The 54,351-nt window shown below is 67.6% G+C and carries 58 protein-coding genes (1 of these 58 only partly in view); 27 read left to right on the forward strand and 31 right to left on the reverse strand.

The window, feature by feature from the left end:
• Positions 1-115: 115 nt before the first annotated feature.
• From VHA82_RS06225 to VHA82_RS06255, 7 genes are all read right to left on the reverse strand, one after another.
• Positions 116-850, reverse strand: a complete 735-nt coding sequence (locus VHA82_RS06225; RefSeq protein WP_325541323.1) for a TorF family putative porin — start codon at positions 848-850, stop codon at positions 116-118.
• Between the two features lie 32 nt (positions 851-882).
• Entirely contained in the window at positions 883-1,158 is a 276-nt protein-coding gene (locus VHA82_RS06230) for a hypothetical protein (protein WP_325541325.1), read from the reverse strand.
• A 68-nt stretch (positions 1,159-1,226) separates the two neighbouring features.
• Positions 1,227-1,382 carry a hypothetical protein gene (locus VHA82_RS06235; protein ID WP_325541327.1) on the reverse strand — a complete coding sequence of 52 codons (156 nt, stop codon included), beginning with the start codon at positions 1,380-1,382 and terminating at the stop codon, positions 1,227-1,229.
• Complete coding sequence (gene kdpC, locus VHA82_RS06240; RefSeq protein ID WP_325541329.1) at positions 1,379-2,026, reverse strand: potassium-transporting ATPase subunit KdpC; 648 nt, start codon at positions 2,024-2,026, stop codon at positions 1,379-1,381. The genes VHA82_RS06235 and kdpC overlap by 4 nt, the downstream gene beginning before the upstream one ends.
• 11 nt (positions 2,027-2,037) lie before the next feature.
• Positions 2,038-4,134: a potassium-transporting ATPase subunit KdpB gene (kdpB, locus tag VHA82_RS06245; protein ID WP_325541331.1), complete on the reverse strand. Its 2,097-nt coding sequence runs from the start codon at positions 4,132-4,134 to the stop codon at positions 2,038-2,040.
• Between the two features lie 14 nt (positions 4,135-4,148).
• Positions 4,149-5,942 carry a potassium-transporting ATPase subunit KdpA gene (gene kdpA, locus VHA82_RS06250; protein WP_325541333.1) on the reverse strand — a complete coding sequence of 598 codons (1,794 nt, stop codon included), beginning with the start codon at positions 5,940-5,942 and terminating at the stop codon, positions 4,149-4,151.
• Position 5,943: 1 nt separating this feature from the next.
• A complete protein-coding gene (locus tag VHA82_RS06255) occupies positions 5,944-6,042 on the reverse strand; it encodes a potassium-transporting ATPase subunit F (RefSeq protein ID WP_325541335.1) in 99 nt (32 codons plus the stop codon).
• Between the two features lie 248 nt (positions 6,043-6,290).
• Between VHA82_RS06255 and VHA82_RS06260 the strand changes: the two genes are divergently transcribed.
• Genes VHA82_RS06260 through VHA82_RS06275 form a run of 4 tightly spaced genes read left to right on the forward strand, consistent with a single transcriptional unit; the run spans position 6,291 to position 11,173 of the window.
• Positions 6,291-8,246, forward strand: coding sequence for a potassium transporter Kup (locus VHA82_RS06260; protein ID WP_325541337.1), 1,956 nt, complete (start codon positions 6,291-6,293; stop codon positions 8,244-8,246).
• A complete protein-coding gene (locus VHA82_RS06265) occupies positions 8,243-9,409 on the forward strand; it encodes a DUF2827 family protein (protein ID WP_325541339.1) in 1,167 nt (388 codons plus the stop codon). Before VHA82_RS06260 ends, VHA82_RS06265 begins: the two co-directional genes overlap by 4 nt.
• A complete protein-coding gene (locus tag VHA82_RS06270; RefSeq protein WP_325541341.1) occupies positions 9,396-10,580 on the forward strand; it encodes a DUF2827 family protein in 1,185 nt (394 codons plus the stop codon). The genes VHA82_RS06265 and VHA82_RS06270 overlap by 14 nt, the downstream gene beginning before the upstream one ends.
• Before the next feature lie 14 nt (positions 10,581-10,594).
• Positions 10,595-11,173, forward strand: coding sequence for a TMEM165/GDT1 family protein (locus VHA82_RS06275; RefSeq protein WP_325541343.1), 579 nt, complete (start codon positions 10,595-10,597; stop codon positions 11,171-11,173).
• 43 nt (positions 11,174-11,216) lie between these two features.
• Here VHA82_RS06275 and VHA82_RS06280 read toward each other — a convergent pair whose 3' ends face one another.
• Positions 11,217-11,765 carry a cytochrome b gene (locus tag VHA82_RS06280; protein ID WP_325541345.1) on the reverse strand — a complete coding sequence of 183 codons (549 nt, stop codon included), beginning with the start codon at positions 11,763-11,765 and terminating at the stop codon, positions 11,217-11,219.
• Between the two features lie 179 nt (positions 11,766-11,944).
• Here VHA82_RS06280 and VHA82_RS06285 point away from each other — a divergent pair, with 179 nt between their 5' ends.
• Positions 11,945-13,414, forward strand: coding sequence for a cytochrome P450 (locus VHA82_RS06285; RefSeq protein WP_325541347.1), 1,470 nt, complete (start codon positions 11,945-11,947; stop codon positions 13,412-13,414).
• A gap of 28 nt (positions 13,415-13,442) precedes the next feature.
• On the opposite strand, the gene VHA82_RS06290 is transcribed toward VHA82_RS06285, so the two are convergent.
• Together VHA82_RS06290 and VHA82_RS06295 are read right to left on the reverse strand one after the other, a co-directional pair.
• Positions 13,443-13,838, reverse strand: coding sequence for a PIN domain-containing protein (locus VHA82_RS06290; protein WP_325541349.1), 396 nt, complete (start codon positions 13,836-13,838; stop codon positions 13,443-13,445).
• Between the two features lie 41 nt (positions 13,839-13,879).
• Complete coding sequence (locus VHA82_RS06295) at positions 13,880-14,152, reverse strand: AbrB/MazE/SpoVT family DNA-binding domain-containing protein (RefSeq protein ID WP_325541351.1); 273 nt, start codon at positions 14,150-14,152, stop codon at positions 13,880-13,882.
• 135 nt (positions 14,153-14,287) lie between these two features.
• On the opposite strand from VHA82_RS06295, the gene VHA82_RS06300 reads away from it, so the two are divergent.
• The 3 genes from VHA82_RS06300 to VHA82_RS06310 all read left to right on the forward strand — a co-directional run bounded on the left by VHA82_RS06300 (position 14,288) and on the right by VHA82_RS06310 (position 15,912).
• Positions 14,288-14,632 carry a metalloregulator ArsR/SmtB family transcription factor gene (locus VHA82_RS06300; protein WP_325541353.1) on the forward strand — a complete coding sequence of 115 codons (345 nt, stop codon included), beginning with the start codon at positions 14,288-14,290 and terminating at the stop codon, positions 14,630-14,632.
• Between the two features lie 48 nt (positions 14,633-14,680).
• Positions 14,681-15,184, forward strand: a complete 504-nt coding sequence (locus VHA82_RS06305; protein WP_325541355.1) for an arsenate reductase ArsC — start codon at positions 14,681-14,683, stop codon at positions 15,182-15,184.
• Between the two features lie 71 nt (positions 15,185-15,255).
• Positions 15,256-15,912 (forward strand): MIP/aquaporin family protein, encoded by a 657-nt coding sequence (locus tag VHA82_RS06310; protein ID WP_325541754.1) that lies wholly within the window; start codon positions 15,256-15,258, stop codon positions 15,910-15,912.
• A gap of 91 nt (positions 15,913-16,003) precedes the next feature.
• Here the strand turns inward: VHA82_RS06310 and VHA82_RS06315 are convergent, their stop codons facing one another.
• From VHA82_RS06315 to VHA82_RS06355, 9 genes are all read right to left on the reverse strand, one after another.
• Positions 16,004-16,303, reverse strand: a complete 300-nt coding sequence (locus VHA82_RS06315) for a hypothetical protein (RefSeq protein WP_325541357.1) — start codon at positions 16,301-16,303, stop codon at positions 16,004-16,006.
• 10 nt (positions 16,304-16,313) lie between these two features.
• The gene (locus VHA82_RS06320; RefSeq protein ID WP_325541359.1) at positions 16,314-16,571 is read right to left on the reverse strand and encodes a FixH family protein; all 258 of its coding nucleotides are present in this window, start codon (positions 16,569-16,571) and stop codon (positions 16,314-16,316) included.
• A gap of 11 nt (positions 16,572-16,582) precedes the next feature.
• Entirely contained in the window at positions 16,583-18,010 is a 1,428-nt protein-coding gene (gene ccoG / locus VHA82_RS06325) for a cytochrome c oxidase accessory protein CcoG (RefSeq protein ID WP_325541361.1), read from the reverse strand.
• 289 nt (positions 18,011-18,299) lie between these two features.
• On the reverse strand, positions 18,300-19,217 hold the full coding sequence (gene ccoP, locus VHA82_RS06330; RefSeq protein ID WP_325541363.1) for a cytochrome-c oxidase, cbb3-type subunit III: 918 nt from the start codon (positions 19,215-19,217) through the stop codon (positions 18,300-18,302).
• Between the two features lie 17 nt (positions 19,218-19,234).
• Entirely contained in the window at positions 19,235-19,372 is a 138-nt protein-coding gene (locus tag VHA82_RS06335) for a cbb3-type cytochrome c oxidase subunit 3 (protein ID WP_325541365.1), read from the reverse strand.
• A 12-nt stretch (positions 19,373-19,384) separates the two neighbouring features.
• On the reverse strand, positions 19,385-20,017 hold the full coding sequence (ccoO, locus tag VHA82_RS06340) for a cytochrome-c oxidase, cbb3-type subunit II (RefSeq protein WP_325541367.1): 633 nt from the start codon (positions 20,015-20,017) through the stop codon (positions 19,385-19,387).
• Between the two features lie 16 nt (positions 20,018-20,033).
• Positions 20,034-21,467, reverse strand: coding sequence for a cytochrome-c oxidase, cbb3-type subunit I (ccoN, locus tag VHA82_RS06345; protein WP_325541369.1), 1,434 nt, complete (start codon positions 21,465-21,467; stop codon positions 20,034-20,036).
• 63 nt (positions 21,468-21,530) lie between these two features.
• Positions 21,531-21,668: a cbb3-type cytochrome oxidase assembly protein CcoS gene (ccoS, locus tag VHA82_RS06350; protein WP_325541371.1), complete on the reverse strand. Its 138-nt coding sequence runs from the start codon at positions 21,666-21,668 to the stop codon at positions 21,531-21,533.
• Positions 21,669-21,673: 5 nt separating this feature from the next.
• Positions 21,674-24,025 (reverse strand): cation-translocating P-type ATPase, encoded by a 2,352-nt coding sequence (locus tag VHA82_RS06355; protein WP_325541373.1) that lies wholly within the window; start codon positions 24,023-24,025, stop codon positions 21,674-21,676.
• A 147-nt stretch (positions 24,026-24,172) separates the two neighbouring features.
• On the opposite strand from VHA82_RS06355, the gene rquA reads away from it, so the two are divergent.
• The 7 genes from rquA to VHA82_RS06390 are packed head-to-tail and all read left to right on the forward strand — an operon-like array spanning position 24,173 to position 28,954.
• Complete coding sequence (rquA, locus tag VHA82_RS06360; protein ID WP_325541375.1) at positions 24,173-24,895, forward strand: rhodoquinone biosynthesis methyltransferase RquA; 723 nt, start codon at positions 24,173-24,175, stop codon at positions 24,893-24,895.
• Positions 24,892-26,685 carry a fumarate reductase (quinol) flavoprotein subunit gene (frdA, locus tag VHA82_RS06365; RefSeq protein ID WP_325541377.1) on the forward strand — a complete coding sequence of 598 codons (1,794 nt, stop codon included), beginning with the start codon at positions 24,892-24,894 and terminating at the stop codon, positions 26,683-26,685. The genes rquA and frdA overlap by 4 nt, the downstream gene beginning before the upstream one ends.
• Positions 26,678-27,436 carry a succinate dehydrogenase/fumarate reductase iron-sulfur subunit gene (locus VHA82_RS06370; protein WP_325541379.1) on the forward strand — a complete coding sequence of 253 codons (759 nt, stop codon included), beginning with the start codon at positions 26,678-26,680 and terminating at the stop codon, positions 27,434-27,436. The genes frdA and VHA82_RS06370 overlap by 8 nt, the downstream gene beginning before the upstream one ends.
• Positions 27,433-27,846, forward strand: coding sequence for a fumarate reductase subunit C (locus tag VHA82_RS06375; RefSeq protein ID WP_325541381.1), 414 nt, complete (start codon positions 27,433-27,435; stop codon positions 27,844-27,846). Before VHA82_RS06370 ends, VHA82_RS06375 begins: the two co-directional genes overlap by 4 nt.
• The gene (gene frdD / locus VHA82_RS06380) at positions 27,837-28,169 is read left to right on the forward strand and encodes a fumarate reductase subunit FrdD (protein ID WP_325541383.1); all 333 of its coding nucleotides are present in this window, start codon (positions 27,837-27,839) and stop codon (positions 28,167-28,169) included. The genes VHA82_RS06375 and frdD overlap by 10 nt, the downstream gene beginning before the upstream one ends.
• 42 nt (positions 28,170-28,211) lie before the next feature.
• Complete coding sequence (locus VHA82_RS06385) at positions 28,212-28,664, forward strand: protein tyrosine phosphatase family protein (protein WP_325541385.1); 453 nt, start codon at positions 28,212-28,214, stop codon at positions 28,662-28,664.
• Positions 28,665-28,687: 23 nt separating this feature from the next.
• Positions 28,688-28,954 (forward strand): hypothetical protein, encoded by a 267-nt coding sequence (locus VHA82_RS06390; protein WP_325541387.1) that lies wholly within the window; start codon positions 28,688-28,690, stop codon positions 28,952-28,954.
• A gap of 54 nt (positions 28,955-29,008) precedes the next feature.
• Here the strand turns inward: VHA82_RS06390 and VHA82_RS06395 are convergent, their stop codons facing one another.
• Entirely contained in the window at positions 29,009-29,557 is a 549-nt protein-coding gene (locus VHA82_RS06395) for a hemerythrin domain-containing protein (protein ID WP_325541388.1), read from the reverse strand.
• Positions 29,558-29,687: 130 nt separating this feature from the next.
• Between VHA82_RS06395 and VHA82_RS06400 the strand changes: the two genes are divergently transcribed.
• The 4 genes from VHA82_RS06400 to VHA82_RS06415 all read left to right on the forward strand — a co-directional run bounded on the left by VHA82_RS06400 (position 29,688) and on the right by VHA82_RS06415 (position 33,657).
• Entirely contained in the window at positions 29,688-30,131 is a 444-nt protein-coding gene (locus VHA82_RS06400; protein WP_325541390.1) for a universal stress protein, read from the forward strand.
• Positions 30,132-30,145: 14 nt separating this feature from the next.
• Positions 30,146-30,568 carry a universal stress protein gene (locus VHA82_RS06405; RefSeq protein ID WP_325541392.1) on the forward strand — a complete coding sequence of 141 codons (423 nt, stop codon included), beginning with the start codon at positions 30,146-30,148 and terminating at the stop codon, positions 30,566-30,568.
• 117 nt (positions 30,569-30,685) lie between these two features.
• Positions 30,686-33,112 carry an adenosylcobalamin-dependent ribonucleoside-diphosphate reductase gene (locus tag VHA82_RS06410; RefSeq protein WP_325541394.1) on the forward strand — a complete coding sequence of 809 codons (2,427 nt, stop codon included), beginning with the start codon at positions 30,686-30,688 and terminating at the stop codon, positions 33,110-33,112.
• Positions 33,109-33,657: a hemerythrin domain-containing protein gene (locus VHA82_RS06415; protein ID WP_325541396.1), complete on the forward strand. Its 549-nt coding sequence runs from the start codon at positions 33,109-33,111 to the stop codon at positions 33,655-33,657. Before VHA82_RS06410 ends, VHA82_RS06415 begins: the two co-directional genes overlap by 4 nt.
• 51 nt (positions 33,658-33,708) lie before the next feature.
• Here the strand turns inward: VHA82_RS06415 and VHA82_RS06420 are convergent, their stop codons facing one another.
• The 4 genes from VHA82_RS06420 to lgt all read right to left on the reverse strand — a co-directional run bounded on the left by VHA82_RS06420 (position 33,709) and on the right by lgt (position 37,740).
• Positions 33,709-34,134, reverse strand: coding sequence for a DUF1810 domain-containing protein (locus VHA82_RS06420; protein WP_325541398.1), 426 nt, complete (start codon positions 34,132-34,134; stop codon positions 33,709-33,711).
• A 99-nt stretch (positions 34,135-34,233) separates the two neighbouring features.
• Positions 34,234-35,757, reverse strand: a complete 1,524-nt coding sequence (locus tag VHA82_RS06425; RefSeq protein WP_325541400.1) for a malonyl-CoA synthase — start codon at positions 35,755-35,757, stop codon at positions 34,234-34,236.
• 47 nt (positions 35,758-35,804) lie between these two features.
• A complete protein-coding gene (locus VHA82_RS06430) occupies positions 35,805-36,788 on the reverse strand; it encodes a Bug family tripartite tricarboxylate transporter substrate binding protein (RefSeq protein WP_325541402.1) in 984 nt (327 codons plus the stop codon).
• A gap of 109 nt (positions 36,789-36,897) precedes the next feature.
• The gene (gene lgt / locus VHA82_RS06435) at positions 36,898-37,740 is read right to left on the reverse strand and encodes a prolipoprotein diacylglyceryl transferase (RefSeq protein ID WP_325541756.1); all 843 of its coding nucleotides are present in this window, start codon (positions 37,738-37,740) and stop codon (positions 36,898-36,900) included.
• A gap of 77 nt (positions 37,741-37,817) precedes the next feature.
• Between lgt and ilvD the strand changes: the two genes are divergently transcribed.
• The gene (gene ilvD, locus VHA82_RS06440; RefSeq protein ID WP_325541404.1) at positions 37,818-39,515 is read left to right on the forward strand and encodes a dihydroxy-acid dehydratase; all 1,698 of its coding nucleotides are present in this window, start codon (positions 37,818-37,820) and stop codon (positions 39,513-39,515) included.
• 45 nt (positions 39,516-39,560) lie between these two features.
• Here ilvD and VHA82_RS06445 read toward each other — a convergent pair whose 3' ends face one another.
• A complete protein-coding gene (locus VHA82_RS06445) occupies positions 39,561-39,806 on the reverse strand; it encodes a TIGR04438 family Trp-rich protein (RefSeq protein ID WP_325541406.1) in 246 nt (81 codons plus the stop codon).
• Positions 39,807-40,035: 229 nt separating this feature from the next.
• On the opposite strand from VHA82_RS06445, the gene VHA82_RS06450 reads away from it, so the two are divergent.
• The 3 genes from VHA82_RS06450 (at position 40,036) to VHA82_RS06460 (ending at position 42,585) form a co-directional block, all read left to right on the forward strand.
• Positions 40,036-40,353, forward strand: a complete 318-nt coding sequence (locus VHA82_RS06450; protein WP_325541408.1) for a c-type cytochrome — start codon at positions 40,036-40,038, stop codon at positions 40,351-40,353.
• Between the two features lie 197 nt (positions 40,354-40,550).
• Positions 40,551-41,153 (forward strand): hypothetical protein, encoded by a 603-nt coding sequence (locus VHA82_RS06455; protein ID WP_325541410.1) that lies wholly within the window; start codon positions 40,551-40,553, stop codon positions 41,151-41,153.
• Between the two features lie 91 nt (positions 41,154-41,244).
• Positions 41,245-42,585, forward strand: coding sequence for a hypothetical protein (locus VHA82_RS06460; protein ID WP_325541411.1), 1,341 nt, complete (start codon positions 41,245-41,247; stop codon positions 42,583-42,585).
• A 33-nt stretch (positions 42,586-42,618) separates the two neighbouring features.
• Here VHA82_RS06460 and acs read toward each other — a convergent pair whose 3' ends face one another.
• From acs to fumC, 3 genes are all read right to left on the reverse strand, one after another.
• Positions 42,619-44,604: an acetate--CoA ligase gene (acs, locus tag VHA82_RS06465; protein WP_325541413.1), complete on the reverse strand. Its 1,986-nt coding sequence runs from the start codon at positions 44,602-44,604 to the stop codon at positions 42,619-42,621.
• Between the two features lie 94 nt (positions 44,605-44,698).
• Positions 44,699-45,571, reverse strand: coding sequence for a hypothetical protein (locus VHA82_RS06470; protein WP_325541415.1), 873 nt, complete (start codon positions 45,569-45,571; stop codon positions 44,699-44,701).
• A gap of 4 nt (positions 45,572-45,575) precedes the next feature.
• Positions 45,576-46,955 carry a class II fumarate hydratase gene (fumC, locus tag VHA82_RS06475; protein ID WP_325541416.1) on the reverse strand — a complete coding sequence of 460 codons (1,380 nt, stop codon included), beginning with the start codon at positions 46,953-46,955 and terminating at the stop codon, positions 45,576-45,578.
• A 230-nt stretch (positions 46,956-47,185) separates the two neighbouring features.
• Between fumC and VHA82_RS06480 the strand changes: the two genes are divergently transcribed.
• The 4 genes from VHA82_RS06480 to VHA82_RS06495 all read left to right on the forward strand — a co-directional run bounded on the left by VHA82_RS06480 (position 47,186) and on the right by VHA82_RS06495 (position 51,392).
• Complete coding sequence (locus tag VHA82_RS06480; RefSeq protein WP_325541418.1) at positions 47,186-47,473, forward strand: AbrB/MazE/SpoVT family DNA-binding domain-containing protein; 288 nt, start codon at positions 47,186-47,188, stop codon at positions 47,471-47,473.
• Positions 47,470-49,023, forward strand: coding sequence for a fumarate hydratase (locus VHA82_RS06485; RefSeq protein WP_325541419.1), 1,554 nt, complete (start codon positions 47,470-47,472; stop codon positions 49,021-49,023). Before VHA82_RS06480 ends, VHA82_RS06485 begins: the two co-directional genes overlap by 4 nt.
• A 123-nt stretch (positions 49,024-49,146) precedes the next feature.
• Positions 49,147-49,920, forward strand: a complete 774-nt coding sequence (gene murI / locus VHA82_RS06490; RefSeq protein WP_325541421.1) for a glutamate racemase — start codon at positions 49,147-49,149, stop codon at positions 49,918-49,920.
• An 11-nt stretch (positions 49,921-49,931) separates the two neighbouring features.
• Complete coding sequence (locus tag VHA82_RS06495; RefSeq protein ID WP_325541423.1) at positions 49,932-51,392, forward strand: class I adenylate-forming enzyme family protein; 1,461 nt, start codon at positions 49,932-49,934, stop codon at positions 51,390-51,392.
• Positions 51,393-51,409: 17 nt separating this feature from the next.
• Here the strand turns inward: VHA82_RS06495 and VHA82_RS06500 are convergent, their stop codons facing one another.
• The 3 genes in view from VHA82_RS06500 to VHA82_RS06510 are tightly spaced (each overlapping or abutting the next) and all read right to left on the reverse strand, a layout consistent with a single transcriptional unit that may run on beyond the window.
• Positions 51,410-53,524: a carboxypeptidase-like regulatory domain-containing protein gene (locus VHA82_RS06500; protein ID WP_325541425.1), complete on the reverse strand. Its 2,115-nt coding sequence runs from the start codon at positions 53,522-53,524 to the stop codon at positions 51,410-51,412.
• A complete protein-coding gene (locus VHA82_RS06505; protein ID WP_325541662.1) occupies positions 53,521-54,345 on the reverse strand; it encodes a hypothetical protein in 825 nt (274 codons plus the stop codon). The genes VHA82_RS06500 and VHA82_RS06505 overlap by 4 nt, the downstream gene beginning before the upstream one ends.
• Positions 54,342-54,351: the end of a hypothetical protein gene (locus VHA82_RS06510; protein ID WP_325541664.1), read on the reverse strand. It continues 449 nt past the right edge of the window; only the last 10 of its 459 coding nucleotides appear in the window; the start codon falls outside the window, past its right edge; the stop codon is at positions 54,342-54,344. The genes VHA82_RS06505 and VHA82_RS06510 overlap by 4 nt, the downstream gene beginning before the upstream one ends.

Here is a 54,351-nt window from a genome sequence, read left to right on the forward strand (position 1 = left end):
GGCCGCGCGGGCGCGCGATCCGCACGCACGGCCCGTGCGCGGCGCCGCCGCGGCGGGCGCGATGCCGCGCGGGCTGGCCGGGCCGCCGTGTCCACTTCGTGCCTTCCGAGGGGACTCAGAACGTGTACTTCACCCCCGCCACGAGCCCCGCGCGGCCGAGGTTCCTGAACGACGGCGCCGGCCCCACGTAGTTCTTCGTGCTCGTGCCCACGGCCATGAGCGAGGCCGTCACGCCATGGCCGAGGTCCTTGCCGACGGTGACCGAATAGTCGGTGTAGGCGAACGCGCTGTTGTGATGCACGCTCTGGTGCCCGACGTGCGGCGTCACCGACCAGCCGTTGCCCAAGTCGAAGTTTCCGCTCAGCTCGAGGTAGCCGCTGCCAGAGCTGTCGGCGAAGCCGAAGAGGTTGCTCACCGCATGCGAATACTTGAGCGTGGCCGGACCCCAGGTGCCGGCCACGTAGAGTTCCTGCGTGTCGGCGCTCGGGTGGAGGTCGTTGCCCGGGTAGGTGTAGGTGAGCACGCCCACGTCCATGCCCACCGGGCCCGCTTCGAACTTGTAGCCGCCGTAGACGTCCACCTCGACGTCGTCGCTGCCGCCCGCGTCCTTGATCCACTTGATGGTGGACGCCCACGCGCCCGCATAGAACCCGCTCTTGTGCGTAAAGTCCACGCCACCTTGCAACGCGGGTTGCAGCCGAGTCTGCGAGATGCCGCGATAGCGGTAGTCGGTGACGGCGCCGATGTTCCACGCGAGCGTGTAATCGGGCTCCGGCTTGGCAGTCTGGGCGCACGCGGCGCCTGCCGCGAGGGTCACGGCCGCTGCAATCAGGAAGTTTCTGGGGGTCATCGTTGGTTCTCCGTCGAAAAGAGGCATTTGGATCAGTGAATGAGAGGATCGTGGGCCACGACCCGCCCGAACTCCCCGCTCGGCACGCACGCCAGCAGGACGCGCATGAGTTCGGCCTGGGCCTGCGGCGGGAAGTCGATCACGAGGCGCACAGCCTTGCGTGAACATTGCGGCACGCAGCTGCGGATCGCGCAGCCCGAAACGGCGGGCAACGCGCGCCGCACGCGGGCGGCATCTCCGTCCGGCACGGTGAAACACATGGCGCGTGGATCTTGGCGGTTCATGGCGTGGCTCGCGATGTCGGACATGTCGCTGAAGATAGGCTTTGCTGCGTATCGTTGTCGTCGAAAGAGACGAGCCCGCCGCAAAGATTGCGTCAATGCTGCCCAGGCGGCGCAACGTTGCTCTGGCGGGGGCGGGGGCGTCGCTTCGCGCGTCGCGCCTCGCTCCAGGAGACGTACAGGCCCGCGAACACCATCGGCAGCAGCAGCACGAGAAAGGCGAGCAGCGCGCCCGCCCAGTCATCGCTCATTGCCGGGCAGCGGGCATCGCGTCCAGGTCGAGGTTCAGCCCGAGCACGTTCACGCGCGGCTCGCCGATGAAGCCGAACCAGGGCGTCTCGACACGACGCTCCACGAGCGCGGCCACCTGCTCGGGCGACAGCCCGCGCGCCTTCGCGACACGCGCCACCTGATAGCGCGCGGCCGCGGGCGTGATGTGCGGATCGAGCCCGCTCGCGGATGCCGTGACGAGGTCCACCGGGATCTTCGCCTTGTTGTCGGGGTCCGCCGCGCGCAAGGCCTCGATGCGTCCCTTCACCGCGTCGATGAGCGCCGGATTGAGCGGACCCTGGTTGGAGCCGCTCGACGCCGTGCCGTTGTAGGGTTGCGGACCCGTCGCCGAGGGCCGCCCCCAGAAGTGCTTCGGATCGGCGAAGTTCTGCCCGATCACTTCCGAGCCGACCGCCTTGCCATCCTTCATGACCAGGCTGCCATTGGCCTGGTGGGGGAACACGGCCTGCGACACGCCCGTGACGACGAGGGGATACACGACGCCCACGAGGACGGTGAGCACGGCGAGCACGGCGAGCGCCGGCCGGACGATCGATTCGCGCGATGCCTCGCGGCTCGCGTACGCCGCGAGTTCGGGGCGCAGAGTGGATTCCTTGGTGTCCATGTCAAATTCCTTCAGGCCATGCCGATGCCGGCCAGCACCATGTCGATGAGCTTGATGCCGATGAACGGGATCACGATGCCGCCCACGCCGTAGATCGCGAGGTTGCGGCGCAGCAGCGCCGCGGCGCCGATGGGCCGGTAGCGCACGCCCTGCAGCGCGAGCGGGATCAGGAACACGATGACGAGCGCGTTGAAGATCACCGCCGAGAGCACGGCCGACTGCGGGCTTGCGAGCCGCATGATGTTGAGCGCATCGAGCTGCGGGAACGTCGTGATGAAGATCGCGGGGATGATCGCGAAGTACTTCGCCACGTCGTTGGCGATCGAGAACGTCGTGAGCGAGCCGCGCGTCATGAGAAGCGCCTTGCCCGTCTCCACCACTTCGAGCAGCTTGGTCGGGTCGGAGTCGAGATCGACCATGTTGCCCGCTTCCTTGGCTGCCTGCGTGCCGCTGTTCATCACCACCGCGACGTCGGCCTGCGCGAGCGCGGGCGCGTCGTTGGTGCCGTCGCCCGTCATCGCCACGAGCCGGCCTTCGGACTGGTATTCGCGGATCAGCTTGAGCTTCTGCTCGGGCGTCGCCTCGGCGAGGAAGTCGTCCACGCCCGACTCGGCCGCGATGGCGGCCGCCGTGAGCTTGTTGTCGCCGGTGATCATGATGGTCTTGATCCCCATGCGGCGCAGCTCGGCGAAGCGGTCCTTGATGCCGGTCTTCACGATGTCCTTCAGCTCGATCACGCCCAGCACCACCGCGCCTTCGCACACCACGAGCGGCGTGCTGCCGCGCCGCGCCACGTCCTCCGAGGCGCGAGTCACTTCCGAAGGAACGCTGCCGCCTTGCGCTTCCACGTACTTGCGGATCGCGTCGACCGCGCCCTTGCGCAGGCGCAGCTCTTCGCCGCCCGGCTGCGGCACGTCGGCGCCGCTCATGCGGTCCTGCGCGGAAAACGGAATGAACCGCGTGCCCTCGACCGTGCGGTCGTCCACGCGCATGCGCTTGGCGAAGTCGCAGATGCTGCGGCCCTCCGGCGTCTCGTCGGCGCTCGAAGCAAGCAGCGCGGCGCGGGCGAGACGCGCCTCGGTCACGCCCTTGGCGGGGATGAAGGCCGAGGCCTGCCGGTTGCCGTGCGTGATCGTGCCGGTCTTGTCCAGCAGGAGGACGTCGACGTCGCCGGCGGCTTCCACCGCGCGGCCCGAAGTGGCGATCACGTTGGCCCCCATCATGCGGCTCATGCCCGCGACGCCGACGGCCGAGAGCAGCCCGCCGATGGTCGTGGGGATCAGGCACACGAGAAGCGAGATGAGCGCCGTGAGCGTGACCACCTTGCCCGCGCCCGCCGCCTCGACGCTGAAGATCGAATACGGCAGCAGCGTCGCGCAGACCACGAGGAACACGATGGTGAGCGCGATGAGCAGGATGTTCAGCGCGATCTCGTTGGGTGTGCGCTGGCGCTTCGCGCCTTCCACCATGCCGATCATGCGGTCGAGGAACGACTCGCCGGGGTTGGCGGTCACGCGCACGACGATCCAGTCCGAGAGCACTCGCGTGCCGCCCGTGACGGCGGAGAAGTCGCCGCCCGATTCGCGCACGACGGGTGCGGATTCGCCCGTGATCGCGCTTTCGTCCACGGAGGCCACGCCCTCGATCACCTCGCCGTCGGCCGGAATGAAGTCGTTGGCCTCGACGAGCACGACGTCGTCGCGCTTCAGGTCTTCGCTCTTGCACGGCAGCCACGAGCGGCCGTGGAAGCTCGCGCCTTCGGCGCGCGGGTGCTCGTACTTCTTGCCCCACACGCTCTTGCGCATGCCGCGCAGCGACGCGGCCTGCGCCTTGCTGCGGCCTTCGGCGAGCGCCTCGGCGAAGTTCGCGAAGAGCACGGTGAACCACAGCCACACGGCGATGCCGACGATGAAGCCGGCCGGCGCCTCGCCCTGGCCCCGCAGCGCGGGGATCGCGAGGAGGGTCGTGACGATGCTGCCGATGAAGACGACGAACATCACCGGATTGCGCCACTGCACCTTCGGGTGCAGCTTGACGAAGGCCTGCGCGATCGCGGGCTTCAGCAGCACCGGATCGAAGAGGCGCAGTTGTCTTTCCTTGCGTGTCATGACGAGGTCCTCCCTTACTTCCAGAGCACGAGGTGCTCGACGATCGGCCCGAGGGCGAGCGCCGGCACGAAATTGAGCAGTCCGACCAGCACGACGGTGCCGATCAGGAGCGTCACGAAGAGCGGGCCGTGCGTGGGCATCGTCCCCGCCGTCACGGGCAGGCGTTTCTTGGCCGCGAGCGCGCCGGCGATGGCGAGCACGGGCACGATCACGCCGAAGCGGCCGAGCCAGACCGCGAGGCCCAGCATCGTGTTGTAGAACGGCGTGTTGGCCGAGAGGCCCGCGAACGCGCTGCCGTTGTTGTTGGCCGCGGAGCTGAAGGCGTACAGGATCTCCGAGAAGCCGTGCGCGCCGGGGTTGGCGACGCCCGCCTTGCCGTCCGCCGCGATCACGGCGATGGCGGTGCCCACCAGCACCACGAGCGGCGTCGCGAGGATCGCGACCGAGGTGAGCTTCATCTCGTAGCTTTCGATCTTCTTGCCCATGTACTCGGGCGTGCGGCCGATCATGAGCCCCGCGATGAAGACCGCGAGGATGGCGAAGACGAGCATGCCGTACAGGCCGCTGCCGACGCCGCCGAACACCACTTCGCCCAGCTGGATCAGCACGAGCGGCACCATGCCGCCGAGCGGCGTGTAGGAGTCGTGCATGCTGTTCACGGCGCCGCACGAGGCGGCCGTGGTGATGGCCGCGAAGAGTCCGGATGCGTTGATGCCGTAGCGGACTTCCTTGCCTTCCATGTTGCCGCCGGACTGCGCGGCGCTCGCGGTCGTGTCCACGCCGAGCGCCGCGACCTGCGGGTTGCCCGCCTGCTCGGCCGGGATCACGACCAGCACCATCGCCACGAAGATGACGGTCATCGCCGCGAGCACGGCCCAGCCCTGGCGGATGTCGCCGACGCCGCGCCCGAAGGTGAAGCACAGGCCGGCCGGAATGATGAAGATCGCAAGGATCTGCACGAGGTTGGACCACTCGTTCGGGTTCTCGTACGGATGCGCGGAGTTGGCGTTGAAGATGCCGCCGCCGTTGGTGCCGACCATCTTGATGCCTTCCTGCGAGGCGACGGGGCCCATGGGCAGCGTCTGCGTGGGCGTCTTCACGTCCTCCATCACGGGGTTGCCCTTGGCGTCCTTCACCGGCTGGCCGTCGGGGCCGGTCTTCGGCTGCTGGTAGTTCGTCGCTTCGAGCGTCGTCACGTCCTGGTAGGCCGCGAAATTCTGGATGCCGCCTTGCGACACATTGAACACCGCGATGACGAAGGCAAGCGGCAGCAGCAACCATGAGGTGATGCGCACGAGGTCGGCCCAGACATTGCCGATGCCCGACGCCGAGCGCAACGCGAAGCCGCGGATCAGCGCGAACGCGACGGCGATGCCCGTGGCCGCCGAGAAGAAGTTCTGGCCGGCGAGACCCACCATCTGCGTCAGGTAGCTCATGGTGGATTCGCCGCTGTAGCCCTGCCAGTTGGTGTTGGTGACGAAGCTGAGCGCCGTGTTGAACGACGAATCGGGCGAGACGGCGCCCATCTTCGCGGGGTTGAGCGGCAGCCACTGTTGCACTCGCTGCAGGCCGTAGACGAGCACCGCTCCGAACGCATTGAAGGCGAGCAGCCCGAAGGTGTAGTGCAGCCAGTGCTGCGTGCGGTCCGGGTCGGTGCCGCACAGACGGTAGAGAGGCGCTTCGAGCTTGCGCATCCACGCCGGGTGGCGGCCTTCCATGACAACCGCCATCCACCGGCCGACCGGCCAGGCGAGGACGAGAAGCAGCACGAGAAACAGGCCCAGCAGGGCCCATGCGGAGCCGGTCATGTCAGAACTCCTCCGCGCGAATGAGCGCGTAGACGAGATAGGCGAGCAAGAGGAGCGCGCAGAAGCCCGCGAAGCCGTAGAGGGCGGCAGCGGAAATCATGGCCGCTCTCCCTTCCTGGGTTCGAGCTTGTGCAGGCCCTTCGCGAGCAGGGCCATGAGGCCCCAGAGTCCTGCGCCAAGCAGGATGAAGATGAAGTCCATGTGTTCCTCCGTTCCTGGAATCGGCCAAGTCTTGCGATTCGGCCGTAAAGACGGGGAAGAGAGGTTGATGAGGCGCATATGCAAACCATAAAAATCGGGGCTGCGCCCCCTCACCCCAGCCCTCTCCCCCGGAGGGGAGAGGGAGAAATGCACGGCTCGGTGACAATCCGCATTCCCGCACCACCGCCGAAACACGTGTCGACCGCATCGCACCCCGCCACCGCCGACGAACACCCCTCCTTCCGCGGCGCCATCGCCCTCGCCGCGCTCGGCGTGGTCTACGGCGACATCGGCACCTCTCCGCTCTACGCCTTTCGCGAATGCCTGAACCCCGAGCACGGCGTGCCCTTCGCACCCGAATCGGTACTGGGCATCCTGTCGCTCATCTTCTGGGCGCTCATGCTGGTGGTGACGATCAAGTACGTCGTGTTCGTCCTGCGCGCGGACCACGACGGCGAAGGCGGGATCATGGCCTTGCAGGCGCTCGCCCGGCATGCCGTGCAGGCCAGCCGCCACGCGCCGGCGCTGCTGCCGCTCGTGGGCGCGATGGGGCTCGTCGGCACCGCCATGTTCTACGGCGACAGCATCATCACGCCCGCGATCTCGGTGCTCTCCGCGGTGGAAGGCCTGCACGTCGCGACGCCCGTGTTCGATCCGTACGTGATCCCGCTCACGCTCGTGATCCTCATCGGCCTCTTCGTCGTGCAGAAGCTCGGCACGGGCAAGGTCGGCGCGGTGTTCGGGCCGGTCATGGTGATCTGGTTCGCGATCCTCGCGGTGCTGGGCATCACGCACATCGCCGCGCAGCCGCACGTGCTCCTCGCGCTGTCGCCCACCTGGGCCGCGAAGTTCCTGCTCGCGCATCCCGCGCAGTCCCTGGCCGTCCTCGGCTCGGTGTTCCTCGCGGTCACCGGAGGCGAAGCGCTCTATGCCGACATGGGCCACTTCGGCGCGCGCGCGATCCGGCAGGCGTGGTTCTTCGTCGCCCTGCCCGCGCTCGTGCTCAACTACTTCGGCCAGGGCGCGCTCGTGCTCTCCGACCCGTCCGCGATCGACAACCCCTTCTTCCGCCTGCTGCCTTCATGGGGCGTCGTGCCCATGGTGGCGCTCGCCTCCGTGGCCACGGTGATCGCGTCGCAGGCCGTGATCTCCGGCGCGTTCTCGCTCACCGCGCAGGCGATGCGCATGGGCTACCTGCCGCGTCTCACCATCGTGCAGACCTCGGGCGCCGCCATCGGACAGATCTACATGCCCGCGGTGAACTGGCTCCTCGCGGCCGGCGTGGTGGCGCTCGTCCTCGGGTTCCGCAGTTCGAGCGCGCTGTCGTCGGCCTACGGCATCGCGGTGTCGGTGACGATGGTGACGACGACTTTCCTCGCCGCGCTCGTGGCGCTGCGTCTGTGGGGCTGGAACGCGGCGGCCGTGCTCGCGGGCTCGACGGTCTTCATGGCGATCGATTCGCTCTTCATGGTGGCCAACAGCCTGAAGATCGCCGACGGCGGGTGGCTGCCGCTCGCCGTGGCGGCCGTCGTGATGTTCGTCTTCACCACCTGGTCGAAGGGCCGCACGCTGGTGCATGAACTCGCGGCGTCCGATCGAATCGAGCTCGCGCCCTTCGTCGAGTCGCTCGTGCAGGACCCGCCGCATCGCGCGCGCGGCACGGCCGTGTTCCTCACGTCCGACCCCGACTACGTGCCGCACGCACTGCTGCACAACCTGAAGCACAACCAGGTGATCCACCAGCGCGTGATCGTCCTGCGCGTGGAAGGCACCGATTCGCCGCGCGTGCACGCGGGCGAGCGCATCGCGGCCGAGGACCTGGGCCACGGCTTCTGGAAAGTGACCGCGCGGCACGGCTTCATGGAAACGCCGGACGTGCCGGAGCTCATGAAGATCCTCTCGTACCAGCGCGCGATCCCGATCGAATCGATGAGCACTTCGTATTTCACCTCGCGCGAGACGGTCGCCACCGGCCACCTGAAGCGCATGACGCGCGCGCGCCAGGCGGTCTTCGTGTGGCTGCACCGCAATTCGAGCCGCTCTTCCGACTACTTCGGGCTGCCGCCCAATCGCGTCGTGGAGTTCGGGCGCAGGCCGACATGAAGCCCGTGCGCCCCGCCCGCGTCGGCATCTCGATCAAGATCGAGCCGGACCCGGGCGTTCGCATCTTCAGCAACGGCCTGAACCAGAACCTCCTCTTCTTCGCGCAACTGCTCGCCGCGAGCCCGGCCGTCGCGAGCGTCGTCCTGCTCCAGCGCGGCACAGCTGGCAGGCTCCCGCTGGACTTCGCGCTGCCGGGCCTCGATCTTGCACTCGTGAAGCCGCAGGATGCGACCGGCGACCTCGACATCGTGTTCGAGTTCGGCGCGAGCCTGTCGCCCGAATGGGCACGCCATGTGCGCGCGCTCGGCGCGAAGATCGTTGCCTTCGCCGTCGGCCACGACTACGCGGACCAGCTCGAAAGCGCGATCCACGGGACGCAAAGCGGCCGGGTCTTCACCGGCACGCCCTGGCACGAGGTGTGGATGCTGCCCCACCACATTCACGCGAGCGGCGCCTTGATGCGCACCGTCTCGCGTGTGCCGGTGCGGGCGGTGCCGCACATCTGGTCGGACGCGTTCCTTCAGCCGCAGATCGCCGAGCAGGCCGCGAAGGGACACGAGTTCGGCTTTCGCCCGCATGGCGATGCGCGCCGTCCCTGGCGCGCCGGCATCTTCGAACCCAACCTCTCGCCCATCAAGCACTGCTTCATCCCGATGCTCGCGTGCGACGCCGCCTACCGCGCGTGCCCGGACATGCTGGAGGCCGTGCTCGTCGCGAACGCGATGCACGTGAAGGACAACGCGACGTTCGCCGCTTTCACAGCCGGCCTGGACCTCGCGCGCGACGACAGGCTCGCGTTCGCGCCGCGCGTGTCGCTCATCGAAGCCCTGGCGCGCAACCGGATCGAGGCGGTCGTCACGCACCAGTGGGAGTGCGAGCTCAACTATCTCTACTACGACGTGCTGCACGGCGGCTACCCGCTCGTGCACAACTCCGGCTTCCTGCTGCGGGCCGGCGTCGGCCTGCATTACCCCGGGTTCGAGGCATGCGAGGCGGCATCGCGGCTTCTCGCGGCCTGGCACGCGGAGCCGGGCTTCTGGGCCGACTACCGCGCGCATGCACGCGCCTGGCTTGCGCAGATGCATCCGACTCGCGAGGAGAACGTGCGTACCTTCACACGCGAGATCGAGCGACTCATGGAAGACGGCGATGGCGATGCCTGAGCGGCGGCTGCGCGTGGGAGTGTCGCTGCGCACGCGCGCGGATGGAGCGCCCGCGTGGGACGACAGCGTCGCGAGGACGAGCGCATTCGTTGCGCAGCTGCTGAACGGATCCCCCGCCGTCGCCGAGGCCATGCTCGTGGCCAATGGCGGGAGCGAAGATTCGCAAGGCCACGTTGCAAGTGGCTTCGTCGCAAGAGACGGCGTCGCCAGCGGCATCGGCGTCCGGATCGTGGGTCCGGACGAAGCGCAGCAAACGCTGGACGTCGCCATCGAGCCGGGCGTGCATCCTTCGCACGATTGGGCGCGGGCCGTGCGCTCACGCGGCGGACGTATCGTGAACATGCGCGTGGCAAATGCCTGCATCGCCGCCATCGAGCATGCCACGTTCGGCAAGCCGCAAGACGACTCGGCGTACGTCGGCGCGGGGACCTGCGACGCCGTGTGGACCGTTGCGCAGCACGAGCGCGCGTCCCGCGACTATCTCTCGCTCACCCTGCGCGCGCCGGTGCTGAGCGTGCCAGCGCTGTGGACGCCCTTCTTCGCCGATCGCGGCTTCTCCAGCTTGCCGCCAGAACTCCAGCATGGCTACGCACCCGGCCATGCGCGCTGGCGAGCGTGGGTGCTGGAGACCAACGCGTCCGTCGAAAGCGCCTGTCTCCTGCCGGTGCTCGCCTGCGAGGAAGCGTACCGGCGGCAACCCGCTTTTCTCGATCGCGTGATGGTGCTGAACGCGCAGCGGATGCAGGAAAGCTTCGGCTTCCGGCACTTCTCGCGCAGCCTCGACATCGTGAATCGCGGGCTCATCACGTTCACGGGGCCGATCGCGACGGCCGAAGCCACGGCCAGCACGGGTGAATGCATCGTGTCCCACGCATGGGAGAGCGGGCCCTGCGAGTTCCATTACGAAGCGCTGAGCGGCGGCTATCCGCTCGTGCACAACGTGCCGCAGCTGAAGGGCTGCGGCTACGGCTACACCGACTTCGACTCGGACGCCGCCGGCCGCATCCTGCTCGAAGCGTTCGCGCGGCACGACGAGAACCTGCCCGCGTATTGCGAACGAGCCAGCGACTTCCTGCGCCGGCTCGACGTGGCCTATCCCGCCAACGTCGAAGCGTACACGCGCGCGGTGCTCGCGCTCTTCGAGCCCGCGGAGTTGCGCGGCACGCGATAGACTCGCGGGCTCGCATGCAGTCCCTTCTCGTCTCCGCGGGCGTCGTGGCCCTCGCCGAAATCGGCGACAAGACGCAACTTCTCGCTTTCATTCTCGCGGCACGCTTCAAGAAGCCGCTTCCCATCGTGCTGGGCATCTTCGCGGCCACGCTCGTGAATCATGGCCTCGCGGGCGCGCTGGGCGCCTGGATCACCGCTGCCGTGAATCCCGCCGTGCTGCGCTGGTTGCTCGGCCTGTCCTTCCTCGGCATGGCCGTGTGGACGATGATCCCCGACCGGATCGAAGAAGAAGAGGCGAAGGTCGCCTCGCGCTTCGGCGTGTTCGGCGCGACGGCCATCACGTTCTTCCTCGCGGAGATGGGCGACAAGACGCAGATCGCGACCGTGGCCATGGCCGCGCATTTCGGCGCGCCGCTCTCGGTGGTGGCGGGCACGACGCTCGGCATGCTGATCGCCGACGTGCCGGCCGTCTTCGTGGGCGACCGGCTCGCGGCGAAGATCCCGATGAAGCTCGTCCATTCGGTCGCGGCCGGGCTGTTCGCCGCGATGGGGGCGGCCACGCTGCTGGGCGCGGGGTCGCGGCTCGGGTTCTGAACGGCGCGCCCCGCGGCTCGACGGCCGCCCGGGCTAGACCCGATCAGCGCACATGCCGCCCGCGCGGCCACATCCGGGCGAACACCCCGTCGCGATCCACCACCAGGTGCCATAGCCCCGCGAGCGAATGCAGCGCGGCGAGGATCACAAGAGTCCACACGAGAATCTCGTGGAGGTGGAAGAAGCGCTGCGCGGTATCGTGATCGGGGCTCACCCATCGCGGCAGATGCATGCCGAAGAAGCCGATGCCGGACTTGCGGTAGCTCGCTCCGACGATGCCGGTGGCCGGCACGAGCACCATGCACGCATAGAGCAGCCACTGCACGATCTGCGACAGGCCGCGCTGCCAGTCGGGCAGCCCCGGCGGCAGCGGCGCGGGACGATGGAATGCGCGCCACACGACACGCAGGAGCACGAGCGCGGCCACGACAAGACCGACCGAGACGTGCAGGTCGATCCAGCGCCGCCCGCCCGGCTCATGCTCGACGGTCATCATCCACCAGCCGAGCGAGGCCATGAAGACGATGAGCGCGGCAAGCGCCCAGTGCAGGACGATGGCCGGCGTGCCGTAACGCCACAGGGCCGGGCTCACGGTGCGGAAACGATGAAGCGCCATGCACCCCAATTTGCCGGCGGCCATCCGGCGGGTCAATGCGACAGCCGCGCGCATCGGCGTAGGTCTGCTCCTCATCAATTCAAAGCCACGCGCGCGCGTCTCATGAATCATTTCTTCTGAAGACTTTTGGTTCTACATGCGGCACAATCGCGCCGATGAAAAATCCACCCGCCACGCAGCCCATCGCGTGGAAGGACGTCCCCGGGCCGCGCGGCTGGCCGCTCGTGGGCAACGCCTTCCAGATCGATCGCAAGCATCTTCACTTGCAGCTCGAGGAATGGGCTCGGCAATACGGGAGCGTGTTCGCGTTCTCGATCGGCAGGCGCCGCTTTCTCGTCATCACGAACCCCGAGGCCGCGGCCAAGGTGCTGCGCGCGCGGCCCGACGGCTTCGGCCGCCAGCGGCGTCTGGAACAGGTGGCGCGCGAGTTCGGCTTCGTCGGCCTCTTCACGGTGGGCGGCGAGACGTGGAAGCGCCACCGGCCGATGGTGATGGCGAGCTTCGATCCGGCCCACATCAAGGCGTTCTTTCCGACGCTCGTGACCGTGACCGAACGCCTGGCCGGCCGCTGGCGTGTTGCCTGCGCGAGCGGGCGGACGATCGACCTGCACGCAGACCTGATGCGCTTCACGGTGGACGTGACGGCGGCCATCACGTTCGGCGAAGACGTGAACACCATCGAAGCGGGCGAAGAAGCCATCCAGGCCCACATGGAATGCGTGCTGCCCGCGCTCGCGCGGCGCGTTCTTTCCCCGTTCGATCCGCCGCGGTGGTGGAAGACACGCGCCCAGCGCGAACTGCGCGGGCACATCGACGCCCTGCAGGCCGCGGTGCAGAGCTTCATCGCGAAGGCGCGCGACAGGATGGAAGCCGACCCCACGCTGCGCGAGCGCCCGCAGAACATGATCCAGGCCATGGTGGCGCGGCGCGACGCCACGACGGACGTGACGGACGAAGACATCTCGGGCAACGCGCTCATGATGCTGCTCGCCGCCAAGGACACGACGGCCAATACGCTCACGTGGCTCATGTGGATGCTGGCGCGCAATCCCACGGCCCGTGCGAGCGCGGTGCGTGAAGCGCGCGAGGTGCTCGCCGGCGCGGTGTGCCCGACCACCCCCGAACAGCTCGCGCGGCTGGACTGGATCGAGGCTTGCGCGAACGAGGCCATGCGGCTGAAGCCGGTGGTGCCGTCGATTTCCAATGAGGTGCTGCAGCCTTGCGTCGTCGAGGGCGTTCAGCTCGAGCCCGGCATGACCGTGCTGTGCCTGCTGCGTCCTGCCGCGGTGTCAGAAGCCAATTTCGCGGCGGCTCGGGAGTTCCGGCCCGAGCGGTGGCTCGCCGGCATCGGCGGCAGCCAGCAGGGGCTGAATTCCGCCAAGCGGGTGGCGATGCCCTTCGGCGCCGGCCCGCGCACTTGCCCCGGCCGCTACCTCGCGCTCAGCGAGATCAAGATGGCCGCGGCCATGCTGCTCGCGAATTTCGACATCGACTGGGTGGCCCCGCCCGGCGGCGGCGAGCCGGAGGAGGTCCTCGCGATCACGATGGCGCCCTCGGGGATGGAGATGCGAGTGAGGGCCGCGGCGAAGAATCCGGCGGAGCTCGCCGTGGTGGCGCAAGTCTGAGGCAGGTTGCCGTCTCGACGCCGTGCCTTCAGTTGTTTCGAATCCAGTTTTCGAGTACCAGACCCTCGACGAACTTGAAGTGGCGGGTGTTGTCGCTCACGAGCACCGCATCGAGGGCAAGCGCGTGGGCTGCGATCATCTCGTCGAAGTCGCCAATCGGTGTGCCGGCGCGGCGCAGCTTTGCGCGCAGCAGCCCATGCGCGTCCGCGGCGGCCTGGTCCCAAGCCGCCGTCGTCGTGGCCCGCAGAAAGGCCTCGACATACTGAGCCAGCTTTGTGGCTTCGGGCCTCAGCGCCACACCGTAGCGCAGTTCGGCGCGTGTAATGGCGGAAATGCACCACCTGGCCGGATCGAGCCGCAGCAGGCGCTCGTCGATGCCCGCGGTGCCGCGCAGCGCGGCACTCGCGGTGTTCGTGTCGAGCAAATAAAGAGGCTGTGTCATTCAGTTCGGCATGCGGGTCGCGTTCATTCGCGCCAACCCGCCAGCGGGTCGCGCGTTTCGGTGCCTTGCTGCCGATCCGAGAGGAAATCCGCGGGAAGCGGCCCGAGTTCAGTTCGAAGCGCCACGACATCCGCCCAGCTGACACGGGGTTCGGTCGACAGGATCACGTCGCCTGTGCGCGCATCGCGGCGCACATAGACGTAACCCGCGGCGAATCGGAATTCCGCAGGCAGGCAGACGGCCTGACTGCCGCCCGTGTTGAAGAGCCTGCCAGTCTTGGGAGTTGGAATTGGCATCGCACACCTCCGATATAGCTACTAGTATAGCTATATCGATGTCGCCCGCCAAGTCGCCTGTGTGTGGACCTCGGTGTGGACCCGCCGGGAGGCGAAGGCATTTCATCAATTCCATAATTCAACTATCATGGAATCATGGAAGAAGCAAAGGCAGTCCAGTCCCTCGCCGCGCTCGCGCAGGCGATGCGGCTTCGAATCTTTCGAGTGCTCGTGGTGGCCGGAGGCGAAGGACTCACGCCGTCGCGGCTCGCCGAGCAACTGGGCGTCGCGCCGCCCACGCTCTCGTTCCACCTGAAGGAGCTGCTCCACGCCGGCCTGGTGTCACAGGAACGCGATGGGCGCAACCTCATCTACCGCGCGGACTTCGAGCGCATGAACGATCTGCTCTCGTTCCTCACGGCCCACTGCTGCCAGGGCGCCGACTGCGGCGTGGGCCAGGCCGTTTGCAAGCCGAAGCGCACGGCCAAGACCGCGGCCTGAGCGGCCCGGCCCGATTCTGTCTGCCTCTTCCGCAACCCGAGCCCCGTCATGAACGACAAACCCCTGAACGTGCTCTTCCTGTGCACGCACAACTCCGCGCGCAGCATCCTCGCCGAAGCCATCCTCAACGACATCGGCCAAGGGCGCTTCAAGGCCTTCAGCGCGGGCAGTTCGCCGCGCGAGAATCAGAAGCCCCATCCGATGGCGCTGCGCGTGCTCCACGAAGCCCGCATCCCCGCCGAAGGCATCCGCAGCAAGAGCTGGGACGAGTTCGCGAGGCCCGGTGCGCCGCACATGGACCTCATCATCACCGTGTGCGACAACGCCGCCGGCGAGGTCTGCCCCGTGTGGCCGGGACACCCGGCGACGGCGCATTGGGGCTACGCCGATCCGTCGGAAGTCGAGGGCACGGAAGACGAGCGCCACGAAGCCTTTCGCCGGACGTTGCACGCCATCAAGCGCCGCCTGGACCTGCTCGTCAACCTGCCCGCCGAGCGGCTGCAGCAGATGGCGCTGGAGACGGCCGCGCGCGAACTCGCGCACAAGGGCTGAAGGGCGTGAGCGCGCTGCTCGACCGCGAGGGCGCCGGCGTTGCCACACGCAAGGACCCTGCATTGCCGACCATGAACGTCCGCCGCGCGCTGCTTTCCGAATTCGTCGGCACGGCGATGCTGCTGTGCGCCGTCATCGGCTCCGGCATCATGGCCGAGCGGCTGAGCGCGGGCAACGCGGGCGTCGCGCTGCTCGCGAACACGCTCGCCACCGTGTTCGCGCTCTACGTCCTCATCGAACTGCTCGGCCCGGCGAGCGGCGCGCACTTCAATCCGGTCGTGAGCACCGTAATGGCCTTCAAGGGCCGGTTCGGCGCGGACCGCCGCTTCTGGCTGCTCGTCCTCTTCGTCGCCGCGCAGCTCGCTGGGGCGTTGCTCGGCGCATGGCTCGCGAATGCGATGTTCGACCTTCCCGTCTGGCAGACGAGCAACAAGCTGCGCGCGAGCCCGGGCCAGTGGCTCGCGGAGGCGGTGGCTGCGGCGGGACTGATCTTCGTGGTGCTGCGCGCGCCCGCGGGCAAGGCGAGCACGCTGGTCGCGGCCTACATCGGCGCCGCCTACTGGTTCACGGCGAGCACTTCGTTCGCGAATCCGGCCGCCGTCATCGGGCGCATGTGCAGCGACAGCTTCGCGGGCATCGCGCCATCGAGCGCATTGGCCTTCATCACGGCGCAGTTCGTGGGCGGCAGCGCGGGTGCGTGGCTTTCGAATGCCTTAGGGGAACGATGAGCCGGACACGTCCCGACTGCCGGCAGGCCGAGCAGAACATGACGACGCTACCGTAGCACCCGCGCCTCGAGTGCGCTGCGCCTCGCGTCGCCTATCGCCCTGCCGGCCTCGCGCCCGGACAACCCTCGGGCCGCAGGCTCGGATCGAACGGACATTCGTTGATCTCGGCGGGCGTCATCCGCAAAAGCGTCGTGAGCCAGCACGCGCCCATCGCGACGACCCAGAAGAGAAAGAACGCCGCGGTGTAAGTCCCCTGGCGCGAAAGCGCGAGCGGATGGCCGCCCCACTCCAGCGCCTGCGGATCGACGAACGCGAACACGAGCAGTTCCAGCACGCACGCCGCGAGGAATGCGGGCCACGCGATCCACATCAGTTTCTGCGCGATGCCCATGGCAAACCTCTCATTCCCGAGCGGGCGTCGCCGCGTGATCGCGGCCCTGCTGCGCGGGCAGCATCGTCTTGTGCTCCGCGCGCAGGGTCTTGTTGATCTCGATGCCGCGGCGGTAGTAGTCGCCCGCCACCACGGGGTCGGGCGTGCGCAGCGCAAGGAAAAGCGTCGCGAAACCCGCGACCACCACCACGGCCGGGCCCGAGATCACCAGCCACACGTGGCCGTGCTTCCACCAGGGGAGCGTCTTCGCGTCGTTCGTCGTCGTCATCTTCATCTCCTTCATCGCGGCACCAGGAACACCGACTTCTCGCGCACGTGGCTCTCGCCCGTCTTCGTTCCCACATCGAAGTGGATCGGGTGCGAGCCCGGCGCGGCCAAGCCGTAGGGAATCTGCAGTCGCACGGCGACCCAGCGCGCTTCGGCGGGGCCGACATCGAATTCGGGTTCGGAGGCTACGGCCAGCCCTTCGAGCCCGCCCGCCTCGACGCGGTAGTGCTGCACCTCTTCGGTGGCGTTCATCACCTGCAGGCGATACACGTTTTCCAGCTTGCCGCCCGCGACGATGCGCGAAAGCGCGGCGCGGTCGCGCACCACATCCACCTTCAGCGGGGTGCGCAGCGCGAGGCTCGTAGCGAGTCCGGCCGTGAGTGCGACGAGCAGCGTCGCGTAAAGCAGCACGCGCGGCCTGAGCACGTGCCGCAGGATCTCGGCGCGCGACCAGTGCTGCTTCACCGCGTTTTGCGTCGTGAAGCGGATGAGTCCGCGCGGATAGGCCATCTTGTCCATGACGCCGTCGCACACGTCCACGCAGCCGCCGCAGCCGATGCATTCGTACTGCAAACCCTTGCGGATGTCGATGCCGGTCGGGCAGACCTGCACGCACAGGTCGCAATCGATGCACGAACCCAGGCCGAGCGCCGCGGGATCGGCCTTGCGCCCGCGCGAGCCGCGCGGCTCGCCGCGTTCGGTGTCGTAGCTCACGATGAGCGTGTCGCGGTCGAACATCGCGCTCTGGAAGCGCGCGTAGGGGCACATGTACTTGCACACCTGCTCGCGCATGAAGCCCGCGTTGCCGTACGTGGCGAATCCGTAGAAGAACACCCAGAACACTTCCCACGAGCCCATGCGCGTCTGCAGGAACTCGAGGCCGAGCGCCGTGATGGGCGTGAAGTAGCCGACGAAGGTGAAGCCGGTCCACATCGCGAAGCCGACCCAGAGCAGGTGCTTGAACCACTTTTTCACGAGCTTTTCGAGCGACATGGGCGCGCCGTCGAGCTTCATGCGCAGGTGGCGTTCGCCTTCGACCTTGCGCTCGATCCACAGGAAGATTTCGGTGTAGACCGTCTGCGGACAGGCGAAGCCGCACCACAGGCGCCCCGCGATCGCGGTGAAGAGAAAGAGCGACAGCGCGCTGATCACGAGCAGGCCCGTGAGATAGATGAAGTCCTGCGGGTACAGCACGTAGCCGAAGAGGTAGAAGCGCCGCGCGCCGAGGTCGAAGAGCACGGCCTGGCGACCACCCCACTGAATCCAGGGGAGGCCGTAGAAGATGATCTGCGTGAGGAAGACGAAGCCCCAGCGCCAGCGGGCGAAGAGGCCCTGGACGGAACGCGGGTAGATTTTCTTGTGTGCGGCGTACAGCGACTGGACCTCGTCCTCTTCCTCTTCCTCTTCCTGTTGCACGGGGACGATGGGGATGACATTCATGAACCCGATCGTGCCGCGTGGCGCGGGCTGCGGGCTTGATCCAGGTCACGGGCAACGGCATCTGAAGGCGAAGTGCCGGGCGGAATGGGTGTGCCTGCGTGGCATGGACACCAAATTGTCATCCCCGCGAAGGCGGGGATCCAGGGCTTCGAAGGCACTGGATCCCCGCTTTCGCGGGGATGACGAGGAGCCGTGCGGGAACGACGCGAAGCGGTGCGGGGATGACGAGGAGCCGTGCGGGAACGACGAGAAGCGGTGCGGGGATGACGAGGAGGGAAGCTTGAAGGCTCTACGGCTTACCCACCTGCGCCTTGTTCGAGAACCCCCACACATAGGCCGCCAGCACGCGAATCTGCGCGTCCGTCAGCTTGCCTTCCTGCGCGGGCATCTGATTCGTCTTGCCGTTGTTCACCATGTTGACGATCGCCTGCTCGCCGTAGCCGTGCAGCCAGATGTCGTCGGTGAGATTCGGCGCGCCGATCGCCTGATTGCCCTTGCCGTCGATGCCATGGCACGCGGCGCACGCGGTGAACTTCTCCTTGCCGAGCTGTGCGCGCACCGAATCGTGCGGCTGGTTCGAGAGACTCAGCACGTAGTGCGCCACGTTCTTCACGTCCTCCGCCTTGCCCACAGCCGCGGCCATCGGCGGCATCTGGCCGATGCGGCCCTTCGTGATCGTCTCGATGATCTTCTCGGGCGTGCCGCCGTGCAGCCAGTCGTTGTCGGCGAGGTTCGGGAATCCCTTGCTGCCGCGCGCATCCGAGCCGTGGCACTGCGCGCAGTTGTTCATGAAGAGGCGCTCGCCGATCGCCATCGCGGCCGGATCGCCCGCGAGTTCCTCCACCTTGCGCGCCGCGAACTGCGAATAAAGCGGCTCGAGCGCCTGGCGAGCCTTCGCGACTTCGGCGTCGTACTCGCCGCGCGTGCTCCACTTGAGCGACCCCTCGTAGCTGCCGAGCCCCGGATAGAACACGAGATAGCCCACCGAGAACACGATGGTGATGACGAAGAGCCACACCCACCAAAGCGGCAGTGGATTGTTCATCTCGGTCAGGTCCTCGTCCCAGACGTGGCCCGTCGTGTTGTCCTGCCGCGCGCTCACCTTCTTGCGCGCGGTGACCCACAGCAGCAGAAGGCAGCCCGCGATTCCGACCACCGTGATGGCCGACACGTAGAGGGACCAGAAGCCGGTCGTGAAGTCGCTCATGATGCGTTAGTCCTTCCTCAGTCCTGTTCGAACGGCAGCCGCGCGGCTTCCTCGAAGCGGCGCCCATGCGGCTTCAGGTACACCCAGGCCAGGATGCCGACGAAGGTGACGAACGAAAGCACGGTCGCGGCGATGCGCAATGTGGTGATGTCCATGAAGCGTTCTCCTCACTTCAGCAGCTTGCCGAGCGACTGCAGGTACGCGACGAGCGCGTCCATCTCCGTCTTGCCCTTCAGTTCCGCGGGCGCCTGGGCGATGTCCGCATCGGCGTACGGCACGCCGACGGTGCGCAGCGCCTTCATGTGCGCGGCGATCGTGTCCGCGTCGGCGGCGTTCTTCTCGAGCCACGTGTAGGCCGGCATGTTCGATTCCGGCACGACGTCGCGCGGGTTGTTCAGGTGGATGCGGTGCCACTCGTCGCTGTACTTGCCGCCCACGCGCGCGAGGTCCGGGCCGGTGCGCTTGCTGCCCCACTGGAACGGATGGTCGTACACGAATTCGCCGGCCACCGAATAGTGGCCGTAGCGCAGCGTCTCCGCGCGGAACGGGCGGATCATCTGCGAGTGGCAGTTGTAGCAGCCCTCGCGCTGGTAGATGTCCCGGCCGGCGAGCTGCAGCGCTGTGAGGGGCTTGAGCCCCTCGATGGGCTCGGTCGTCGACTTCTGGAAGAAGAGCGGCACGATCTCGACCAAGCCGCCGATGGCGACCACCACGAGAATCAGCACGATCATCAGGAAGTTGCTGGTCTCGACCTTCTCGTGCGAGAAGCCGGGCGCAGCGGGAGTGTGGGTATCGCTCATGATTCGCTTTCTCTGCTCACGCAGGCTGCGCCGCGACGGGGATCGCCACGCGCGCCGACTGTCCGCGCGCGACCGTCATCCAGGTGTTCCACGCCATGATCAGCATGCCGCACAGGTAGAGGAGTCCGCCGATCAGCCGGATCAGGTAGAAGGGCCACGTGGCCTTCACGCCTTCGACGAAGGTGTAGGTGAGCGTGCCGTCCGGATTCACCTCGCGCCACATCAGGCCCTGCATCACGCCCGCGATCCACATCGCGGCGATGTACAGCACGATGCCGACGGTCGAGATCCAGAAGTGCAGCTCGATCGCCTTCACCGAATACATCTTCTTCTGCCCGAATAGCCGCGGGATCAGGAAGTAGAGCGACCCCATCGACACGAGCCCCACCCAGCCGAGCGCGCCGGAGTGCACGTGGCCGATCGTCCAGTCGGTGTAGTGCGACAGCGAATTCACCGTCTTGATGGACATCATCGGCCCCTCGAACGTGCTCATGCCGTAGAACGAGAGCGAGACGATGAGAAAGCGCAGCACCGGGTCGTCGCGCAGCTTGTGCCAGGCACCCGAGAGCGTCATGATGCCGTTGATCATCCCGCCCCAGCTGGGTGCGAGCAGGATCAGGGAAAAGAGCATGCCGAGCGACTGCGTCCAGTCCGGCAGCGCCGTGTAGTGCAGATGATGCGGGCCCGCCCACATGTACGTGAAGATGAGCGCCCAGAAGTGGACGATGGAAAGCCGGTACGAATAGACTGGCCGCTCGGCCTGCTTCGGGATGAAGTAGTACATCATCCCGAGGAAGCCCGCGGTGAGGAAGAAGCCCACGGCGTTGTGCCCGTACCACCACTGCACCATCGCGTCCTGCACGCCCGCGTAGGCGGAGTAGGACTTCATCCAGCCCGCCGGCACCTCGGCGCTGTTCACGACGTGCAGCAGGGCCACGGCGATGATGAAGGCACCGTAGAACCAGTTGGCCACGTAGATGTGGCGCACCTTGCGCAGGCCGATGGTGCCGAAGAAGACGACCGCGTAGGCGACCCACACGAGCGTGATGAGGATGTCGATCGGCCACTCGAGCTCGGCGTATTCCTTGGAGGTCGTGTAGCCGAGCGGCAGCGTGATGGCCGCGGCGAGGATGACGGCCTGCCAGCCCCAGAACGTGAAGGCCGCGAGCTTCGGCAGAAAGAGGCCGACCTGGCAGGTCCGCTGCACGACGTAGTAGCTCGTCGCGAAGAGCGCCGAGCCGCCGAAGGCGAAGATCACCGCGTTGGTGTGCAGCGGGCGCAGCCTGCCGTACGAAAGCCAGGGGATGCCGAAATTGAGCTCGGGCCACGTGAGCTGGGCTGCGATGAACACGCCGACGAGCATGCCCACCACACCCCAGAGCACCGCCGCCAGCGAGAACTGCCTGACGACGGTGTCGTCGTAGGCAGTGGGAGCGTTCAGTCCGTTCATGGAGCACCTTGTTGGGAGGTGCCCCAGTGTCCCCGTCACGAGCAGGGTCTGCGTTGACGAAAGTCAATCCGAGTGGAGGATGCGCTCGCCTTCGGCTTCGAGCGAGTCGAACTGGCCACGCCACACCGCCCAGCCGAGCGCGCCGAGGATGGCGAGCGCGAGGGCGACGGAAAGAGGGATGAGGAGAAAGAGGATGTCCATGCAATTCACCGGATGAGGGCAAGGCGCGCGGAGTTCGCGACGACCACGAGCGAGCTCGCTGCCATGCCCAGCCCCGCGAGCCATGGCGGCAGATAACCCATGATCGCGAGGGGCACGCATATTGCGTTGTAGCCTGCGGCCCACAGCAGGTTCTGACGCACGACGCTGCGCGTGCGCATCGACTGCTTCAACACGAGCGCGACGCGATCGAGCTGGCCGCCGAGAATCACGACATCCGATTGCGCCTGTGCGACGGGCACGCCCTGGCCCATCGCGATCGAGAGGTCGGCACGCGCGAGCACGGGCCCGTCGTTCATGCCGTCGCCCACCATGGCGACGCGATGGCCTTGCGACTGGAGTGTGGCGATGTGCGCGAGCTTGGCTTCGGGCGTCTGGACGGCGAGCGCGTGCTCGATGCCGGCGCGCCAGGCGAGGCGCTCGGCAGGCGCTGCGCGATCGCCGGAAAGCATCTCCACGCGACGGCCCATGCGTGTGAGCTCGCCGATGCTTGCGCGCGCATCGGGCTTGAGGGATTCGTCGAGGTCGAAGGTGGCGAGCCAGCCTTGGTCGTCGAAGAGGTGGGTTTGGGTGGGGGGGGAAAAGTCACTGGATTCCCGCGTACGCGGGAATGACGGGTGGAGGGGCGTACGCGCGGATGACGGATGGAGGGGCGTGCGTGGGGATGACGGGTGGAGGGGCGGGCGCGGGGATGACGGGTCCTGCCACGCGCCCAGGCGCAGCCGCCGCGGCAGCCAGCCGCTGTCGCCGCGGACTTCGCCTTCGACGCCCACGCCCGGCGTCTGCGTCACGTTCACCGCATTCCATCCCACCTCGCCGGCCGCGTTCGCGATCGCGCGCGAGGCGGGATGCAGCGAATGCTGCGCGAGCGCCGCCGCCATCCGCAACGCCTCGTCCGGTGCGACGCCTTCGCGCGTTCGCACACCGGTGAGCACCATGCGGTCCTGCGTGAGCGTGCCGGTCTTGTCGAAGACGATGGTGTCCACGTTCGCACCGTCTTCGAGCGCCTCGAGCCTGCGCACGAGCACGCCTCGCCGCGCCAGCGCCCCGGCCGATGCGAGCGCGGCGGCCGGCGTCGCGAGCGACAGCGCGCAAGGGCACGTCACGATCAGCACCGCGATCGCGACACCGATCGCCACGCCGGGCCCGTGCGGCCACCACCACCCCGCGGCCGCAACCGCCGCGAGCATCACCGCCCCGAGGAACGGCCGCGCCGCGCGGTCGGCAAGCTGCGCGATGCGCGGCTTGTCGGTGGAGGCGCGCTCCATCAGCGCCACGATTTCGCCGAAGCGCGTATCGGGTCCCGTTCGCTCCACTTCAACCAGAAGCGTCGCCGACAGGTTGTGGCTGCCCGCGACGACCGCCTCGCCTCGCGAACGCATCACGGGATTCGATTCGCCGGTGAGTAGCGCTTCATCCACGCGGCTCGCGCCCTCCAGCACGCGGCCGTCGGCCGGCACGACTTCGCCCGCGCGGATGCGGATGCGGTCGCCGGCTCGCAGCCGCCGCACGGGAACGCTTTCGAAGCGACTCTCACCGGATGCATCGGCCTCGCCCACGGCCCGCTCCACGGTCGCGGGCAACGCGCGCATGAGCGCCTGCAGCGCCCCGGCCGTCTTTTCGCGCAGCCGCTCGCCGAGCAACCGTCCCGAGAGCAGGAAGAAGACGAACATCGTGACCGAGTCGTACCAGACGTCGCGGCCGAGCGGCCCCTGCGGATCGAACGTGGATGCCGAGCTCGCGGCGAAAGCGATTGCGAGGCCGAGCGACACCGGCACGTCCATGCCGATGGTTCCGTTGCGCACGTCGCGCCAGGCCGATGCGAAGAAGGGCTTCGCCGAAAACAGCAGCACCGGCAAGGTGAGGATCCACGAGGCCCAGCGCAGGAGCGCCGACGCGTCGTCCGTCATCTCGCCGGGCCCGGCGAGGTACGCCGGCACCGTGTACATCATCACCTGCATCATGCAAAAGCCCGCGACGAGCCAGCGCCAGAGCAGCATGCGGCGCGCGAGCCGGCGCGGCGCCTCCGCGATCTGGTCGCCCGCGGGAACGGCGTCGTAGCCCGCTTTGCGCAGTGCGGCGAGCCACGCCGACGGCTTCGCGCGCCCGGGTGTCCACACGACGCGCGCCGTCGCCGTGCTTCCGTTCACCTGCACGCTCTCCACGCCCGGCGTCTTCATCAAGGCTTCTTCCACCGCGAGCGAGCATGCGGGGCAATACATGCCGCCGATGGCGAGGTAGGACTCCCAGCGCTGCGCGCCCTCGCGCGCAAGGGGCCGGCTGAACGCCTCCCATTCCGCGGGGTCGTCGATGGCGAACGTGCCGAGCGCAGCTTCCATGGTTCGCCATGCTGCGCGCGCCCACGGCAAGCCCCGTTGACGTGGATCAACGAGGCGAGCGTCGCGCGCGCTTGACCTAACGCAAACCGGCGCGTCGCGCCGCCGCCCAAGATGGGCGCCATCCAATCAACGGAAGGATCAGCAGCGATGTCCACGCCGACCACCTTCGAAGCCGCCCTGCCCGGCAGCAAGCACGCGCCGCTTCCCGTGCCGCGCTACCTGGAGCAGGTCTACTGGTGGGCCTATGTCCATCCGAAGGCCGTGCACGTGTTCGAGCGCGAGTGGCTGGTCAATCTGATCCTCTTCGGCAACTACGGGCGTCTGCGCGACGCGGCCCTCGCCGACCTGGGCGAAGAGATCCGTGGCCGCACGCTGCAGATCGCCTGCGTGTACGGCAACCTCACGCCGAAGCTGCGCGAACGGCTCGCGCCCGATGCGAGCCTGGACGTCGTCGACATCCTCCCGATCCAGCTGAAGAACCTGGCCGCCAAGATGCCGCCCGACGAACGCGTGGCGCTGCTGCAGGGCGACTCCTCGTCGCTTGCCGCGCCGGACGCGTGCTACGACCAGGTGCTGCTTTTCTTCCTGCTGCACGAGCAGCCCGACAACGTCCGCCGCCGCACGCTGAAGGAAGCGATGCGCGTGGTGAAGCCGGGCGGCCGGGTCATCATCGTGGACTACCACAACCCCGTGCCGCGTCATCCGCTCAAATGGCTGATGAGGCGCGTGTTCCGCTACCTCGAGCCGTATGCATTCGACCTGTGGGAAAACGAAGTGCTCGACTTCCTCCCCGCGCGCCTTCAGCCCGCGTCGTGGACGAAGCAGACGTGGTTCGGCGGCCTGTACCAGAAACTGGTGCTCACGAAATGATGGAATCGTTCCGGGCCGATGTCGCCATCGTCGGCGCGGGCGGCGCGGGATTGCGCGCCGCGATCGCCGTGGCGCAAAAGGACCCGTCCCTCACCGTGGCGCTCGTGTCCAAGGTGTACCCGATGCGCAGCCACACGGTTGCGGCCGAAGGCGGCGCCGCGGCCGTGACGCAGCCGCACGACAGCCTCGAGGCGCATTTCCACGACACGGTCGCCGGCGGCGACTGGCTGTGCGAGCAGGACGTGGTCGAGTACTTCGTCGCGCATGCGCACGAGGAGATGGTGCAGATGGAGCACTGGGGCTGCCCCTGGAGCCGTCGCGACGACGGCCACGCGAACGTGCGCGCCTTCGGCGGCATGAAGATCGAGCGCACCTGGTTCGCCGCGGACAAGACCGGCTTTCACATGCTGCACACGCTCTTTCAGACGTCGATGCGGTTCGCCTCGATCCGCCGCTTCGACGAACACTTCTGCGTCGACCTGCTGGTGGACGAAGGCCGCGTGGGCGGCGTCGTCACGATCGAGATCGCCACCGGCAAGTTCACCCTGATCCAGGCGAAGTCCGTGATCATCGCCACCGGAGGCGCGGGGCGCGTGTTCCGCGAGAACACCAACGGCGGCATCGTCACGGGCGACGGCATGGCGCTCGCATACCGCCACGGCGTGCCGCTGCGCGACATGGAGTTCGTGCAGTACCACCCCACCTGCATGCCCGGCACGGGCCTGCTCTTCACCGAGGCCTGCCGCGGCGAAGGCGGCTTCCTGCTGAACAAGGACGGCTATCGCTATCTGCAGGACTACGGACTCGGCCCGGCCGGGGACAAGCCACGCAACAAGTTCATGGAGCTCGGCCCGCGCGACCGCCTCTCGCAGGCGTACTGGCACGAAAAGCAGAAGGGCCGCACGGCCGGCGGGCCGCATGGCGAGGTGGTGCATCTCGATCTGCGGCATCTCGGCGAGAAGAAGCTGCGCGAGCGGCTGCCGCAGATCTACGAACTGGCCGTGCAATACCTGGGCGTCGATCCGGCCACGCAACCGATCCCCGTGCTGCCCGCCGTGCACTACACGATGGGCGGCATCCTCGCAGATGGAAAGACGGCCGCACCGCTCGCGGGACTCTATTCCGTCGGCGAATGTTCGAGCGTCGGCATCCACGGCGCGAACCGGCTCGGCTCCAATTCCCTCACGGAGCTCATCGTGTTCGGCAAGGTCGCGGGCGAGGAAGCCGCGCAATACGCGAAAGCCGCGCCGGAGGCGGACGCGGCGATCCTGCACGCGCAGGCCGAAGACGTTCGCGCGTGGGCGCAATCGTTCGTCACCCGTGAAAAGGGAACCGAGCGCATCGCCACCCTGCGCCGCGAAATGGCACAGTCGATGGAAGACGGCTGCGGCATCTACCGCACCGGTGACGCGATGCAGGCGACCTGCGACAAGCTCGCCGAGCTCAAGGAGCGCTACAGGAACGTTCGCCTGGACGACGGCTCGCGCGCGTGGAACACCGAATGGCTGCTCGCGATCGAGCTGGGCTACCTGCTCGACGTGGCGCAAGCGATGGCGCATTCGGCGCTGCACCGGCTCGAGTCGCGCGGATCGCATCAACGCCTGGACGGCCACGGCGAGCGCGACGACGCGAACTACCTGCGGCACAGCCTCGCCTTCTACAACGGCGACGGTCCGCCCGCGATCGATTACAGCGCGGTGAAGATCACGACTTCGCAGCCCGCGACACGTGCGTACGGCGCCGCGGGCGAAGCGGCCGAACGAGAAGCGCTGGAGGCGCATCATGTCTAGCGCAAGCGCGAAGACGATCGAGATCCGGGTGCTGCGCTACCGCCCCGAGCAGGAAAGCGAGCCCGTGTGGCAAAGCTATTCGGTGCCGTACACCGACGACATGTCGGTGCTGCAGGGGCTGCAGTACATCAAGGACGAGATGGACGGCAGCCTGAGCTTCCGCTGGTCCTGCCGCATGGCGATCTGCGGCAGCTGCGGGATGATGGTGAACGGCAAGCCGCACCTGTCGTGCCAGACCTTTCTGCGCGACCTGCTGCCCGGCCCGGTGAGGATCGAGGCGCTGCAGCATTTCCCGATCGAGCGCGACCTGATCGTGGACGTCGGGCAGTTCGTTCGCAAGCTCGAAAGCGTGAAGCCCTGGCTCATCCCGAAGGAAAAGCGCGATCTCTCGCAGGGCGAGTACCTGCAGACGCCGCACGAGCTGGAGCGGTTCGAGCAGTTCAGCTCGTGCATCAACTGCATGCTGTGCTATTCGGCGTGTCCGCAGTTCGGGCTCGACTCCGATTTCATCGGGCCCGGCGTGCTCGCGCTCCTGCATCGCTACAACGCGGATTCGCGCGACGGCGGCGCGGCCGAGCGCATGCCTGCGCTCAACGCGGCCGAGGGCGTGTGGAGCTGCGCCGCCGTGGGCTACTGCTCGGAGGTCTGCCCGAAGCACGTGGACCCGGCGAACGCGGTGAACCAGAACAAGGTGAATAGCGCGAGGGACTACTTCCTGCGCTTTCTGATGCCGCGCGGAGGCCGCGAATGAACGAGCCCCGCGTGAATGGCCCGTATGTGCGCGGCATGAACCGCTGGTGGAAGCGCGACCCCTTCTTCGCGCGCTACATGGCACGCGAGCTCACGGCGTTCGCGGTGCTCGCCTATTCGATCGTCCTCGCGTGGGGCCTCGTGCGGCTCGCGCAGGGCGAGGCGGCGTTCGGCGGCTGGGTCGCGGCGGTGCGCTCGCCTCTGGCGATGCTGCTGCACGCCGTGATCCTCCTGTCCTTCATCGTGCATGCGAAGAGCTGGTTCGAGATCATGCCCAAGACGATGCCGATGCTTTTCGTGGGCGGCCGGCGCGTGCCGGCGCGAGCGGTCACGCGCGCGGGCTTCGTCGCCGCGGGCGTGACGAGTGTCGCGGTGCTTCTGCTTGCCGTGGGGTGGCGTGCATGGAACTGAAGCGCTCGCACTCACCCATCTTCTGGCTGCTGTTCGGCGCGGGCGGGATGCTTGCCGCGCTCCTCGGGCCGGCGCTCGTGATCGTCACGGCCTTCACCCCCGAGGCGCTCACGTATCGCGAAGCGGCGTCGTTCGCGCATCATGCGCTCGCGAAGCTGTTCCTCTTCGCCGTCGTGTCGCTCTTCGCGTGGCATGCCGTGCATCGCATCCTGTGCAGCCTGCACGACGTCGGCATTCGCAAGACGTTCGGCGTGAAGCTCGCGTGCTACGGCGTGGCGATGGCGATCACGGTCGTTGCCGCGGCCGCGCTCCTGTCCGTCTGACGTCCATCACCGTGGGGTCCGGCATGAATCACAATGCGGCTCATGCCCGCGGACCTCGCCTCCATCCACAACTGCCGCTTCGTCGACGATAGGCTCGCCACGTCCGGCCAGCCCACGGTCGAGCAGCTCGGCGCCATCGCCGCCGCCGGCTTTGGCACGGTCATCAACCTCGGCCTGCACGACGACCCGCGCTATTCGCTGCCCGACGAACGCGGCACCGTGGAATCGCTCGGCATGCGGTATGTGCACATTCCCGTGCAGTTCGGCTCGCCCCGGGAGGAGGACCTCGATGCCTTCTTCGATGCGATGCGCAGCCACGAGAGCGAAAAGACGTGGATCCACTGCGCCGCCAACATGCGCGTGTCGGCCTTCCTCGGCCTTTATCGCGTGCGTGAAATGGGCTGGGACGCAAAACGCGCCTTCGAGCTGATGCATGGCCTCTGGCAGCCCAATGCGGTATGGTCCGCGTTCATCGCCACGGTGTTGGCCCGTTGAACAAAGACAGGAGCTTGTCCCTCATGCCCCGACGCGCACTCGTTTCGATCATCGTGGTGCTGGCCGCGCTGCTGATCGCGGCCGTCCTCAATCCCTCGCCCGAGCGGCACCGCCAGAAGATCCGCGACGCGGTCGCCGAGCGCAGTCCGCTGGCCGGTGCGCTCGGCCTTGGCTCGCTCACCGCGTTCGCCTCCAACTACCACTCGCTGGTCGTCGCCTCGTACACGACCGCGGGCGACAAGACGCTTTCGGTCGGCTTCCTCGGCATGGTCTTCGTGAGCAATCCCTGAGGCAACCGCGATGCCGGTTCTCGGCTTCGACCATTTGAACCTGCGCGCGCGTCCTCACGCCTCGCCCGCGATCTTCCGGCGCAGTTCGCGAAAGCGCTCCGCGGGGTTCGGCCCGAAGACGGGATCGTCGCGGTGCGGCACGGCATTCTTCGCCGCCTCCCAGTCCTCGGCCGTGAGCAACATGCCCGCGCGAGGGAGGATGTCTTCCTCTTCCTTCTGGATGTGGTTGCCGTAGTAGACCAGGTAGGTCGCCGCGGCCACTTCGATTTCGGCGCGCGCCATCATGGCGTCGTCCGCCGCTTCTTCCAGCAGCTCGCGCAGGTGTTCGCCCGCATGGGCGATGATGCGGTGCTCCTGCTTCAGCCGCGCGATCGTCAGCTCGCGGTCCGGGCTGCGGCGCGCGAGCCGCGCGAACACTTCGTCCTCGCGCGGATGATGCACCTGGTCGCCGTATTCGCGCAGGTAGGAGATGACGTCCAGCATCAGGGCGTAGTTGGGCGTCTCGCCGAGATGGAACGCGTCGACCTCCCGCTGCAGCAGGCGCAGCAGCCGGCTGAAGTACATGTGTTCCTGATGCCACAGGGCGATGGGACTCGACGACATGAAGATGCTTTCTTTCTCTCTTTCCACCGCAGGTTACGGACACATCGCGCGCACCGCGTTGACGTGGATCAACGGGGCGCGCGCGGGGCGCTCCTAAGCTGACTGCATCGCACACACAGGAGTCGAAGCCATGTACAAACGCATCCTCGTCACGACCGACGGCTCGTCCCTTTCGGACAAGGCCGTGCGCAACGCCGTGTCGCTCGCCGCCGTGACGGGCGCCGACCTCGTCGCCCTGCACGTCGTGCCGCGCTATCCGATGTCCTACTGGGACGGCGGCGTGGCGCTGAGCGACGACCAGGTGGGCCGCATCGAGCGGCAATGGGTCGAGCACGGCCAGTCCATGGTCGACCGCGTGAAGACGATCGCGGAAAAGGCGGGCGTCGAAGCGAAGTCCGCGATCACGCGGTCCGACCTCGTGGCCGAGTCGATCATCGCCGCGGCGAAGAAGCACAAGTGCGACTTGGTCGTGATGGCCTCGCACGGCAGGAAGGGCCTGAAGCGCCTCCTGCTGGGCAGCGAGACGCAGCACGTCCTCACGCACTGCAACGTGCCGGTGCTCGTGCTGCGCTAGAGGAAGCAGTGGCAATGAAGATCCTGTTTGCGGCCGACGGCAGCCGCTACACGAAGAAGGCCCTCGGCTTCGTCCTCACGCACGAAGGGCTGCTTGGCGAAGAAGGCGAACTCGTCGTGGTGCACGTCGAGCCGCCCGCCCCGCCGCGCGTGAAGTCGCTGCTCGGCGCTCGCGTTGTCGCGGAGTACCAGCGGGAGGAAGCGCAGAAGGTGCTCGCGCCGATCGAAAAGTTCCTTCGCAAGCACGCGGTGAAGTTCCGCACCGTCGCGCTCGTGGGCCATCCGCCGCTCGAGATCGTGCGCATGGCGAAGCGCGAGAAGGCGCAGATGATCCTGATGGGCACGCACGGCCACGGGCTCATGGGGCGTGTGCTCATGGGAAGCGTCGCGCAGAATGTGGTGACGCAGTCCGACATTCCGGTCCTGCTGGTCAAGTAGCGAGCCGCGCCCTCGATCCGCGCACCCGGCGCGGGTCCCGATTCCCCTCTGCCATGTGGACTTGCCGAACAGGCTATCCTTGCAGACACCGGTCCTGGATCCCCCTGGAGCCCCCGCATGAAACGCGAACCCGACCCCGCCGCCCTGCCCCGGCTTGCGGCGCAGCCGATCGGCATCGACGTGCTGCGCGAGAAGTACCTGAAACACGGCGAATCGAACGAAGAGGAACTCTTTCGCCGCGTCGCGCGCGCATTCGCGAGCGTCGAGGCCGAGCCGCTGCGCGCGCTGTGGGAGCAGCGCTTCTTCGACAACCTGAACCGCGGCGCCATCGGGGCGGGCCGCATCATGAGCGCGGCGGGCACGGGGCTGCAGGCAACGCTCATCAACTGCTTCGTGCAACCCGTGGGCGACTGCATCCAGGGCACGGACGACGAAGGCTACCCCGGCATCTACGAAGCCCTGCGCGAAGCCGCGGAGACGATGCGCCGCGGCGGCGGCGTCGGCTACGACTTCTCGCGCATTCGCCCGCGCGGCGCGGAAGTGCGCGCGACCGCGTCGCTCGCCTCGGGGCCGTGCAGCTACATGGACGTCTTCGATCACTCGTGTTCGACCGTCGAAAGCGCGGGCGCGCGGCGCGGCGCGCAGATGGGCGTGCTGCGCATCGATCACCCCGACGTGCTCGAATTCATCACCGCCAAGCGCACACCCGGACGCTGGAACAACTTCAACGTGTCGGTCGGCGTCACCGACGAATTCATGCGCACGCTGCTCGCGGGCGGCGACTGGCCGCTCGTGCACAAGGGCAAGCCCGGGCCGCAGCTCATCGCCCAGGGCGCGCACGCGCGGCCGGACGGCCTCTGGGTCTATCGCACGCTGCCGGCCAGGACACTCTGGGACACGGTGATGAAGTCCACCTACGACTTCGCCGAGCCGGGCATCCTCTTTCTCGATTCGATCAACCGCGACAACAACCTGCGGTATTGCGAACGGATCGAAAGCATGAATCCCTGTGGCGAGGAGCCGCTGCCCCCTTACGGCTGCTGCGACCTCGGCCCCGTCATCCTCACGCGGTTCGTGCGCCACGCCTTCGGCTTCGGCGGCATGCCCGAGTTCGACTTCGAATCCTTCGCGCAGGCCGTCGCCGTGCAGGTGCGCGCGCTCGACAACGTGCTGGACCTCACCTACTGGCCCTTGCCTGAGCAGCGCAAGGAGGCCCAGGCCAAGCGGCGCATCGGCGTGGGCTTCACGGGCCTCGGCAACACGCTGTGCATGCTCAACCTGCGCTACGACGCGCCCGAGGGCCGCGACATGGCCGCGCGCATCGCGCGCTGCATGCGCGACGCCGCTTACGGTGCCTCCGTGGACCTCGCACGCGAAAAGGGTGCCTTTCCGATGTTCGATGCCGCCCGCTTCCTCGAAGCGGGCACCTTCGCGAGCCGCCTCGACGAGCCGGTGAAGGCAGCGATCCGCGAACACGGCATCCGCAACAGCCACCTCCTTTCGATCGCGCCGACGGGCACCGTGAGCCTCGCCTTCGCGGACAACGCGTCCAACGGCATCGAGCCGCCGTTCGCGTGGACGTATCGCCGCAGAAAGCGCGAAGGCGACGGCCAGTTCGCCGAGTACGACGTGGAAGACCACGCGTGGCGCCTTTACCGCTCGCTCGGCGGCGACATGACGAAGCTGCCGCCCGCCTTCGTCTCCGCGCTCGAGATGCCGGCCGCGAGCCACCTCGCGATGATGCAGGCGGTGCAGCCCTTCGTGGACACCGCGATCTCCAAGACGGTGAACATTCCCGAGGACTACCCGTTCGAGAACTTCCAGGGTCTCTACCTCGAAGCCTGGCGCGCGGGACTGAAGGGCCTGGCGACTTACCGGCCCAACGACATCCTGGGCGCCGTGCTGTCGGAAGCGGCCCCCGTCGCGAGCGAGCCCGAAGGCGCGGCGGCGGTCGCGCTCGCGCCCGATCCGATGCGCTCGATGATCGAAAGCCGCCCGAAGGGAACGCTTCCGGCCGTCGTGGAGAAGATCGAGTTCTGGACCCAGCAGGGCCGCCAGACGCTCTACCTGGTCGTCTCGTTCCTGCCGCTGGCCGACGGCCGCGAGCGCGCCATCGAGTTCTTCATGCCGGTGGGCCAGAGCGGCGAGTCGCAGCAGTGGATCACCTCCAGCATGCGCCTGCTGTCGCTCGCCGCACGCGGCGGCTTTCTCGAACGCGCGCTCGCGGACATGCGCAAGGTCGCATGGGATCGCGGGCCGGTAAGGCTCGGCACATACACGAAGGCCGACGGCACGCCCGTGCCGCTCTGGCACGACTCGGAGGTGGCGGCGATCGCGTATGCGGTGCAGAACATCATCGCGCGCCGTCGCGGCGAGCCGGTGGCGAACCTCGGCACGCCGCCCGCCGAAGCCGCGGACATCGCGCAGGCCGGGATGCCCACACTCGCCGGTGCGAAATGCCCGGAATGCGGCGCGCATGCGATGATCCGCAAGGACGGCTGCGACTTCTGTACCAACTGCGGCCACGTAGGAGCGTGCGGATGAATTTCACCGTGAATCCAGACGTTCTGGCCGGCGGCGGCAAGTCCGCCGGCTTCGACCAGCCGTTCGAGATGATGGAGGCCTGCCACGAGCGCCTGCACCGCATGCTCGCGCTCATGGCCAGACTGAAGGCGCACATGGCCGAACACGGCGTGGACGAGGAGGCGCGGCAGGCCGCCCGCGACATCATTCGCTACTTCGACCAGGCCGCGCCGCAGCATCACCGCGACGAGGAACTGCACGTCTTTCCGCCGATCTTCGCGCGCGGCGACGACGACGCCGCCTCGGTGGCCGGGCAACTGCTGCAGGAGCACGCCGCGATCGAGGCGCAGTGGAAGCGCGTGCGCGAGGTGCTGCAAGGCGTGGCCGACGTCACGATCGAACGCCTCACGCCCGCGGACATCGAGGAATTCGATGCTTTCGCGGGCATCAACGCGAGCCACGCCGAGACCGAGGAGCGCATCGCCTATCCGGCGGCCCGGCCGCTCATCGACGCGGCCACGCAGCGCGCGATGGGCCAGGAGATGCATCGGCGCCGCAACGGCTGAATCGCGGCTTCCGCGCCCCCTCCCCCTCCCCCTCCCCCGCCTTACGCCGCATCAGCCCCGCAGCAGATCGAGCGTCCTGTCGTCCGGCCGGCCGCCGTAGTACTTGTCGAGGCACTTGCCGAAAACGGGCTCCGCGGGCGCCGCCGCCTGAAACAGCGTGAGGCACGAGCGGAACTTCATGTCGTCGGGCCAGCCGAGAATGTCGTGGATGCTGCGGCCCTGCACGGCCAGAAGCAGCCCGCAGCACTCCACGAGCCGCGGCCCGAGCACGTCGTGCGCCAGATAGGCGCGCGCCTCTTCGATGGAATCGAGCGCGAACCGCCGCGCCATCGCGCTCGTGCCCAGGCCCTGAAGCTGCGGGAAGACGAACCACATCCAGTGCGTGCGCTTGCGTCCCGAGCGAAGCTCCCGGCGAACGGACTCCATCACCGGTTGCTGCGCCGCAAGAAATCGCTGCGGATCGAACGCGTCGGGCATGCGTGAACTTTAGACGCGCCCCGGGCGGGAGCCAAGCCCAGTGCACGATAGTCCCCGCTGCCGCTGCCGCCGCCGCGGCCGGTGCCGTGACGAGCCGCCTCAGAGGAACAGACGCTCGTGCCGCGCACGCAGCGCGTTTTTCTGCACCTTGCCCATGGCGTTGCGAGGCAGTTCGTCCACCACGAAGCACCGCTTGGGCACCTTGAAGTTCGCGAGTTCGGCCTTGAGCTTTGCGACGATCGCGTCCCCGTCCGGCCGCTCGCCCGCCTTCGCGACCACGAGCGCCACGCCCACTTCGCCGAAGTCCGGATGCGGCACGCCCACGAGCGCGCTTTCGGCCACGCCGGGCATCTCGTTGATGCGCGCCTCGATCTCGGCCGGGTACACGTTGTAGCCGCCGCTGATGATGAGGTCCTTGCTGCGGCCCACGATGGTCACGTAGCCCTCGGCGTCGATGCGGCCCACGTCGCCGGTCCTGAACCAGCCGTCGGCCGTGAACTCCTCCTTCGTCTTCCCGGGCATGCGCCAGTAGCCCTTGAAGACGTTCGGCCCCTTCACCTCGATGCCGCCGATCTCGCCCACGGACACCTCGGTGCCGTCGGCCGCGCGGATGCGCACGCCCACGCCCGGCAGCGGGAAGCCGACCGTGCCGCCGCGCCGCGCCTCTACGGGGCGATACGGATTGGACGTCAGCATCACCGTCTCGCTCATGCCGTAACGCTCGAGGATCGTGTGGCCCGTGCGCGCTTTCCATTCGTCGAACGTGTCCAGCAGGAGCGGCGCGGAGCCCGAAATGAAGAGGCGCATGTTCGCCGCCGCCTCCCTCGTGAGCGCCTTTTCCTGCAGCATCCGCACGTAAAGCGTCGGCACGCCCATGAAGACGGTCGCTTCGGACATCTTGCCGATCACGACCTTCGGATCGAACTTCGCGAGCCAGATCATGCGGCTCGCATTGAGCAGCGCGCCATGCACGGCGACGAAGAGGCCGTGCACGTGAAAGATCGGCAGCGCGTGGATCAGCACGTCGCCCGGCTGCCAGCCCCAGAACGTCTTCAGCACGCGCGCGTTGGAGGCGAGGTTGCCGTGCGTGATCATCGCGCCCTTGCTGCGCCCGGTCGTGCCGCTCGTGTAGACGATGGCCGCGACGTCATCGGCGCCGCGCGCGGCGATTTCGTGGCGGTCGGCCATGTGCGCGGCGCGATCCAGCAGCGACCCGGTGCGGTCGTCGCCCAGCGTGAAGACGTGGCGCGTTCCCGCCGCGAACGCGAGCTTGCTCACCCAGCCGAAGTCGCCGGGAGAGCACACGACGACCGCCGGTTCGGCGTCGCCGAGGAAGTATTCGATCTCCGCCTTGCGGTAGGCCGTGTTGAGCGGCAGGAAGATGTGGCCCGCGCGCAGCGTCGCCAGATACAGCAGCAGCGCCTCCACCGATTTGTCGACCTGCGCGGCGATGCGCGAACCCGCGGGCAGCTTCAGCGACTCGAGCAGGTTCGCAAGCATCGCGCTCGCGCGGTCGAGGTCGCGCCAGCTGTACGCGAGGCCGTCGCCGGTTTCGATCGCGATGGAATCCCGCTCGCGCGGAAATGCGGCCGCGAGGACCGCGAACAGATTTTCATTCGTCATTCGCAAAGGCGCTCGTGTCTGTCTCGTACTTCCCGTGCCCGGTACTTTCAATCCAGCCTGGCGCCCGATGCCTTCACCACCACGGCCCAGCGCCTGATTTCGCTGCCGATGTGCTGCGCGAACTGCGCTTGCGTGAGGTCGGGGAAGTCCGCGCCGTTCTGCGCCCAGACCGCCTTCAGCTCCTCGGACTGCAGGGCCTTTCGCACCTCGTCGATGAAGCGGTGCTGCGCATCCGCGGGCGTGCCCTTGGGCGCCCAGATGCCGTACCACGTGCTCACGAGGTAGTCGGGCAGGCCCACTTCCGGCGCAGCGGGCACGTCGGGGATGGCGGGGTTTCTCTTCGCGCTGGCCACCACGAGCGGCCTGATGCGGCCGCCCTTGATGTGCGCGGCCGACGAGCCGAGGCCGTCGAACATCAGGTCCACCTGCCCGCCCACGAGGTCGCGCAGCGCGGGGCCGGCGCCCGTGTAGGGGATGTGCGTGATGAACGTCTTCGTCTGCTGCTTGAAGAGCTCGCCCGCGAGATGGTGCGACGTGCCCGTGCCCGCCGAGCCGTAGTTGTAGCGGCCGGGGCTCTTCCGGACGGCCGCGAGGAACGCCGCGTAATCGGGCATCGGCATGTTCTTCGGATTCACGACGATCACCTGCGGCACGGTCGCCACCAGCGTGAGCGGCACGAGGTCCCGCTCGAGGTCGTAGTCGAGGTGCGGATAGATCGAGGGCGCGATGGTGTGGTGCACCGCGCCCATGAAGAAACTGTAGCCGTCCGCTGCCGAGCGCGCCGCGATGCCCGCGCCGACCGTGCCGCCCGCGCCGCCGCGGTTCTCGATCACGAGCTGCTTGCCCGTCTGCTTGGCGAACTGCGCGGAAAGCGGCCGCGCGAATGCATCGGTGCCGCCGCCCGCGGGGAAAGGGACGACGAGTGTCGGTGCCCGGGCGGGCCAGGCGGACTGCGCCCGCAGCGCGGGCGCGAACACGGCCGCGACAGCGGCGCCCATCAGCTCGCGGCGCTTGAGATGGCGGGAAGGCATGCTTGTCTCCAATGTTGTCGTCCGGAATGCGACGGTACAGCCCGGCCTTGCGGCCCGAAATCGGGATTTGTCCCTGCGCCGTGCCTGGTGGCCGCTTGCGGCGGGCAAGTCAGCGCCGCGCCTGCGCGGTGCGCCGCGGCGGCGCTTCGCTCCGCGTTTCGGCCCACACCCACAGCAGCACGCCCAGGAGGATCATGGGCACGCACAGCCACTGGCCCATGGTCATGTCGAGCGCGAGGATGCCGAGGAACGCGTCGGGCTCGCGGAAGTACTCGGCCGCGAAGCGGAAGACGCCGTAGCCCACGAGGAACGCCGCGGATACCTGTGCGGGCCGGCGCTCCTTGCGCGCGTAAATCCAGAGGATGACGAACAGCAGCACGCCCTCCATCAGAAACTGATAGACCTGCGACGGATGGCGCGGCACGAGCGAGCCGCTTTGCGGAAACACCATCGCCCACGGGAGCGACGGGTCGGCTGGGCGGCCCCAGAGTTCGCCGTTGATGAAATTCCCCACGCGCCCCATCGCGAGGCCGAGCGGCACGCAAGGCGCCACGAAGTCCATGACCTGCCAGAAGGGCTTGCCGCGCGAATGCGCGAACCACAGCTGCGCGAGGATCACGCCGAGCATGCCGCCGTGAAAGCTCATGCCGCCTTGCCACACGTAGAAGATCTGCAGCGGATGGGCCAGGTAGAAATCGGGCTTGTAGAAGAGGCAGTAGCCGAGGCGGCCGCCCACGATCACGCCGATCACGCCGAGAAAGAGCATGTCCTCCACGTCCTTCGCCGCCCACTCGCCCGGGCCCGTCACGGAGGCGAACGGCTCGTGCTTCAGGCGCAGCCGCGCAAGCAGCATGAAGAGGCCGAACGCGACGAGATAGGTGATCCCGTACCAGTGCACGGCGAGCGGCCCGAGCCGGAATGCGATGGGATCGAATTGCGGGTATTGCAGCACCATGCGGTTATTGTGGCGCAGCTTGGGCGCGCGGTTCGTGAAAGCCGCCGTCATGCGCCCGCTCTAGAATGAGAGCGATGAGCACCAAGACGTTTCCGATCCGCCCCCTTCGCAGCGGCCACATCACCGAGGGCAAGGCCCGCGCTCCGAACCGTTCGATGTACTACGGCATGGGCTACGAGGAGTCCGACTTCGGCAAGCCCATGGTCGGCGTGGCCAACGGCCACAGCACCATCACGCCGTGCAACAGCGGCCTGCAGAAGCTCGCCGACGCGGCCGTGGAAGGCATCCGCGAGGCCGGCGGCAATCCGCAAATCTTCGGCACGCCCACCATTTCCGACGGCATGGCGATGGGCACCGAGGGCATGAAGTATTCGCTCGTGAGCCGAGAGGTCATCGCCGACTGCATCGAGACCTGCGTGCAGGGGCAGTGGATGGACGGCGTGGTCGTGATCGGCGGCTGCGACAAGAACATGCCCGGCGGCCTGATGGGCATGCTGCGCGCGAACGTGCCGGCGATCTACGTCTACGGCGGTACCATCCTGCCGGGCAGGTGGAAGGGCGAGGACCTGAACATCGTGAGCGTCTTCGAAGCCGTCGGCCAGAACGCCGCGGGCAAGATCAGCGACCAGGCGCTGAAGGACATCGAGCAGCACGCGATCCCCGGCACGGGCTCGTGCGGCGGCATGTACACCGCCAACACGATGTCCTCCGCCTTCGAGGCGCTCGGCATCTCCCTGCCCTACTCATCCACGATGGCGAATCCGCACGACGAGAAGATGAACTCGGCGAAGGAGTCGGCGAAGGTGCTGCTCGAAGCGATCGCGAAGGACATCAAGCCGCGCGACATCGTGACGCGCCGCTCGATCGAGAACGCGGTCGCGGTGATCATGGCCACGGGCGGATCGACCAACGCCGTGCTGCACTTCCTCGCCATCGCCCATGCGGCGGGCGTCGAGTGGACCATCGACGACTTCGAGCGCATGCGCCAGAAGGTACCCGTGATCTGCGACCTGAAGCCGAGCGGCAAGTACCTCGCCGTGGACCTGCATCGCGCGGGCGGTATCCCGCAGGTGATGAAGCTCCTGCTGAATGCGGGTCTTCTGCACGGCGACTGCCTCACGATCACCGGCAGGACCATCGCCGAGACGCTGAAGGACGTGCCGGATGCGCCGCGCGCGGATCAGGACGTGATCCGGCCGATCTCGGACCCGATGTACGAGCACGGACACCTCGCGATCCTGAAGGGCAACCTCTCCCCCGAAGGGTCGGTCGCGAAGATCACGGGCCTGAAGAACCCGGTGATCACCGGCCCCGCGCGCGTGTTCGACGACGAGCAGTCGGCGCTGCAGGCGATTCTCGACGGCAGGATCGAGGCGGGCGACGTGATGGTGCTGCGCTACCTCGGGCCCAAGGGCGGCCCCGGCATGCCGGAGATGCTCGCGCCGACGAGCGCGCTGATCGGCGCGGGACTCGGCGAAAGCGTGGGTCTCATCACCGATGGGCGCTTCTCGGGCGGGACGTGGGGCATGGTCGTCGGACACGTCGCGCCCGAGGCCGCGGCGGGCGGCAACATCGCGATCGTGCGCGAGGGCGACTCGATCACCATCGATGCGCATAAGCTCCTGTTGCAGCTGAACCTGAGCGATGAGGAGATTGCGAAGCGCCGAAGCGCGTGGCGAGCGCCCGAGCCGCGCTACATGCGGGGCGTGCAGGCGAAGTTCGCGTTCAACGCGGCCAGCGCGAGCAGGGGCGCGGTGCTGGACGACTACTGAGTTCCAGTTCGGGCGGAGCGGATTCGCTTGCCCGGCGAAGACGTCTTACTTCTTCTTCTTCCTCGGCAGTATCCCGAGCGATTCGCGGTTCTTGTCGATGCGCGCCTGTTTGCGGGCATTCTCGCGCTCGGACGCCTTGCGCTTGGTGTAGCCGGACCAGTCGGCCCAGGCCCACCACGCCGCGGCCATCGCGAACGGGGCGAGCACGATGAACCACGACCAGTTCGCGACCGGTGCGATGTACAGGTACTTCATGGCGAGCAGGATGATGCCGATACCGAGGAAATACATCTCTTCTCCGAAGCGAGTGACGCCCCGGCCGGTGCGCGAGGCGATTGCCGGGACGGCTGTGTGCGAACGCCGTCGAAGGACTGTAACGCAACGCGCGCTGTCCCGATCGCGCGGCGCGTAGGCGCCAGGTAAGCGTGGCACGTCAAAGTGGCTGGTCGGCGTGGCAGGTCAACGCTGCTGCCTACAATGCCGTTGAACGTCAGAACCGCAACCTCGGAAGGATACGATCATGAACCGCGCGCTCGCCGTGCTCGCCGCTTCGCTGGCCCCCTTGCTTGCCCTGCCCGGCTCCGCCTTCGCGGACCAGGCGCTCGCGCAGGCGAAGAACTGCTTCTCCTGCCACGCCGTGGACAAGAAACTGGTCGGCCCCGCCTACAAGGAAGTGGCGGCCAAATATGCCGGGCAGAAGGACGCCGTCGACAAGCTGGCCGCGAAGATCATGAAGGGCGGCAGCGGCGTCTGGGGACCGGTGCCGATGCCCGCGAACACGCAGGTGAACGAGGCGGAGGCGAAGAAGCTCGCAGCCTGGGTGCTGAGCCTGAAGTGAAATCGTGAGGCCCGGCGTCATCCCCGCGATGGCGCCGGAATCACGCGGCCTCGTCGTGTCACCGGCTGAGACGCTCGGCGCCGGCGCGCAGGGTCATGAGCATCTGAAGTCGCCCGCCGATGTACCAAAGCCTGGGATTGCCGCGAAGCGGAACCGTGCCCGCCCGGGTGTCACTCACCTCGAAGGAGTGAAGACCCATGCAAGTCAATACCGGAGGCGTTCGCCCCCGATCCGGATCCATCGACTCGATGCCGCGAACCAGGACAGCGCGCCCGCTGAAGCCGTTGCCTCGGCGCCATTCGCTACCCAGCCGATTCGTGGAGCCACCACCTGCGCTCACGCGCCCCACAGCGAAACAAGAGCTGTCATCGCCCGAGCGCAGCCCCTCGATCGAACGCTGCGGCCCGAGGCCCGTGCACTATTCATTCGACGACCCGGGAAGCTTCTGGGACGTCGCGACGGTCCACCTCCGCGTCGACGAAGGCATCGTGATCGAGAGAAAGGGCAGTTGCCTCGGCAAGGACGATGAGAGATTCGTCGTGCACCCCGCAAACCTGGCGCAGCTGGCCGCCGAGATCGCCCAGGAACAGCAGAGAGCCTGCGATCCGGCCTCCCTGGCCCTGCGACTGTCCTTGTTCAAGGCGGACGCCGGCAGGCTGATCGACTGGATCAAGGAACTGGACCTTCAGCCGCCACCGCTTCCGCCCGCCAGCGGGCGCAGTCGCGTCGTGCGGCCGCTGCCCTCGGGCGACGTTACCGGACACCCACCCCATCGGATGGCAGCCACCGGCAAAGCCTGATGAACGATTCCTCCGGTGACGTTACTGAGTTCCTGCGCCTGGCCGCATCGAACCCGGGCGACCACGAATCGAGGAAAGCGAAACACTGCAAATGATCGGCGAATCTTCTTCCGCTTCGGGCGGCTTGCGCATCCATCTTCCAGTCGTCGACCCGACGGCAAGTGCCTCGGCCCGGGCCACGCCGACCAGCAGCGCGCCGGCGGCGACCGGGCCCATGCTGACGCTTCAGCTGCAGCCCTGCAAAAAAGACGCCCTCGGAGGGCCGCCGATGTTCGAGCGCCTTTCCGCGCGCGATGACGGCATCGAGTTCGGCGTCACCGCCCAATTGCCCAACGGCATGCAGGCCAGGGGGGTGTTCAAGGCCGATCGTCCCCGGCTCAAGACCAAGGCGGCGGCGATCGCGGCCGCGATGGGAATCGATGGGCAACGTCCAAATTCGTCGCTTCGCAGCGTCGCCGCATCGAGGCTCAATCGACTTCTCGGACTTCATGTCATCCCGCTGACCCACCCCGTCGCGAGAAATGGCGAGCTGGTGGGATGCTTCATGCAGGAGGCACCCGGCGTTCAAGTGCTCAGCACGGACGACAAGTCGGTCCGGATGACCAGGCAAGATGCCGACGTTCTGAGAGCACATCCCGATGAACTGCGGCGCTTCGCGCTCGATCACGGTTTCACCGACGTCGAAATCGAGGCCGACCCGGACAAGTTGTACCCGGCGGTGACGCTGATCAATGGGCGCCGCGACCCGGACGGGTTGCCGCTCGGCATGCTGAATCAGATCGATTTGGACGATCCCGACACGAGGCGCGAGACGAACAATCTGGAATGGTTCGATCGGATCGCAGGCCAGTGTGACCGGCACCTGCAAAACATTTTCGTCGGAAGAATCGGGCCCGGACCCATGCGCGTCACCGGCATCGACGGCGACCTGGCCTTCGGACTCACGACCTCGGACGACGAGGGCCAGCCCGTCGGACTGTTTCCGAATCCCCCCGCGATCATCGACGAGAGAACGCGCGATTCGATCCTGAATCTCACGACGGTTCGACTCGCGGCGGACCTCGAGGGATTGTTGACCGACGCCGAGATCGCGGCCGCGCGGCAGCGGCTCATCGACACGCAGCGCCTGCTCAGGCAAACGGATGAGCACGGAAATCTCGTCGTCCGCGTGATGAGAAGCCGCGAGGACTGGTCAGCAGACGACGTGACGACGTCGCTCGGCATCGAGAGGCTTCACGGTCTCCCGAGCCGGGAGCAGGCGAAAGCGGTCAAGCGCATGCAGCGCGCCGGCTATTTCGCGGCGATGTCGTGCTTCGACCAGGTGCATGACCTCTTCGCCGGCTCGCCGGACATTCAGGGGGGCGCGCGCTATGGTCATGGGGAACTCGAGCGGCTCGCTCGGAAACTGTCTCAGGCCAATCCGCCCGATTGAGCGCACGCCTGCGCCCGATGGCGCGGGCCGCCCTCACGTCTTCTGCGCGAGCTGCTCCAGGATCGCCGGGTTCTCCAGCGTGGTCACGTCCTGCGTGATCTGCTCGCCCTTGGCGATGCTGCGCAAGAGCCGCCGCATGATCTTGCCGCTGCGCGTCTTGGGCAGGTTGTCGCCGAAGCGGATGTCCTTCGGCTTCGCGATCGGGCCGATCTCCTTGCCGACCCACGCGCGCAATTCCTCGGCGATCTTCTTCGCCTCCTCGCCCGTGGGACGCGGCCGCTTCAGCACGACGAAGGCGCACACCGCTTCGCCCGTGAGGTCGTCGGGGCGGCCCACCACCGCGGCTTCGGCCACGAGGTCCGTCTTCGACACGAGCGCCGACTCGATCTCCATCGTGCCGAGCCGGTGGCCCGACACGTTCAGCACGTCGTCGATGCGGCCCGTGATGCGGAAGTAGCCCGTCTTCGCGTCGCGCACCGCGCCGTCGCCCGCGAGGTACAGCTTGCCGCCCAGCTCCTGCGGGAAGTAGCTCTTCCTGAAGCGCTCCGGGTCGCCCCAGATCGTGCGGATCATCGAAGGCCACGGCCGCTTCACCACGAGCAGGCCGCCCGAGCCGTTCGGGATGTCGTGCCCGACCTCGTCGACGATCGCAGCCATGATGCCCGGCAGCGGCAGCGTGCACGAACCCGGCACCGTGGGCGTCGCGCCGGGCAGCGGCGTGATCATGTGGCCGCCGGTTTCCGTCTGCCAGAAGGTGTCCACGATCGGGCAGCGTTCGCCGCCCACATTGCGGTGGTACCACATCCACGCTTCGGGGTTGATCGGCTCGCCCACTGTGCCGAGGATGCGAAGCGAGCCGAGGTTCCAGTTCTTCGGATGCACCTTCTCGTCGGTCTCGGCGGCCTTGATGAGCGAGCGGATCGCGGTGGGTGCCGTGTAGAACACCGTCACCTTGTGCTTTTCGATCATCTGCCAGAAGCGGCCCGCGTGCGGATACGTGGGAATGCCTTCGAAGATCACTTCGGTCGCGCCCGCGGCAAGCGGGCCGTACGCGACATACGTGTGCCCCGTGACCCAGCCGATGTCGGCGGTGCACCAGAAGACGTCGTCGCTCTGGATGTCGAACGTCCAGTCCATCGTGAGCTTGGCCCACAGCAGATAGCCGCCGGTGGAATGCTGCACGCCCTTCGGCTTGCCGGTGGAGCCCGAGGTGTAGAGGATGAAAAGCGGATGCTCCGCGCCGACCGGCTCGGGCTTGCATTCGTCGGACTGCCCCTTCAGCACTTCGTCGAACGTCTTGTCGCGCCCCGCGAGCATGTTGCAGGCGGTCGGCGTGCGCTGGTAGACCAGCACGGACTTGATCGTGTCGCAGCCGCCCATGCCGAGCGCTTCGTCCACGATGGCTTTCAGCCCCATTTCCTTGCCGCCGCGCATCTGGTAGTTGGCCGTGACGACGGCGACCGCGCCGGCATCGATGATGCGTTCCTGCAGCGACTTGGCCGAGAAGCCGCCGAAGACGACGCTGTGCGTCGCCCCGATGCGCGCGCACGCCTGCATCGCGACGACGCCTTCGACGCCCATCGGCATGTAGATGACGACGCGGTCGCCCCGGGCGATGCCCTGCGCCTTCAATGCATTGGCGAAGCGGCCGACGCGCGCGAGGAGTTCCCTGTAGGTGACGGTCGTCACCGTGCCGTCGTCGGCTTCGAAGACGATGGCGGTCTTGTTCTCGACCGCGGTGCCCATGTGCTTGTCCAGGCAGTTGGCCGAGGCGTTGAGCTCGCCGTCCTCGAACCATTTGTAGAAAGGTGCATTGGATTCGTCGAGCGTCTTCGTGAAGGGCTTGGTCCACACGACGTTGTCGCGCGCGAGGCGCGACCAGAACCCTTCGAAGTCCTTCTCGGCTTCCTGACAGAGCGCTTCGTAGGCGCCCATGCCCGAGATGCGGGCGCGCTTCACGGCGGCTTCGGGCGGGGGAAAGACACGGTTTTCGACCAGGACAGATTCGATGGCGCTCATGATGGATGTCTCCGCGATGGTGGAACTCGATTGCCTCCAATGTCAGTGATACGACTTACGACGCACTGACGACGGCGCTCGGCTCCAATGTAATTCATGCTTCGGGGGCGGCGCCACGATGACCCTGCGGGAGCGGTGGCGCGCCTTCCCACGTGACGACCCTCTCGCCGTCGAAGCACCAGTCCTGCTTCACCGGATGGAAGATGAGCGCGCCCTTGCCCCGGCGCGTGAACTCCTGAACGGAGATCTCGGGCCGCCAGCGCAGCGTGGACTGCAGCAGCAGCAGCTCCGACGGATTCTGGCCGTCGCCGATGTAGCAAGGCAGGTGCTCGCGCAGATCGCCCACCCGCATTCCCTCGCGCAGCAAGACGGTGGGAATCAGGACCTCCATATGCCCGAGCCAGCCCGCGACGTGCGCCGCCTCGATCGCGCGCAGCGCCGCCGCGGAGAAACGCGACACCGGAAAGAACGCCTTGCGCAGTTCGCGCCGCGCGATCTGCATCCCCTCGGGCGGGCGCAAGGTCGGCCACCAGTGCCACGTGGGCCAGTCCGCGAAGCGATGCAGGTGTGCGGCGAGCGCGGGCGCCTCCACCTGCGAGAACGCGGCGAACAGGCCGCCCCAGTCGCCGCGATATTCCACGTCGCCTTCCACCTGCCAGTAGTGCGCGTAGGGGCGCTCATGCGCGAAACGCAGCAGCGGCAGGTGCACGCTGCCCAGGAAGCCCGTGTCGAAGAGGGTCACGCCGAGTTCGCGCCTCACCGATTCCGGAGTGAAGAGGTGCAGCGCGTCGAGCGCGCCGCGCAAGCCCAGGAAGTCCCGCCAGGCCCGCGTGACCTCGCCGCCGTCGTCGTGCAGCAGCACGAAGCAGTCCGCGTGGCCGGCGGCTTCGCGGCGCAATCGCTCGAATCGCGCGGCCAGGGAGCGGCTGAACCGATGCGTGAGATAGAGGACGGCGCTCGCGCCCATCGGGTCACACCATGCGCTCCGGCCGCACCCACGCATCGAACTCCTCGGCCGTGACGAAGCCGAGCGCGAGCGCCGCTTCGCGCAGGCTCGTGCCCTCCTTGTGCGCCTTCTTCGCGATCTGCGCCGACTTGTCGTAGCCGATGTGCGGGTTCAGCGCCGTCACGAGCATCAGCGATCTGCCGACCAGCTCGCCGATGCGCTCGCGGTTGGGTTCGATCCCGGCCGCGCAATGCTCGTCGAAACTTCGCATGCCGTCGGCAAGCAGCCTCGTGCTCTGCATGAAGTTGTACGCGATCATCGGCCGGAACACGTTCAGTTCGAAGTTGCCCGAGGCGCCGCCGAAATTGATGGCGACGTCGTTGCCGAAGACCTGCGCGCAAAGCATCGTCATCGCTTCGCTCTGCGTCGGGTTCACCTTGCCCGGCATGATCGAGGAGCCCGGTTCGTTCTCGGGAATCGAGAGCTCGCCGATGCCGCTTCGCGGCCCGCTCGCGAGCCAGCGGATGTCGTTGGCGATCTTCATGAGCGATGCCGCGAGCGTCTTCAACGCGCCGTGCGCATGCACGAGCGCGTCGGCCGCGGCCATCACCTCGAACTTGTTGTTCGCCGTCACGAAGGGCAGGCCCGTGAGGCGTGCGAGCTCGGCGGCGACTTGCTCGGCGTAGCCCTTCGGCGCGTTGAGCCCCGTGCCCACAGCCGTGCCGCCGAGGGCCAGTTCGCACAGGTGCGGCAGCGCGGCGTGCAGATGGCGGTCGTTCTGTTCGAGCTGCGCGACGTAGCCGGAGAATTCCTGCCCGAGCGTGATCGGCGTCGCGTCCTGCAGATGCGTGCGGCCGATCTTCACGATGTCCTTGAATGCTTCGGACTTCGCGGCGAGCGTCTCGCGCAGCTTCGCGAGCGACGGAAGCACGCGATGTCGGATCGCGTCCACCGCCGCCACGTGCATGGCCGTCGGATACACGTCGTTGGACGACTGGCTCCGGTTCACGTCGTCGTTCGGGTGCACGAGCCGCCCTTCGCCGCGCGAGCCGCCCAGGAGTTCGCTCGCGCGGTTGGCGAGCACCTCGTTCATGTTCATGTTGGTCTGCGTGCCGGAGCCGGTCTGCCAGACCACGAGCGGAAACTGGTCGTCGTGCTCGCCGGCGAGCACTTCGTCGGCCGCCGCGACGATGGCCGCGGCCTTGCGCTGATCGATGAGGCCGAGCAGGTGGTTCACCACCGCCGAGGAGCGCTTGATCTGCGCGAGCGCGCGGACGATCTCCTTCGGCTGCCGCTCGCCGGAGATGTCGAAGTTCTGCAGCGAGCGCTGCGTCTGCGCGCCCCAGAGGCGCTCGGCCGCCACGGCGATGGGGCCGAAGGTGTCGTGTTCGATGCGGGTGGCCATGGCGCGATCTCTTTCGTTGGCTGACGAAAGAGTAGCACCTCGCGGTGCCGCGCTCGGTGGCCCGCGTTCAGTGGCGCTCGGTGGCGCTCGGTGGCGCTCGGTGACTCTTGCAGTACGGCTCGATTTCGAGCTTGAGCGAGTCGGCGCCGCTGCTTGGCTTCGGGTCTTCCATGCGCAGGCGCCGGTAGGAGGAGCTGCGCGATGAATGCGCATTTGCGTTGCAAACGACAGTGGACAAGCTCGATGCGCAGATCGCTCCCTCTGCTGCCGATCGTCGGCTGGAACCCTCTGACAAAGAAAAGGTGAATCCCTCCAAGCTCCCGGCACTTCGCCGGCAGCCGTCCCGAAACAATGCGGAACTGCATCGCACCTTGCGAAGGACGATGCCGACGCTCACCTCCCGAGGCCAGGTCACGTTGCGCAAGGAGATCCTCGACCATCCCGGTCTGCGTCCGGGCGACAAGCTCGGTGGGATAATTGCCGACCGACACCCGCATCTGCAGTCCCATCACCCATGACGACCACCATCAAGCAGGACGACCTCGTCGAATCCATCGCCGCCGCACTGCAGTTCATCAGCTACTACCATACGCCCGACTTCATCGCGCACATGGCCCGCGCCTACGAGCGAGAACAAAGCCCCGCCGCGAAGGACGCCATCGCGCAGATCCTCACCAACAGCAAGATGAGCGCCTACGGACACCGGCCCATCTGCCAGGACACGGGCATCGTGAACGTGTTCCTGAAGGTCGGCATGGACGTGCGTTTCGAAGGCTTCGACGCGGGCCTCGAAGACGCGATCAACGAAGGCGTGCGCCGCGGCTACAACCATCCGGACAACACGCTGCGCGCATCCATCGTCGCGGACCCGCAGTTCGAGCGGAAGAACACGCTGGACAACACGCCGGCGGTGATCCACACGCAGATCGTCCCCGGCGACAAGCTCGAAGTGACCGTGGCGGCCAAGGGCGGCGGCAGCGAAAACAAGAGCAAGATGGTCATGCTGAACCCGAGCGACTCGGTCGTGGACTGGGTGCTGAAGACCGTCCCGACCATGGGCGCGGGGTGGTGTCCGCCCGGCATGCTGGGCATCGGCATCGGCGGCACGGCGGAGAAGGCCGCGATTCTCGCGAAGGAATCGCTCATGGAAGACCTCGACATGCACGAGCTGCAGGCGAAGGCCGAGCGCGGCGAGAAGCTCACGAAGGTCGAGGAACTGCGCCTGGAGCTCTACGAGAAGGTGAACGCGCTCGGCATCGGCGCGCAAGGGCTCGGCGGCCTCACGACCGTGCTCGACATCAAGATCAAAATGTTTCCCACGCACGCGGCGGGCAAGCCGGTTGCGATGATCCCCAACTGCGCGGCGACACGCCACGCGCATTTCGTGATGGACGGCTCCGGCCCCGCCTACCTGGAGCCGCCCAGCCTCGACACCTGGCCGAAGATCGAGTGGGCGCCCGATACGCAGAAGAGCCGCCGCGTGAACCTCGATACGCTCACGAAAGAAGAGATCGCGACGTGGAAGGCGGGCGACACGCTGCTCATCAACGGCAAGATGCTCACCGGCCGCGACGCCGCGCACAAGCGCATCCAGGACATGCTCGCGAAGGGCGAGCCGCTGCCCGTGGACTTCACCAACCGGGTGATCTACTACGTCGGGCCGGTGGACCCGGTGCGCGATGAAGTCGTGGGGCCTGCGGGGCCGACGACCGCCACGCGCATGGACAAGTTCACCGACATGATGCTTTCGAAGACGGGCCTGATCGGCATGGTCGGCAAATCCGAACGCGGTCCCGAAGCGATCGATGCGATTCGCAGGCACAAGGCGGCGTACCTGATGGCCGTGGGTGGCGCGGCGTATCTCGTGTCGAAGGCGATCAGGAAATCCAGGGTGCTCGGGTTCGGCGATCTCGGCATGGAAGCCATCTACGAGTTCGAAGTGGTGGACATGCCGGTGACGGTGGCGGTGGATGCCGAGGGGACCAGCGTGCATACGACAGGGCCTGCGCAATGGAGCAAGCGGATCGCGAGCGGGGAATTCAGGAAGATTCCGGTGGCTGTGGGGTGAGGTTGAGCAGGCGGGTGCGCGTCACTTCGACCCGGCCCCTCACCCCCACCCTCTCCCCAGAGGGGAGAGGGAGTTCTGCTTTCTCCCTCTCCCCTCTGGGGAGAGGGTTGGGGTGAGGGGCACGTGCACCCGGATCTCCCCATCGGCGTCTTCGACAGCGGCATCGGCGGCCTGAGCGTCCTTCGCGCCCTCGTCGCCGAGCTGCCGCACGAAGACTTCATCTACTACGCCGACACAGCCCACGCCCCCTACGGCGAACGTGGCGACCCGTACGTCATCGAACGCTCGCACGCCATCGTCGATGAGCTCGTCTCGGTTCACCGCGTGAAAGCATTGGTCGTGGCCTGCAACACCGCGACCGCAGCGGCCATCCACCTGCTGCGCGAACGCTACCCGCAGCTGCCCATCGTCGGCGTCGAACCCGCGCTCAAACCGGCGGCAGCCCTCACCCGCACGAAGCGCGTGGGCGTGCTCGCAACGCAAGGCACACTCTCCAGCGCCAAGTTCCAGGCGCTGCACGATTCGCTGCGGCACGCGTGCGAATTCATCCTGCAGCCCTGCCCCGGTCTCGCCGACGCCATCGAGAACTTCGATGCCGTTGCCGTCGCGCGGCTCGCTGCCGACTACGTGGGCAAGCTCGGCCGGCTCGGCACCGAGCCCGGCTGCATCGACACACTCGTGCTCGGCTGTACGCACTACCCCTTCGCCGAACGCGAGATTCGCGCCGCGGCGCGCGATGCCGTCACTCTGCTCGAAACGGGAGCGCCGGTCGCCCGCCGCACCCGCGAGCTCCTCCACGCACGCGGCCTTTTGCGTGCTTCGGGGGAAGGCGGCAGGACCTGGCTGACCTCGGGACGGCTCGCTCAGTTACAGTCAGCCGCGGCGCGCTGGCTGTAAGCTTTGCAGCCATGCAGTACCCCGCCCCTTCGTACTTCGCGTTCGTCCAGTTTCAGGCGAGCGTCAACGGTCACGGCAAGGCCGTGATTTCCGAAAACCACGAAGTCCCCTATCGCGTCTTCGTCCAGCACATCGAACGCGTCACGCGCCGCCTCGATTCGCTCGGTCTTCCGCGCGACGCATGCGTCGGAGTGCTCGTGAAGTCGCGCTACCTTCAGTGGCTCGTCAATATCGCGCTGCTTCGGATGGGCGTGCTCTCGGCGGGCATGGCTTCCAAGCGGGAGCTGAAACTCATCCGCCCGGCCGTGCTGATCGCCGACGAGACGATGGAAAGCGGCGACTTCCGCTTCATCCTCGCAAGCCTCGGCTGGCTGGGGGGCGACGCGGATGCCCTGCCCCCTTTCCAGGAGCAGCGCCATGCACGCGAGACGCCGGCGCGCATCGTGCTTTCCTCGGGCACCACCGGCACGCCCAAGCGCGTGCTGATCACGCATGGCGAGATGAGCGACCGCCAGGACACGGCGGGGGTCGTCTTCGGCACGCACTGGAACACGCGCTCGTGCAGCCTGATGGGCATCAACACGCTCGGTGGCTACGCCTCGCCGCTTCTCACGTGGGCCTCGGGCGGGACGGTCGTGTTCCCCTCGTCGAAGCCGGGCGTCGCGCCCTGGCACATCCTGCGGCTCGAGACGAATGCGCTGCTGCTCTCGCCGACGCAGCTGGAGGCGCTGGTGGCCAGCCTGCCTGCCGACTATGCGCCGATTCCCGCGCTGCGCATCTTCGTCGCGGGAAGCAGCCTGCCCCAGCAGCTGAGCGTGAAGACGCGGCTCAGACTCACGCAGCAGCTTTTCGTCGTGTACGGTTCCACCGAAGTCGGGACCGTGTCGATGACGCATGCCGCGCAAGCCGACGGCCGCCCCGGTTTCACGGGGCAAGTGGTTCCGTGGGTCGACGTGGAGGTGGTCGACGAGGAAGACAGGCCGGTCGCGCCCGGCACCACGGGCGAAGTGCGCATGCGCAGCAAGGTGCTCGTCGAGCGTTACCTCGATGACGACGCGAACGAGATCGCGCTGCGGGGCGGCTGGTTCTATCCGGGCGACGCGGGCACGCTCGACGCGCACGGCGGCCTCACCATCGTCGGGCGCACGCGCGAACTGATCAATATCGGCGGCCTGAAACTCTCGCCCGTCGCGGCGGACGAGGCGCTCTCGACGGTGCCCGGCGTGAAGGATGTCGCGGTGTTCGGCTTCGATTCGCCCAGGGGCGTGCGCGCCTGCGCTGCCGTCGTCGCGGCGGACGATTTCGATCGGGAAGCGCTCGTGCGCCGCTTCGGCAAGACGTTTCCGGGCAGTCCGCAGCTGCTCGTGGCGCGTGTCGCGGAGATTCCGCGCAACGACATGGGCAAGGTGCTGCGGCTGCAACTGGCGCGGAACCTGCGCGATGCGAAGCAGGCGGCCGTCACGGGGCCCTGATACGGAGCTCCCGGCGTTCACGGCTCCCGGCGCAGAGGGAAGTCGACCGTGGTCGAGCCGCGCACCGTCACGAGCGCGGGCACCGCGTCCTGATTCGCTGGACTCCACGGCAGCGGCACGTTGTCGGCCTGAACCTGCAGCTTGTGGTCGCCGGCGACGACCGCCGCGAATTCGAAGAGGCCTTGCGCGTCGGTGCGCGTGACATACCGGCCATCGAGTACCACCACGATGTTCGGTGCGCCGCCTTCGGAGGCGTCGCGGCGGCCGTTGTCGTTGGTGTCGAAGAAGACGGTGCCGGCGAGGCGGCCGGCACCCGCACCGGGGAGGCCACCGATGGGCGCGTACGCGGTGCCCGCGTGTTCTTCGTACCGCAGCAGCATCTGGATGCTGCGGGTCGGCGGCGCGGGCTGTGTCGCGGCCTGCAGTGCTTCGGTGAGCGCCGACACGACCTGCAGCGACCCCGGATCGATCCCGCGCGACTGGCTGTAGCGCAGCACGAGCGACCAGTTGTGCATGAATTCCCAGGTGGCGCCCACGGCGAGGTTCAGCGAATCGCCGGTCACGGCATGTGCGCCGCGCAGATTGCCGCTGAACGACAGGCCCGGCCACGGGAAGTAGTTGGCCAGCACGCCCCACGTCCAGCCGTCGAGCGCGCCGCCCGAGGCGAACTGGGTCTGGCTCCAGCCGAGCGAGACGGCGAGCGAGTTCGGGATTGTGAGATTGAACGCGTGGTCGAGTCCCAGCGCGGTGGTGGTCGACAGCTGCGTGCGAAGCGCGCTGGCTCGCAGCTGCAGCTGTCCGAAGAGCGACCTGCGGTCCCACGTGACCTGCACGGATTTCCCTTCGCCGCTTCCCTGGCGCATCGCGATCGTGGTGCCGAACGTGTTGCGCGTGTCGAGGCGGTACCGCGCATTCACGTTGGCGAAGCTGCTCGACGCGCCCGCACCCGTGACGGAGCGATCCGTCTCCACGCTCCAGCCGAGCTGCCACTGGCGCGAGAACATGTCGGCTCGCCAGTACGCACCTTCCAGGTCGCTCGCGAACACCGTGGGTCCCCAGCGCACGTTCGGATCGAACCGGTACACACCGGCGAGGTTCTGCAGCGATTCGGTGCGCCAGCCCGCGTCGAGCCATTCGCCCTGGGCGCTTTGCCCCGGGTCCGTGGTGCTCTGGATCAAATTGCCCTGCACGCGAAGGCCGCCCACGCGGCTCGCCATCGGTTGAGCGGCAAGGCCTTCCACCTTGTCCGCCCAGGGCGCCCGCCCTTCCCAGGCGAGCGTGGACCAGGCGGAGCCGATCTTCAATCCGCCGGGAACACCGCCTTCCTCCACGCCCTGCGCTTCGCTCACCTGCGCGGCGCCTGCCCAGTTGCCCGGCACGCCGGGGATCGTGAACCTCATCTGGGCGCCGCCCGAGACGATCTTGCCGGGCTGGCTCTGGAAGCCGTTCACGTCGAGGCCCGAGTAGAGGCCGAGCCGCCCCGCGACCAGATTCACATCGAGCGTGTCGGCGCGGTACCAGTGCCCGCCCACGCCGTAGACCGGGCTCGTCGGCAGGAAGAGACGCCCGACTCCGCGGGCGAGCGGCGGTGCAAGCGTGCTGATGTCGCCCGCCTGGTGATCGGCGAGCCAGCCGCCGGAAAACGGCATCGCCCGCTGGTCGGCGCGCCAGGTGAAGCGGTTCGGCTGCGATCCGGCGCCTACGGCATCCAGGTGACTTTGCGTGAACGCGCCGTTCAGCGACAGCGCGCCCCAGTCGGGCGTGTCGACGAAGCCGCTGAAGGCGAGCGCCTGATCGCGCGACGTGGCCGCGCCGGACAGGCTGGCAAGCGAATATTCGAGGCGAAGCGACCGCGGCCAGCCGGCCGTGTTGTAGCCGGACTGTTCCTCTTCCTGATCCTTCTGGGGCCCTTCGTCCAGCACCTGATCGACATAGCCGGTGGCAGCGGCGGGAGCGACCTGGGCGACTGGGGCGGGCGGGGCAGCCGGGTTGTTCGCGCCCTGCGGTTGCGGTTGCGGTTGCGGTTGCGACCACGCGGGCACCGTGCCGAGCAGCCCGGCCGCGGCGGCAAACGCGCAGGCCGCGCGCATGCCGGACGGAACGTGCGGCATCGACTCGCGGGTTCGCGTCACGGTCCGAATCGCTGTTCGATGTCCTGCGACTCGGACTTGCCCCACTCGAGCTTGCCCTTCACGGTCACGGGAAACGCCGGCGCGACGCGCGTCTCGGGGTCGCCCCGGCGCGTGGGGACCAGCGGAATGACCCGCACCTCGTCGGGCAGGATCGGCGCGTTCGACGGCGCGAAGTCGAGGCTCGTCCCGGCCGCGTCGACGCCCGAGAGGAAGCCCTCGAGCCGTCCGTGCGCCGTTCCGCTGTTGCGCACGCGAAGGACGGCCGTGGGCTGGCCGTCGACGTTGCGCACTTCGCCGCCGAGCACTTCGAGCTTCGGCTTCACGTCGCCCACCGCCAGGTAGACGATGATGGCCACGCGGCCGTTGAACGCGATCGGCAATCCGGCGGCGCCCAGCGAATCGCCCGTCCCCTCGATCAGGATCGCGAAGCGGCATTCCTCTTTCGGCGCATCCGCGGGCGGCGCCACTTCGAAGCGGAACCGGTAGTTGCGGCCCGCACCCACCGTCACTTCGCGCCGCTCGATCGCCACCCAGGGGCGGCAGCTGCCCGGAGAAAGCGGCTCAAGGAATGTGACACCGCCGTCCTGGCCATAGACCCAGTCCGCCGTCCTCACCGTGAGCTTCGCGGGCGCGCTGCCGGCATTCGTGATGTCGAGCGTGCGGCGAATCCGTTCGCCGGGTTTCGCGTCGAGCTCGAAGCGGGGAGGCGCCACCGCGATCGCGAATTCGGCGCGCGCGGGCTTCGCCGCGGCACCAGCCAGCAAGAACACCATTCCTCCCACCAACGCACGCAAGGCCGCTGCGCTCGTCGTCTTCCTCATCGTTTC

This window comes from Ramlibacter sp., from assembly GCF_035548915.1.
GTDB lineage: Bacteria > Pseudomonadota > Gammaproteobacteria > Burkholderiales > Burkholderiaceae_C > Ramlibacter.

Excerpts from the sequence above, each read along its gene's own strand:
- VHA82_RS06225 (WP_325541323.1), bottom strand. The coding sequence starts at position 850 with ATGACCCCCAGAAACTTCCTGATTGCAGCGGCCGTGACCCTCGCGGCA.
- VHA82_RS06230 (WP_325541325.1), bottom strand. The coding sequence starts at position 1,158 with ATGTCCGACATCGCGAGCCACGCCATGAACCGCCAAGATCCACGCGCC.
- VHA82_RS06235 (WP_325541327.1), bottom strand. The coding sequence starts at position 1,382 with ATGAGCGATGACTGGGCGGGCGCGCTGCTCGCCTTTCTCGTGCTGCTG.
- kdpC (WP_325541329.1), bottom strand. The coding sequence starts at position 2,026 with ATGGACACCAAGGAATCCACTCTGCGCCCCGAACTCGCGGCGTACGCG.
- kdpB (WP_325541331.1), bottom strand. The coding sequence starts at position 4,134 with ATGACACGCAAGGAAAGACAACTGCGCCTCTTCGATCCGGTGCTGCTG.
- kdpA (WP_325541333.1), bottom strand. The coding sequence starts at position 5,942 with ATGACCGGCTCCGCATGGGCCCTGCTGGGCCTGTTTCTCGTGCTGCTT.
- VHA82_RS06255 (WP_325541335.1), bottom strand. The coding sequence starts at position 6,042 with ATGATTTCCGCTGCCGCCCTCTACGGCTTCGCGGGCTTCTGCGCGCTC.
- VHA82_RS06260 (WP_325541337.1), top strand. The coding sequence starts at position 6,291 with ATGCACGGCTCGGTGACAATCCGCATTCCCGCACCACCGCCGAAACAC.
- VHA82_RS06265 (WP_325541339.1), top strand. The coding sequence starts at position 8,243 with ATGAAGCCCGTGCGCCCCGCCCGCGTCGGCATCTCGATCAAGATCGAG.
- VHA82_RS06270 (WP_325541341.1), top strand. The coding sequence starts at position 9,396 with ATGGCGATGCCTGAGCGGCGGCTGCGCGTGGGAGTGTCGCTGCGCACG.
- VHA82_RS06275 (WP_325541343.1), top strand. The coding sequence starts at position 10,595 with ATGCAGTCCCTTCTCGTCTCCGCGGGCGTCGTGGCCCTCGCCGAAATC.
- VHA82_RS06285 (WP_325541347.1), top strand. The coding sequence starts at position 11,945 with ATGAAAAATCCACCCGCCACGCAGCCCATCGCGTGGAAGGACGTCCCC.
- VHA82_RS06295 (WP_325541351.1), bottom strand. The coding sequence starts at position 14,152 with ATGCCAATTCCAACTCCCAAGACTGGCAGGCTCTTCAACACGGGCGGC.
- VHA82_RS06300 (WP_325541353.1), top strand. The coding sequence starts at position 14,288 with ATGGAAGAAGCAAAGGCAGTCCAGTCCCTCGCCGCGCTCGCGCAGGCG.
- VHA82_RS06305 (WP_325541355.1), top strand. The coding sequence starts at position 14,681 with ATGAACGACAAACCCCTGAACGTGCTCTTCCTGTGCACGCACAACTCC.
- VHA82_RS06310 (WP_325541754.1), top strand. The coding sequence starts at position 15,256 with ATGAACGTCCGCCGCGCGCTGCTTTCCGAATTCGTCGGCACGGCGATG.
- VHA82_RS06315 (WP_325541357.1), bottom strand. The coding sequence starts at position 16,303 with ATGGGCATCGCGCAGAAACTGATGTGGATCGCGTGGCCCGCATTCCTC.
- VHA82_RS06320 (WP_325541359.1), bottom strand. The coding sequence starts at position 16,571 with ATGACGACGACGAACGACGCGAAGACGCTCCCCTGGTGGAAGCACGGC.
- ccoG (WP_325541361.1), bottom strand. The coding sequence starts at position 18,010 with ATGAATGTCATCCCCATCGTCCCCGTGCAACAGGAAGAGGAAGAGGAA.
- ccoP (WP_325541363.1), bottom strand. The coding sequence starts at position 19,217 with ATGAGCGACTTCACGACCGGCTTCTGGTCCCTCTACGTGTCGGCCATC.
- VHA82_RS06335 (WP_325541365.1), bottom strand. The coding sequence starts at position 19,372 with ATGGACATCACCACATTGCGCATCGCCGCGACCGTGCTTTCGTTCGTC.
- ccoO (WP_325541367.1), bottom strand. The coding sequence starts at position 20,017 with ATGAGCGATACCCACACTCCCGCTGCGCCCGGCTTCTCGCACGAGAAG.
- ccoN (WP_325541369.1), bottom strand. The coding sequence starts at position 21,467 with ATGAACGGACTGAACGCTCCCACTGCCTACGACGACACCGTCGTCAGG.
- ccoS (WP_325541371.1), bottom strand. The coding sequence starts at position 21,668 with ATGGACATCCTCTTTCTCCTCATCCCTCTTTCCGTCGCCCTCGCGCTC.
- VHA82_RS06355 (WP_325541373.1), bottom strand. The coding sequence starts at position 24,025 with ATGGAAGCTGCGCTCGGCACGTTCGCCATCGACGACCCCGCGGAATGG.
- rquA (WP_325541375.1), top strand. The coding sequence starts at position 24,173 with ATGTCCACGCCGACCACCTTCGAAGCCGCCCTGCCCGGCAGCAAGCAC.
- frdA (WP_325541377.1), top strand. The coding sequence starts at position 24,892 with ATGATGGAATCGTTCCGGGCCGATGTCGCCATCGTCGGCGCGGGCGGC.
- VHA82_RS06370 (WP_325541379.1), top strand. The coding sequence starts at position 26,678 with ATGTCTAGCGCAAGCGCGAAGACGATCGAGATCCGGGTGCTGCGCTAC.
- VHA82_RS06375 (WP_325541381.1), top strand. The coding sequence starts at position 27,433 with ATGAACGAGCCCCGCGTGAATGGCCCGTATGTGCGCGGCATGAACCGC.
- frdD (WP_325541383.1), top strand. The coding sequence starts at position 27,837 with ATGGAACTGAAGCGCTCGCACTCACCCATCTTCTGGCTGCTGTTCGGC.
- VHA82_RS06385 (WP_325541385.1), top strand. The coding sequence starts at position 28,212 with ATGCCCGCGGACCTCGCCTCCATCCACAACTGCCGCTTCGTCGACGAT.
- VHA82_RS06390 (WP_325541387.1), top strand. The coding sequence starts at position 28,688 with ATGCCCCGACGCGCACTCGTTTCGATCATCGTGGTGCTGGCCGCGCTG.
- VHA82_RS06395 (WP_325541388.1), bottom strand. The coding sequence starts at position 29,557 with ATGTCGTCGAGTCCCATCGCCCTGTGGCATCAGGAACACATGTACTTC.
- VHA82_RS06400 (WP_325541390.1), top strand. The coding sequence starts at position 29,688 with ATGTACAAACGCATCCTCGTCACGACCGACGGCTCGTCCCTTTCGGAC.
- VHA82_RS06405 (WP_325541392.1), top strand. The coding sequence starts at position 30,146 with ATGAAGATCCTGTTTGCGGCCGACGGCAGCCGCTACACGAAGAAGGCC.
- VHA82_RS06410 (WP_325541394.1), top strand. The coding sequence starts at position 30,686 with ATGAAACGCGAACCCGACCCCGCCGCCCTGCCCCGGCTTGCGGCGCAG.
- VHA82_RS06415 (WP_325541396.1), top strand. The coding sequence starts at position 33,109 with ATGAATTTCACCGTGAATCCAGACGTTCTGGCCGGCGGCGGCAAGTCC.
- VHA82_RS06420 (WP_325541398.1), bottom strand. The coding sequence starts at position 34,134 with ATGCCCGACGCGTTCGATCCGCAGCGATTTCTTGCGGCGCAGCAACCG.
- VHA82_RS06425 (WP_325541400.1), bottom strand. The coding sequence starts at position 35,757 with ATGACGAATGAAAATCTGTTCGCGGTCCTCGCGGCCGCATTTCCGCGC.
- VHA82_RS06430 (WP_325541402.1), bottom strand. The coding sequence starts at position 36,788 with ATGCCTTCCCGCCATCTCAAGCGCCGCGAGCTGATGGGCGCCGCTGTC.
- ilvD (WP_325541404.1), top strand. The coding sequence starts at position 37,818 with ATGAGCACCAAGACGTTTCCGATCCGCCCCCTTCGCAGCGGCCACATC.
- VHA82_RS06445 (WP_325541406.1), bottom strand. The coding sequence starts at position 39,806 with ATGTATTTCCTCGGTATCGGCATCATCCTGCTCGCCATGAAGTACCTG.
- VHA82_RS06450 (WP_325541408.1), top strand. The coding sequence starts at position 40,036 with ATGAACCGCGCGCTCGCCGTGCTCGCCGCTTCGCTGGCCCCCTTGCTT.
- VHA82_RS06455 (WP_325541410.1), top strand. The coding sequence starts at position 40,551 with ATGCAAGTCAATACCGGAGGCGTTCGCCCCCGATCCGGATCCATCGAC.
- VHA82_RS06460 (WP_325541411.1), top strand. The coding sequence starts at position 41,245 with ATGATCGGCGAATCTTCTTCCGCTTCGGGCGGCTTGCGCATCCATCTT.
- acs (WP_325541413.1), bottom strand. The coding sequence starts at position 44,604 with ATGAGCGCCATCGAATCTGTCCTGGTCGAAAACCGTGTCTTTCCCCCG.
- VHA82_RS06470 (WP_325541415.1), bottom strand. The coding sequence starts at position 45,571 with ATGGGCGCGAGCGCCGTCCTCTATCTCACGCATCGGTTCAGCCGCTCC.
- fumC (WP_325541416.1), bottom strand. The coding sequence starts at position 46,955 with ATGGCCACCCGCATCGAACACGACACCTTCGGCCCCATCGCCGTGGCG.
- VHA82_RS06485 (WP_325541419.1), top strand. The coding sequence starts at position 47,470 with ATGACGACCACCATCAAGCAGGACGACCTCGTCGAATCCATCGCCGCC.
- VHA82_RS06495 (WP_325541423.1), top strand. The coding sequence starts at position 49,932 with ATGCAGTACCCCGCCCCTTCGTACTTCGCGTTCGTCCAGTTTCAGGCG.
- VHA82_RS06505 (WP_325541662.1), bottom strand. The coding sequence starts at position 54,345 with ATGAGGAAGACGACGAGCGCAGCGGCCTTGCGTGCGTTGGTGGGAGGA.